The sequence below is a fragment of the Zoogloea sp. GW822-FHT05C07 genome (assembly GCF_058800215.1).
The window spans coordinates 1,799,345-1,853,578 of record NZ_CM179510.1 but is presented as its reverse complement, the minus strand read 5'-3'; the positions used below and the strand labels follow the sequence as shown (position 1 = coordinate 1,853,578).

Genomic DNA, 54,234 nt, shown 5'->3' with positions numbered 1-54,234 from the left:
TTGCGGTAGCCATAGACCCGCCCGCTCTCGAGCCAGGATTGATGTGCGAGGGCGCTCACGCGTCGGTCGTCCTGGCTGCGCGGTGAATGAGGCTGCCGGCGCCATGCGTAGTAACCGCTGTGATGGACCGCCAGCACTGCACAAAGGCGCCGCACCGGGTGATGATCCTCATGGGCCTGAATAAACGCGTACTTCACCCGGACTGCCTGGCAAAGTACGCGGCGGCCTTTTTTAAGATATCTCGCGCCTCAGTCACCCGGCGCAGTTCCGCCTTGAGGCGCTTGATCTCTTCGCTCTGGCTGTCCTGCTGGGCGCGCTCTGGCGGCGGAACGCTGTAGCGCTTGATCCAGGCATACAGGCTGTGGCTGCTGACGCCCAGTCGAGCCGCCACTTCAGCGACCGGATGACCCCGCTCTGTCACCTGACGGACCGCCTCGGTCTTGAACTCTTCAGTGAAGCGTTGCTGCGACCTCTTCGTTTCCATAAACACCTCCGATTTGCCTCAGTTGTGAGGCTACAGGGTGTCTAGGAAACCCGGGGCGATTCAGTCGTCGCGGCCCGCATGCAGGCGCCTGCCCCCGCGGTCCCACCCGTGGCGGATGTACCGGCGTCGTCGCCCCAGGTCACGACGTTGAAGAAGCGCTTCGGCAAGTTCAAAGCTGCGCTGGCAGCGCCGGTGGCTGCCTCGGCACCCTGACGCGAGAAGGAGCCTTTCCCCTCAAAGGGGAAAGGCTCCTTCTAAGCGAATGTTCCTCAGCTGATACGGTGGGGTGGCGCATTCCCACTAGCGGGTAGAAGTGCCTCTTCCTCGCCCTCCGGCTTCTACCACCTCGATTTGTGTGGTGATCTCTGTCTCGGCGAATTTGAAATTTTATGTGCAAACATGCAGCACTTTTGTGTTGACGATGTCGTGGTGGTGGTGATAGGATTTTATTGTGGTTTTGTGATTCATATTTGCATTGAGAGTTTCATGTCTGCTGATACTAAAGAAACGAAGCAACGCCCGACCCTCGAACAGGTCCAGGAGGAACTGCGGGGCACCTTCGTCGCGATCGGCGTCCTGCTGAATGAGTGCTTCTATCGGGAAAGTGGAGACCGTTTGATCGGGGTTCCTCTGACGTATCGCGGTGATTCGGCCACCTCGGCTGTTGATTTGAACAAGACGGAAGTCGGTCGTTACCTCCCGATTTACTACCGATATGCGTATGAAGGGAAAGTAACTCCGGGATATGAATGGGATCTTGACTACGGCGGTGAGAACATCGAGCGGCTTGCCGACTTCACCTCGATATTTGTCAGCGATTCGGCCTACTTCGACCTGTGCCTAGACGTGGCAGGCCTGGACGTAGACAAGGACGTGGGTCATCTGCGTGACATGCTTGAGCTGCTCCGCGCTCGTTGGACCTTGGACAGTGGTTCTAACCTCTCTATCTGGGAGATTGCTCTGCTCGCTGATATGTCTGAGCGCAGTGTTCGGAACGCAATGACGGCCGAGGGGCCGAACCGTCTCGTAGCCAGCAAGGACGGTACTGTCGATAACCTTGAGGCCCACCGCTGGCTGGAAAAACGGCGCGGATTCGTGAGAACCGAACGCCGTCAGTTTCCTGAGAGCTTGAAAGATTGCCCAGATCAACTCGATGCGCTGGAGATTCCGGCCTTCGTGCGCGACCGATTGCTCAAGCGTTTTCCTGAACAGCCCCCGATCGCTGCTGTTGCCCTCGAGGCTGCGGCAAGCCCCAGCCACGACGGGGCTTACGACGATAGCTATCCCGAGATCATTGAGCTCGCCGCGAAGGTTGCGGGCCTTCCTGCAAAGACTATCCAGGACGCCCTGCAGCAGCCCCTTCGAATCCGGCCCGAGGATTGCGTCGGGCTCGCCAAGCTGCTTGTGGTCGATCCGGTCTGGTTCACGCTGCAGGTGATGCAGGCACTGTTTCCAACGTCCATGGACATGGTGTTGAACCCGTCTCACTACCGCAGCGATGTGCCTGAAGTGCAGGTCAAGGGCAAGTCGGTGGATGTCGTTCTTACCGAGGCAATGATCAAGCACGGCTACCTCGATGTGCCTGCCCATGCAAAGGTGCTGTTCCCCGACGACTGTTTCGGAACCCGGGCAACGGACGACAAGGGAAAGTCGATCGAGTTGCGCTACGGCGATCACGCCGAGGCAACCGACATCCGCGTGAAGAGCGAGCAGACCATCAGTCCCCGGAAACGCTTCACCGCCTGGTTTCAGAAAGAGATCACCGCCTCGGCGGGAGACCGTATCCGCGTTACCCGCATTGCCGAGCGCGTGTTTGAGCTGACCCACTTGCCTAAGTGAGAGAGGAGCAAATCATGGAAACGACGTCCCAGGTAGCCCGTTTCATCGCCAGCCGCATCGAAGCCATCGGACTGCGGCAGAAAGACATCGCCGAGCGGGCCGGTTTCGAGCGGCCGAATATGATCACGATGATCAAGCAGGGTAGAACCCGCTTACCGCTCGACAAGGTTGGGGCGCTGGCGAAAGCACTCGAAACCGATCCGGTTCAGCTCTACGCGATGTGCATGTATGAGTATCGGCCGGCGACGTGGAGAGCTATCGCCCCTTTTATGGCGGCGGCCTTCACGCAGGAGGAGCGGCAGTTGATTGCGAGTCTGCGAGCTTTTGCTGGTGGTCCGTTCATTTCCGAACTGAGCGACGAATCCCGACTGTGCTTCGAGGAATTCATGCGCTCGCTGCGTTCCCATTCCCGTGTCCAATGAAGAGGTGTTCGTCATGAGAATGACTCGTCACGCCAAGGAACGTGCCCAGCAACGCGGTATTCCGCCGATGCTCGTGGATCTGCTCGAAATGTTCGGTTGCCGCGAACCGGCGGGTGGTGGGGCCACGAAGGCCTTCTTCGACAAGGCATCGCGTCGCCGCGTAAAGGCCTACGCCGGTCCCCTTGCATCGCTGATAGAGGAACACCTGAACGTCTATGCGGTTTTCAGCGCAGACAACCACCTGATCACCACGGCCTACCGGCTCGAACGCATGCGCCGCCATTGATCCAGTGTCTCAACAATACCGACCGACCCCTTGCTCATAATCGAAAACGAGGTTCGAACGCTCATCATGGACAGCAAGCTCTTCACCCGCTTTGCCCCCGTTAACGCTGTTAGTGCTCGAAGACCTCGAACTTCTCGACAAGGTCTTCGATTTCTTTCCCAAGGTCGCAATCTCCCAGGCCACCTTGGGCGAACTTATGAAAATGTCGCAGGCGTTCTCTGGAAGCATCTTCCGGCAGCGATGCATCGATGTGCAAGATCGCCTCAGGCCGCGCGTCGCGCAGATTCTGCAGCCTCACGGCGTACCTTTGGAGGAGGCGATGCACTTACCAAGTTCGTCGCGCGAACTTCAAAGCCTTGCCCGCACTGGTGACTACATCGTGTTCTGTGACGACGCCATACTGCGGATGTGGGTCTTGAAAGACAAGTTCGCCGCTGACGGGATGTGCACTTTGGACTTGCTCTGCGGGTTGGAGGAGATTGGCCTGCTGACTACAGAAGAAGTCGCGACCAAACTCGCGCAGCTCTGCAACTGGAACGTGGGCATTCAGATTCAGCTAAGGCATCAGCTGGCTCTCATCCCCCAAACAGTTCGCCACGCGCCCCGGGTCTTGGAGGCTGCAGCGCTGCTTCGCAGTGTGGCGCCCTTCATGTCGCTCGCCCGAGGCATGTGGGGGGCACACACTGACTTCATGGGCGCCCTAAATCACATCGGAACCGTCGTTCGAGTGTTGGTTCAGGACACAGCTGTACCGGACGTCGCCATCGGCGCTCTTGTCGTGATCTGGATCGACCACGCAACCGCTCGGGCCAACATGCCACTTCCCGCGCTGCAGCTGGCAGCGCACATCGCCGTGCATGCCGTGGCGGCAGAGAAGCTGCCCATCCAGGCAGCTCGCCGGCTTTGGAACATCTACTTCGGCGTGGTTGAAGCGGCACACGCGGCACCGGACTCAAAGGCTTATGGCCGCGCTCTCTCCCGAGTCGCGCTATACGCAGGTGCTTTGGATAAGAAGATGGCAAACGAGCGCATCACTCCGAAATCGACCATCGGCGAGCGGCTCATAATGGGGCTCAATTTCAATTCCAGCGAGTGGGTGGTCTTCTACGCCGCTTACATTCGCGCACGCTCGCATGAATAAAGACTCCAGCCGCTGCAAGAAGCGGTCGTCTGATCAGACCTTTACTTCTTGGCATCACCCGAAGTTGTCGATTAAACAGTCGATAGCTGACGTTTACTCTGCTGTTGCGAGTGACTACCTCCAGCCTAAGGCGGGCCTTTGCGGTAGCTGTTTTGGCTGATCGCTTTGGCCGATGAGCAGCCACTTGGAAAAAGCTTGATGGCTTTAGAAGCTCTAACAAAAAGACCCATTCGCCCCTGTTCACGATGGTCGAATTTCGTTAACCTCGGCCTTGTTTCTTTGAATAGAGGACATGGCCAAAGCACTTCTCGACGACGATCTGTGGGCCTTGATCGAACCGTTGCTACCTCCCGCCAAGCCCCGTCGGAACAAGTATCCGGGGCGCAAGCCGCTCGATGATCGAGCGGTTCTGACCGGCATCCTGTTCGTCCTGCAAAGCGGCATCCCTTGGGAGATGCTGCCCCAGGAAATGGGCTGCGGCTCGGGCATGAGTTGCTGGCGGCGCCTGCGTGCCTGGCAGGAAGCGGGTGTCTGGGACAGGCTGCATGAGGTACTGCTGGCTCGCTTACGCACGGCCGACAGGATCGATTGGTCCCGTTGCATCGTCGATTCTTCCTCCATTCGTGCTGTGGGTGCGGGTCAAAAACAGGACCCAATCCCACCGATCGCGCACGCCCCGGCTCCAAGCACCACCTGATCACCGAAGCGCAGGGCATTCCGTTGGCGGTCATCCTGACCGGCGCCAATCGCAACGACGTAACCCAACTTTTGCCCTTGGTCGAAGCCATTCCACCTATTCGTGGCAAGCGGGGGCGCCCACTCTCCAAGCCCCGCATCATCCAGGCCGACCGTGGCTACGATCACGACAAGTACCGCCGGCCCCTTCACGCTCAAGGCATCAAGACCGAGATCGCCCGGCGCAACACGCCGCACGGCAGCGGCTTGGGCAAAACCCGCTGGGTGGTCGAGCGAACCATCGGCTGGCTCCACAATTACCGACGCCTGCGGGTTCGATTCGAGCGATTGGCCATCATTCACGAAGCCTTTATCAAGATCGCCTGCAGCCTTATTTGCTGGCGAAAACTGAACTGCGCGGAAAACTCATTTTGTTAGGTCTTCTTAGACCGAACCCTACCCACCTCCGACCAGATATCGACCAGACAACAAAAAAGCCAACCCGCTGGGGTTGGCTTTTTTGCTTGCAGATCAACGGCCTGCGGGAATCCGATGTGGAGCGGGCGATGGGAATCGAACCCACGGCATCAGCTTGGGAAGCTGAGGTATTACCATTATACGACGCCCGCTCGAAGGACCGTGATTGTACTTATGGCGAGGGCGGAGGGCAACCGGCGAGGCGTGGTAAACTGCGTTCATGTCTTCCCAAGTCTCTTCTACCCCCCTAGTCCTGACCGTCAACGGCGAGGCTCGCAGCTTCGAGGCGCCCCTCAGCGTGGCGGCACTGCTCGACGGCATGGGCCTGACCGGCAAGCGTCTGGCGGTGGAGCGCAACGGCGAGATCGTGCCGAAGGGCCGGCATGCCGAGGCCCAGCTGGTCGATGGTGACCGGCTCGAAATCGTCGTCGCTGTGGGCGGCGGCTGAGCCGCGACGCAGCGTTCCTGTCTGGCCGCGTGCCGTTTCTGCTCCCTACGTTCAACTCATTTTTCAGGTTGGCTTCCCCATGGATGATTTGCTGACGATTGCTGGCAAGAGCTATTCCTCCCGGCTGCTGGTGGGAACCGGCAAGTACAAGGACTTCACCGAGACCCGCGAGGCCATCGTGGCCAGTGGCGCGCAGATCGTCACCGTGGCGATCCGCCGCACCAACATCGGCCAGGACCCGAAGGCGCCGAGCCTGCTGGATGCGCTGCCGCCGTCCGAATTCACCTACCTGCCCAATACGGCCGGCTGTTACTCCGCCGAGGACGCGGTGCGTACGTTGCGCCTGGCCCGTGAGCTGCTGGACGACCACAAGCTGGTCAAGCTGGAGGTGCTCGGCGACCCGCATACGCTGTTCCCCAACATGCCGGAAACCCTCAAGGCCGCAGAAGTGTTGGTGAAGGAGGGCTTCGAGGTGATGGTCTACTGCGCCGACGACCCGATTCAGGCGAAAATGCTGGAAGATATCGGCTGTGTGGCGGTGATGCCGCTGGCCTCGCTGATCGGCTCCGGCATGGGCATCCTCAACCCGTGGAACGTGCAGCTGGTGCGTGACGCGGTGAAGGTGCCGGTGCTGGTGGATGCCGGCGTCGGGACTGCGTCCGACGCGGCCATCGCGATGGAGCTGGGCTGCGACGGGGTACTGATGAACACCGCGATCGCGCTGGCCAGGGACCCGGTGAAGATGGCCGGCGCCATGAAGAAGGGCGTCGAGGCCGGCCGTGAGGCCTTCCTGGCCGGCCGCATGCCCAAGAAGTACTACACCGCCAGCCCGAGCTCGCCGACCAGCGGCCTGATCGGCAGCTGAGCCGCTTTTCGATCGACCCGCGGCGCGCTGAGGCGCGCCGTTTTGCATTCGGAATCCGCCATGAGCGAAGAACAGCAAACGCCCCACACTGACGAATCCGACGAGCAGCCGGCCACGCCGGGCGGCCGTCTCACGTCCCAGTCCATCCGCAGCTTCGTGCTCCGCCAGGGGCGCATGTCGGAAGCCCAGCACCGTTTCCTCGACGAGATGATGCCCAAGGTCGGCCTGGCGTACCGGCCGGAGCCGGTGGATCTCGACGCGGTCTTCGGGCGCAAGGCGCCGCATATCGTCGAGATCGGCTTCGGCATGGGCCAGGCTACCGCCGAGATCGCCCGGGTGCGTCCGGGCGACGACTTCGTCGGCATCGAGGTGCATGCGCCCGGCGTCGGCGGCCTGTGCAAGCTGATCGACGAGGGCGGCCTGACCAACCTGCGCATCGTCCAGCACGATGCGGTGGAAGTGCTGCGCGACATGATCCCGGAAGGCTCGCTGGCCGGCGTGCATATCTACTTCCCGGATCCGTGGCCGAAGAAGCGCCACCACAAGCGCCGCCTGGTGCAGGGGCCCTTCGTCAAGCTGATCGCCTCACGGCTGGCACCCGGCGGCTACCTGCACTGTGCCACCGACTGGGAGGAATACGCCCACCAGATGCTGGAGGTGCTGTCCGCCGAGCCGCTGCTCGCCAACACCGCCGACGGCTTCGCACCGAAGCCGGACTACCGGCCGCTGACAAAGTTCGAGAACCGTGGCATCAAGCTCGGCCACGGCGTCTGGGACGTGGTCTTCAAACGGGTCTGAAAATGGCCCTCAAACGACTGCCCGCCGGTGCCTGGCTGATGGGCATCCCCGGCCTCTTGTGCCTGCTCGCTGGTGCGTTGTTGCTGGCCGGCTTCGGCACCGATCTGAATCCTTTGCTGCAGGAGTCGGGCGCCGGGCTGGTGTCGCTGGTGTCCGGTGTGGCGCTGGTCGGCAGCGCCGCCTTTCCGTTGGTGCTGGCGGAACTGGCGGCGAAGGACGAGGCTCCCTAGGAAACATCGGCCCGTCCCCGGTTTCCTTGCCTCCCGCGGGGGCGGGGCGAAGCCTGGTCCTGGACTCTCAGTAGATCTTCGCCTCGCCGGGCGGGCGGGTCTTGAAGCGGCGGTGCACCCAGTAGTACTGGGCGGGCATCGTGCGCACCAGGTCTTCGATGCAGGCGTTCATGCGGCGGGTGTCGGTTTCCACGTCGCTGCCCGGGAAATCCGTCCACGGTTCTCCCAGTTCCACCACGTAGCCCTGGCCGCCAGGCAGCATGCGCGTCACGCAGGGCACCACTACCGCGCCGCCGAGCCTGGCCAGGCGCGGAAGTGCTGACAGCGTGGCGGCCTGCACGCCGAAGAAGGGTACGAAGACCGAGTCTTCGGGGCCGTTGTCCATGTCCGGCAGGTAGTAGAAGGGCCGGATCTCCTTCATCGCCTTGATCGACGCCCGCACGCTCTCGTCCCGGCGCAGCAGCACCTGGCTGCCGAAGCGGCTGCGGCCGTGGTAGAGCCAGCGGTCGATGACCGGGTCTTTCTGGCGGGCGTAGATGCTGACGCAGTCGAACGATGATGCGATGCGCGTGCCGCCCAGGTCGAGGCCGAGGAAGTGCGGGGTCAGCAGGATCACCGGCTGGCGTGCTTCGATCAACTTGGCGAGCTTCTCCTCATCCTGAATGTGCACGATCTGGCGTACCCGCTCTTCCGGTGCGAACCACGCGATGCCGCGCTCGATCAGGCTGCGTCCGGCCAGCGCGAAGTGTTCCTTGGCCAGCGCGCGGCGTTCGGCTTCGGGTTGATCGGGAAAGCACAGGCGCAGGTTTGTGAGCACTACCTTGCGGCGCGGCGCGATGATCCAGTACAGCAGCAGGCCGAGGCCACGGCCGATGGGGGCCTGTATGGACAGGGGCAGCCAGTGGAGCAGCCACAGCAGGGCGACGACGATACGGCTCATTGTTGGTTTTCTCGGGAGACGGGAGGTGTGGGAGGTGAGGTGGGTGCGGCGCCACGGGGGCGCTTGTAGCGGTTGTAACCCCACAGGTACTGGGACGGATTCTCGCGGATCAGGGCTTCCATCTCGCGGTTGATGGCGGCGGCACGGATTTCAGTGTCGCCAGTCAGTGCTTCGAGGGCCGGGCGCAGGCGCAGGTGGAAGCCGCTGCCGCCGGGCAGGCGTTCGGCCCATGCGAAGATCGTGCTGACGCCGGATACCTCGGACAGGCGGGCGGCCAGCGTCATCGTGTAGGCCGGGCGACCGAAGAAGGGCAGCCAGGCGCCTTCGCCGGCGCCGGGCACCTGGTCCGGCAGCATGCCGACTGCTTCGCCGGCGCGCAGGGCCTTGATCAGGCGCCGCACGCCACCCACGTCGGCCGGCGCCAGGCGCATGTTGCCGCGGCTGCGCCCGGCGTTGATGACGGGTTGCAGCACCGCCTTGCGTGGAGGCCGGTAGAGTACCGTGATCGGCTTGTGGGTGGAGAAATACTGGGCGGTGATCTCGAAGCAGCCCAGGTGCGGCGTGATGAACAGGATGCCGCCACCGCTGGCTTCGGCGGCTTCCACGTGCTCCCAGCCGCTGACTCGGACGACCTTGGTGACGATCTCGGCCTGCGGGCGCAGCAGCAGCCACGGCAGCTCGAGCGCCTGCTTGCCGGTTTCTCCGACCGCTTGGCGCCAGGTCCGGGCGGCCTCGTCCGGCCCGAGGGCCCGCGCCAGGTTGTCACGCAGGCGCCGCCGGTAGGTGGGCGAACAGGCGTAGGTGAGCCAGCCGGCGATGCAGCCCAAGTGTTGCAGAATGCCCAGTGGAAGACGGGCAAGCAGGGAGAAAATACGTGACGCCATCAGCGTTTGGGGTGCGGCCGAATTGACGGCCGAAGGAGCAAAGCTATAATTGTGATTCCGCCGAGTTAATCCGACAACTTGCAGGGCGGTGGCGGTCCGCGATTTTCGTCTGCGGACTGCCGGCAAAAATACTGCTAAAGCGTCGCCGCTCCGAGAATCCCCCGAGACGGCAACGCCGTCAGACATGGGGATTTTTTGTTTCTTAGGAGCGTTTCAATGGCAAGCGAATACCTGTTCACGTCCGAGTCCGTTTCCGAAGGCCATCCCGACAAGGTCGCCGACCAGATCTCCGATGCGGTGCTCGACGCGATCCTGGCCCAGGATCCGCGCGGCCGTGTCGCATGCGAAACCCTGGTGTCCACCGGCCTGGTGGTGATCTCCGGCGAGATCACGACGAATGCCGACATCAACTACATGGACATCGCCCGTAACACCGTCAAGCGCATCGGTTACGACGATTCCGAGATCGGTTTCGACTACAAGAGCTGCGCGGTGCTCACTGCGATCAACCGCCAGTCCTCCGACATTGCCCAGGGCGTGAACGAAGGCGAGGGTCTCGACCTGGACCAGGGCGCCGGCGACCAGGGCCTGATGTTCGGCTACGCGACCAACGAGACGCCGAGCCTGATGCCCTTCCCGATCTACTACGCGCACCGCATCATGCAGCGCCAGGCCGAGGTGCGTAAGGACGGCCGCCTGCCGTGGCTGCGCCCGGACGCCAAGAGCCAGCTGACCGTCAAGTACGTGGACGGCAAGCCGGTGGCGATCGACACCGTGGTGGTGTCCACCCAGCACCATCCGGACATCTCCCACTCCGCGCTCACCGAGGCGGTCATCGAGGAGGTCATCAAGCCGGTGCTACCGAAGGAGCTCCTGGGCGACAACACCCGCTACCTGATCAACCCCACCGGCCGCTTCGTCATCGGCGGCCCGAACGGCGACTGCGGCCTGACCGGCCGCAAGATCATCGTCGACACCTACGGTGGCGCGGCCCACCACGGCGGTGGTGCGTTCTCCGGCAAGGATCCGTCCAAGGTGGACCGTTCCGCCGCCTACGCCGGCCGCTACGTGGCCAAGAACGTGGTGGCGGCCGGCCTGGCCGACCGCTGCGAGGTGCAGGTCGCCTACGCGATCGGCGTCGCCAAGCCGGTGAGCCTGATGGTGGAAACCTTCGGCACCGGCAAGATCTCCGACGAGAAGATCGTCGAGCTGATCCAGGCCCACTTCGACCTGCGTCCTAAGGGCATCATCGCCAGCCTCGACCTGCTGCGCCCGATCTACTCGCGCACTGCCGCCTACGGCCACTTCGGTCGTGACGAGGCCGACTTCACGTGGGAGAACACCGACAAGGCCGCCGCGCTGCGCGCCGCTGCCGGCCTGTAATTCCCGACTGCGGGTCAGCAAAAGGGGCGCTCCGCGGAGCGCCCCTTTTGTTTGCTAGCCGCGCATCACTTGTCGCTGCGCAGCGGGCTGTACTCCACCGGCACCCAGCCGAAGGCCTTGCCGTCGGCACGGATGTGGCCGAGGCCGGGGAAGGGCAGATGCATGCCGGCGACGGTCATCTTCTCCTTGGCGGCCCAGGAGAACAGCTTCTTGCGGGTCGCCACGGCCTGCTTCTTGTCGCTGTCGAACTCGATGGCGACGTCCGGGCGGGCGAATTGCACCGCGTAGCTGTGCACTGAGTCGCCGAGGATCAGCAGGCGCTGGCCCTTCGATTCGATCAGGTAGGCGCTGTGGCCCGGCGTGTGGCCGACCGCTGCTACCGGTTTGATGCCTGGTGCCAGCTCGGCGTCGCCGCTGAACGGCTTCCACTTGCCGGCGGCCTGGTAGGGCGCGGCGGCCTTGCGGGCGATCGCGAACATCCCCTGCCTGTCCTTCGGGGCCTTGGCGGCGTTGTCTTCGGACAGCCAGAAATCGCTTTCGGTCTGATTCACGCGGATTTCGGCGTTGGGGAAGAGGGGCTTGCCATCGGCGTCCAGCAGGCCGGCGACGTGATCGGGGTGCAGGTGGGTCAGCAGCACCAGATCCACCTGTTCCGGCTTGTAGCCGGCGGCGCGGATGTGCTCGGCGACGTAGCCGAGGGTTGGGCCGAAGACCTTGGCGGTGCCGGTATCGACGAGGATCAGCTTGCCGCCGGCGTTGATCAGGTAGGTATTGACGGCGGTCTGCACCTTTTCGCCGGCGATGAACAGGCGTGCCAGCAGTTGCTGGACCTCGGCCTGGCTGGCGTTGGTCAGCAGCTTGGCGTCGAGGTCCACGTAGCCGTCGTAGAGGGCGGTGAGCTCATAGTCGCCGACGTTCAGGCGGTAGTAGCCGGGCACCTGGGTCTTCACGGCCGGCGCTTCGGCAAAGGCCGGGGCGACGGGGAGCAAGCTGGCACTGACGGCGAAGGCAAGGGCGCTGAGACTGCGGCGGATCATTGGGGCATCTCCGGAGGGCTGAAAAGGACAACAGGATAATCCGGATCACGCGTCCGTGGTATGGACGGCCAGCCACACGCTGTCCGGGCCGGTGGCGGCGACGCGGTGGCGGCAGCCGGCGGGGATCACCAGCCAGTCGCCCGACGCGAGCGCCACGCGGCGGCCGTCGTCGAATTCCAGCTCGGCGCAGCCCTGGACGAGCATTACCCATTCGTCGCCGGCCTGGTCGTACCAGGAGCCGGGCGGGCTGGCGTGGCGGTGGGAGACGATGCGTTCAATGCGCGTGCCGCCGGTTTCGAAGAGGGTCTCGAATGCTTCGTCGGGGCCGGGGGCGGGGAGGTTTTGCAGCAGATTGCGGAGAGGCATACCGGCGAATCCAGGGGGAGGATCGGCCAGTATGCCTCAGCGCGGGAGCCGGCCGCGCTGGCGGTCGGTAGGGCTGCAAGAAAGGGGCTACGCCGGGAGAATCTCTGTCAGGGTTTTGGGGGTCTTGTGTGCCCCGGCGCGCCGTTTAAGCGGTGGGATGGTCGGTTGTACGATCATCTTTAATGCGTTTAATGCTACGCCGCGCGCCATGATGCAGCCAATTGAATGTGGGCATGGATTGAATAGTGTCTGCCTATTGCTTCACACAGCTTTGCATTCAGATCGATTGCGCGGGCTAGGCGGGCGCGGGGTACGCGCTTAAGCTAGCACTTATATTAGAACAATCCAGAACGGCGGCAGCAGCTTGCCGGATGAGTGCGGGAGGGCCGGCGCCATGGGCAGGCTGGGCCATTGGGGATCACCACTTCGCTCCTTGCGGACGCGCATCGCGGCAGGGGTTCTGCTGGGTCTGCTGCTGGCCCTGTGGGGGGCCACGCTGCTGGTGGGCTATGTGCTGCGCCAGGAAATGCAGGCTACGCTGGCCGCCCAGCAGTTTTCGGTGGTGACGCTGCTGGCGGATGAGATCGACCGTTCGGTGTCGGAGCGCATGCGTGCGCTGCAAGCTGTCGCGGACGACTTCGATGCCGCCAAGCTGGCATCCCCCGCAGTGCTGGAGAAGGAGTTGCGCGACCAGCACGTGTTGCTGACCCTGTTCAACTGGGGCGTGCTGGTGACCGATCGGGAGGGCACCACGCTGGTCAGCCTGCCCGATGAACTCGGCCGCGGTGGTGTCAATTACATGGATGTGCCGGCGGTCCGCCAGACGCTGGAGAGCGGCGAGGCGCGGGTCGGGCCTGCGCTGATCGGCAAGACGACCCATCAGCCGGTGGTGCCGATGATCGTGCCGATCCGTGGTCCGGGTGGTGAGGTGCTGGGGTCGGTGATCGGCCTGATCAATCTGGCCAACGCCAATTTTCTTGACGAGATCAGTGCCAACCGTTTCGGCCGTCAGGGGGGCTATCTGATCACCGATCCGGACCAGCGCCTGTTCATCGCCGCCACCGACAAGAGCCGCGTGATGACGCCGGGGCCACCGCCGGGCGTCAATCCGGTCTATGACCACTACCTCGTGGGTAATGACGGCTCAGGCCTCGCGCGCAGCTCCCGTGGCGTGGTGGAGTTGTCGTCGAGCCGCCGCGTGAAATCCACCGGCTGGCTGATGCAGTCGGTACTGCCGGGGGAGGAGGCCTTCGCGCCGCTGTATGCGATGCAGTCGCGCCTGCTGGGCCTGGCTGCGGCGCTCACCGTGCTGGTCAGCGTGCTCGTCTGGTGGTGGTTGCGTCGCCAGCTGCGGCCGCTTGGCGAAGCAGCCGAGCAGCTCGGCCGCATGCGCGACGGCTTGATTCCCCGCCAGCCCTTACCGGTGCGGCGGGACGACGAGATCGGTGCGCTGACCGGGGCCTTCAACGGTCTGCTGGTGACAATCCTGGAGGGCGAGGCGCGGGCTGCAGAGCATGCGCTCAACCAGCGCCTGCGCGGCATCGTGTCGCAGATTCCCGGCCTGGTCTTCCAGTACCGGCTGGATGGTGCCGGGCATCATAGCGTGCCGTTCGCCAGCGATGCGCTGCGCGAGCTGTTCGGCCTGGAACCGGACTGCTTGCTGGCGTCGGCCGATGCCCTGCACGCACGGGTACTGCCCGAGGATCTGCCAGCACTGCTCACCGCCGTCAGCGAATCGGCCCGCCAGCTGGGCCGTCTGCACCGGGAGTTCCGCATCGAGCACCCCCAGCGGGGGAGGCGCTGGATGCGCATCGACGCGCAGCCCGAAGCGGCAGACGGCGGTGGCGTGACCTGGCAGGGCTTTGCCACCGACGTGACCGAGGCCAAGGAAATCGAGCTCGAGCTGCGCATCGCCGCGGCGACCTTTGAAGGCCAGGAAGGCATCTTCATCACCGATGCGGAGACCCGCATCGTGCGCGTGAACCAGGCTTTCATCGCGATGACCGGCTATGCGGCGCGGGAGGCCATCGGCCAGCGGCCCAGCCTGCTGCGCTCCGGACGCCACGGCCAGGAGTTCTATCGGCGCCTCTACTCGGGCCTCGAGCGGGACGGCTTCTGGCAGGGAGAGATCTGGAACCGCCGCAAGAACGGCGAGGTGTTCGTCGAGTGGGTGACGATCTCGGCGGTGCGCGACGATGCGGGGCAGGTCACCCATTACGTGGCGGCATTTTCCGACATAACCGAGCACAAGAAGGCCGAGGAGCAGGTCCATCAGCTGGCCTTCTACGATCCGCTGACCCAGTTGCCGAACCGCCGTCTGTTCCACGACCGGCTCGACCAGGCGCTGGCGGCCAGCGCCCGCAGCCACCACGGCGGGGCGTTGCTGTTCCTCGACCTGGACGGCTTCAAGGGCCTCAACGATACCCATGGCCACGTGATGGGCGACGCCCTGCTGGTGGAGGTGGCCCGGCGCCTGGTGGGCAGCCTGCGCGAGTCGGACACCGTGGCGCGTCTGGGGGGCGACGAGTTCGTGGTGATCCTGGAAAACCTCGATGAGGAGGAACACGACGCCGAGTCCCACGCCGCGCGGGTGGCGGAGAAGCTGCGCGAGGAACTGGCGCAGCCCTATCACCTCAGCGTGCCGGGTGGCAGCGACAGCGTGATCCATCAATGCACGGCCAGCATCGGCGTGTGCATGTTCCTTGCTCACGAGGAGAGCCGGGACGAGCTGATCAAGCGGGCCGACATCGCGATGTACCGGGCCAAGTCGGCCGGCCGCAATGCGGTGCGTTTCTTCGATCCGCGGCGCCTGCCGGTGCCGCTGAAGGTGGGGTGATGAAGGCTTGAAGGGGGCCAGGCGGACGCCCGGCCCCGCGGGACTTACGGTACGAGCTTGTCGATGACCAGCTTGAGGCCCTTGGCGCCGGGCTTGACCGGCGTGAGTTCGCCGGACAGATCACCGGATTTGGGGATCGCGTCGCCGGACTTCGAGATGCGGGCTTCGATGCGCAGCTCGGCAGCGGACGACAGCTTCATCTCCGGGCTCATCGCCATGCTGTCGTCGAGGGTGAATTCCTTTGGCAACTCGGCGGCCTTCAGGCGCAGCACGGCCAGCGGCATGCGTGGGCCGTTGGCGTGGCGGGCGAAGATGAACAGCGTGTCGTCCGGGCCGGCCTTGTCCTTCAGGGCCGGCGCCAGGCTGACCCGGCCGCTGACCGAGGTGGCGCCGGCGGCGGACTTCTGGGCGGCTTCCCGCGGCGCCGGCTTGGCGCCGCTGCTGTCACCCATCAGCTGGCGGACCTTTTCGATGCCGGCGGACAGGTTGCGGGCGTCTTCGGAGTCCGGCGGCACCTGGGCCAGCACCTTCTCCCAGTAACGGGCCGCGTCCGCGTAGTTTTTGCGGAAGTAGGCGTCGGTGCCGGCCAGCACCAGGGCCTGCGGGTTGTCCGGCTGGTCGGCCAGCACGCGCTTGAGGAGCTCCAGGCCCTTGCCTTCCACCTTGCCTTCGTTCTGCGCGGCAGACAGCTCGGCCATTTCCAGCATCAGCTCCGGTTCGGTCTCCATCGCCGGGCCGGCGCGCTCGAAGGCGCGGGCGGCTTCGTCGAGACGGCCCATGACCTTGTAGCTGCGGCCGAGCATGACCCAGCCCTTGGGATTGTCCGGTTCCTTCTCGAGTTTGGCGGCCAGGGTGGCGACCATCTTCTCGACTTCGGCCTGGGTCGGCGCGGCGCCGCTGTCGGTCTGCAATGCGGCCGGGTTGAGGGCCGCAGGCGTGCCGAGAACGAGGTAGAGGAGGACGGCGGCGGCCGGCAGCGCCAGGCCGAGGGCGATGGCGGTGCGCGGCAGGCGGCGCGGCTCTGCGGTGGCTTCGCCGCCGTCGTCGGCCAGGTCTTCGAGAATGCGCCGCTCCAGTTCGTCGCGGGCGGTGGCGTGGTCGGCTGCGGACAGCGCGCCACTGGCCACATCCCGTTCGAGTTCGGCCATCTGGTCGCGGTAGATGGCGGTGTTGAGGGCTTTGCGGGAAGCGTGGCTGGCCTGGCGCTGGCGCAGCAGCGGACGGCTGATCAGGGCGAGGACGAGGGCGGTGAGCAGCCCGGCGGCAATCCAGAAGGCGGTCATGCCTGGTCTTTCGGTTGGGTGGGTTGCGGGTCGCCGGCGAGCAGGGCTTCGGCGGCGGCGCGGTCGGCGGCGGACAGTGTCGGCGGCGTGATCTGGCCGGCGCGGCGGCGCAGGTAGGCGATCAGGCCGATGATGGCGCCGGCGAGGATCACGAAGGGGCCGAACCACAGCAGCCAGGTGGTCGGCTTGACCGGCGGGCGGTACAGCACGAAGTCGCCGTAGCGGCTGACGAGATAGTCGCGGATCTCCGCGTCGCTCTTGCCTTCGCGGATCAGGCTGCGCACTTCCCGGCGCAGATCCTCGGCCAGCTCGGCGTGGGAGGCGGCCAGGCTCTCGTTCTGGCACACCAGGCAGCGCAGTTCTTCGGAGATGCTGATCATGCGGGCCTCGACCGCCGGGTCGGCGGCCAGCGGGGTGGCTTCGCCGGCGTGGGCGAGGGGCGCCAGGCTGAGCAGCGCGGCGGTGGCCAGGGTGGCTAGACGCAGCTTCATGTCAGGACTCCCCGGCCAGTTGCTTGGCCAGCGGCAGGATCTTCTTCTCCAGCGCCTCGGGGGTGATCGGGCCGATCTGCTTGTAGCGGATCACGCCCTTCTTGTCGATCAGGTAGGTTTCCGGCACGCCATACACGCCGTAGTCGATGCCGACCCGGCCGTCCATGTCGAGGGCCGACAGCACGTAGGGGTTGCCGTGCTGGGACAGCCAGGCCGACGCGCGCTGGCGGGTCAGCGTGCTTTCCTCGTCGGCGGCCAGCTTCTTCACGTCGGTTTCGCCGTCGCCGCGTACTTCCTTGTAGTTGAGGCCGACGATGGGCAGGCCGCCCTGGCGGGCGAAGGCCACCAGCAGCGGGTGTTCGGCGCGGCAGGACACGCACCAGGACGCCCACACGTTGAGCAGCCACACTTGGCCGCGCATGTCGGCCGGCGAGAAGGTTTTACCCGGCTCGGCGAGCTGCGCCAGCTTGAAGTCGGGCGCCGGCTTGCCGACCAGCGGCGACGGGACTTCGTGCGGATCGCGGTTGAGGCCGACGGCCAGGAAGACGACGAGGACCAGGAACAGACCGAGGGGAATCAGGAAACGTTTCAAGATGCGGCTCCTTCGGCGGCCAGGCGTGCAGCCTTGGCCGCCTTGGACGTGATGCGGTAACGACGGTCGCTGGCGGCGAGCAGGCCGCCGAGGGCCATGCACACGGCACCGGCCCAGATCCAGTCGACGAAGGGCTTGTGATAGACGCGGACGCTCCACGCGCTGTCGCCGCCTTCCAGCGGATCGCCGAGGGACACGTAGATGTCACGGGTCAGGCCCGGGTCGATGAAGGCTTCGGTCATCGGCATCGCCGACGAGAAGTACTTGCGCTTCTCGGGGTGCAGCGGCATCACCACCTGGCCGTCCTTCAGCAGTTCGAGGTCGCCACGGGCGGCCACGTAGTTGGGGCCGGGCACGTCGCTGACGCCCTGGAAGCGGATCTCGTAGCCGCCGATCTTGACGGTGTCGCCGGGGGCCATGCGCACGTCGCGTTCGGTTTCGTAGTGCTTGACCATCACGATGCCGATCAGCGTCACGGCGATGCCCATGTGGGCCAGGTGCATGCCCCAGAAGGCCCGCGGCGGGGTGCCGGACTTGCGGCGGGCGAGGATCTGCACCACCGAGGAACCGATGATCCAGATCGCCAGCCCGATGCCGAGCGCCACGCCGGCCGACCAGGCGCCGGCCAGGAACGGCACGCCTACGCCGGCTACCACGGCGACGGTGAAGGCCCAGCGCAGCGGCCGCGCGATGTCGGCCAGGTCGGCCTGTTTCCAGCGCGCCACCGGGCCGACCGCCATCAGGAACAGCACCGGCACCATCAGCGGCGCGAACACGGTGTTGAAGTACGGGGGGCCGACCGACAGCTTGCCCAGGTTGAGGGCGTCGATCACGAGCGGATAGAGGGTGCCGAGCAGCACCGCGCCAGCGGCGGACAGCAGCAGCACGTTGTTGACCAGCAGGAAGGTCTCCCGCGACACCAGCGCGAAGGCGCCGCCGAGGCTGACCTTCGGAGCGCGCCAGGCGAACAGGGTCAGGGACGAGCCGACGACGGTAGCCAGGAAGAACAGGATGAAGATGCCGCGCTTCGGATCGGACGCGAAGGCATGCACCGAACTCAGCACGCCGGAGCGGACCAGGAAGGTGCCGAGCAGGGACAGGGAGAAGGCGCCGATGGCCAGCAGCACGGTCCAGTTCTTGAAGCTGCCGCGCTTCTCGGTGACGGCCAGCGAATGGATCAGCGCGGTGCCGACCAGCCACGGCATGAAGGAGGCGTTTTCCACCGGGTCCCAGAACCACCAGCCGCCCCAGCCCAGTTCGTAGTAGGCCCAGATCGAGCCGAGGCCGATGCCGAGGGTCAGGAAGATCCACGCGGCGGTGGTCCACGGCCGCGACCAGCGCGCCCAGGCGGCGTCGAGGCGGCCCGACAGCAGCGCCGCGATGGCGAAGGCGAAGGCCACCGAGAAACCCACGTAGCCCATGTAGAGCATCGGCGGGTGGAAGATCAGGCCAGGGTCTTGCAGCAGCGGGTTGAGGTCGCGGCCGTCGTCGGCGCCCGGCAGCAGGCGCTCGAAGGGGTTGGAGGTGCTCAGGATGAACAGGATGAAGCCGGCCGCCACCAGGCCTAGCACGCCCTGCACGCGGGCCACCATGTCGTCCGGCAGGCTGCGGGAGAAGGCCGCCACCGCCAGTGCCCACAGGGACAGCATTTGCACCCACAGCAGCAGGGAGCCTTCATGGCCGCCCCACACGCCGGCGATCCGGTACTGCAGCGGCAGCTTGGAGTTGGAGTGCTGGACGACGTAGAGCACCGAGAAGTCGTTGTTGATGAAGCTCGCGGTGAGGCAGCTGAAGGCTACCGCGACCAGCAGGAACAGCGTCGCCGAAGCCGGCCGCGCCAGCCCGATCCAGGCCGGGATGCCGCGCTGGGCGCCGATCAGTGGCAGGCTGCCCTGCACCAGGGCGACCAGCAGGGCGAGGATAAGGGCGAAGGTTCCGATTTCAGGGATCATGGCTGGGATGCCCGGTTGGAGGTGACAAGGAGACGTCGGATGGCGTGCAGTCTGTCCGCATCGCCAGGGACGAAGCGGATCACGGGAACGCTACAGGCTTTTCCTTGCATCACCGATTCACTGCTTGAGGGTCTTGGCGGCCTCGTGGGCCTGGTCGACGGCGTGCTTGGCTTCCGGCGGCATGTAGTTCTCGTCGTGCTTTGCGAGCACTTCGGTGGCGGTGAACCTGCCGTCCGCGCCGAGGGCGCCCTGGGCGACGACGCCCTTGCCCTCGCTGAACAGGTCCGGAAGGATGCCGGTGTAGGCCACCGGGATCTCCTTGGCGGTGTCGGTTACGACGAAGCGGGCGGTGATGTCGGTGCGCTGCAGGCTACCTTCCTTCACCAGGCCGCCGATGCGGAAGGCCCGGTCTTTCGGCGCCTCGCCATTGGCTACCTGGGTCGGCGTGAAGAAGAACACCAGGTTGCTCTGGAAGGCGTTGAGGATCAGCGTCGCGGCGATGCCGAGGGCAGCCAGGCCACCGAGGACGATGGCGAAACGTTTGTGTCGTGCTTTCATGGTTAGTCCTGACTCTCTCTGTCGGCTGCCAGTTCCCGGCGCAGTAGCCGGCGGGTGTCGCCGAGGCGCTTTCTGACCAGCAGGGTTTCGATCAGCAGGGCTGCGGCGGTGACACCGAAACTGCCCCACACGTAGAAGCCGTAGCCTCCCATCGCGAAGAATTCGCTCGCGCTGCCCCAGTTCATCGCTGCATCTCCGGTAGTTCGGCCACCCAGGTGGCGTGGCGTTCCCGTTCGAGGATGATGGAACGCACCCGGTACAGGGCCACGGCGACGCTGTACATCCAGAAGGCCAGCGCCATCAGCAGCATGCCCCACAGCATCGTGGCGGCCATCGTCGGGGCCTTGGTCATCGATACCGAGGCGCCCTGGTGCAGGGTGTTCCACCACTTCACCGAGAAATAGATGATCGGCACGTTGATGACGCCCACCAGCGACACGATGGCGCCGGCCTTGTCGGCCCGGCGCGGGTCGTCGATGGCGGCGGTGAGGGCGATGTAGCCGAGGTAGAGGAACAGCAGGATCAGTTCGGAGGTCAGGCGTGCGTCCCATACCCACCAGGCGCCCCACATTGGTTTGCCCCACAGGGCGCCGGTCCACAGGGACAGGAACGCGAACAGCGCGCCGGTGGGGGCCAGCGCCGCGCTCATCATGCCCGACAGGCGGGTGTTGAGGCCAATACCGATGGCCGACCAGAAGGCCATCACGCAGTAGATGAACATGGACATCCACGAGGCCGGCACGTGGATGAAGATGATCCGGTAGCCCTCGCCCTGCTGGAAGTCGGTGGGTGCGACGAAGAAGCTGATCCACAGCCCTGCAGCCGCGAAGGCCGTGGCCAGCGCGGCGAACCACGGCCACATCTTGCCGGCGAGGGGGTAGAAGCTGGCCGGCGAGGCGAACTTGAACCAGTTGATCAGGGGCTGACTCATGGGCGAATCCGTTGGGAAAGGTTCGGGTGTTATTCGAGGGCGATGCGCAGCGCCGCGGTGGCCGCCCACGGGGCGAAGAACAGGCCGAGGGCGAGCAGGGCGCCGAGCAGGGACAGGTGGCCGCCGGCACCCAGGCCGGCCATGTCCGCTTCGACGGCGCCGGCACCGAAAATCAGCGCCGGAATATACAGGGGCAGCACCAGCAGCGACAGCAGCACGCCGCCGCCGCGCACGCCGAGGGTCAGCGCCGCGCCGATGGCGCCGATCAGGGACAGTAGCGGGGTGCCGAGCAGTAGCGACAGCATCAGGATACCCAGCGCCCGTGACGACAGATCGAACTGCAGACCCAGCACCGGCGCCAGCAACACCAGCGGCAGGCCGGCGGTCAGCCAGTGGGCCAGCACCTTGCCGCTGACCAACAGGGCCAGCGGGGTGGGCGACAGGGCCATCTGCTCCAGCGTGCCGTCCTGGTGGTCGGCGGCGAACAGGCGGTTGAGGGACAGCATCGCGGCGAGCAGCGCGGCCACCCACAGCACTCCGGGGGCGATGCGCCTGAGCAGCGCGGTCTCCGGGCCGATGCCAAGGGGGAACAGGCTGACCACGATCATGAAGAAGAACAGCGCGGTGAGCATCTCGCTCTTGCGCCGCATGGCCAGCAGCAGGTCGCGGCGCAGGATGGCTGCGAAGGCGTTCATTTGGTGAGCTCCAGGCGGGCGCCGTTGCCCTGCAGTTGCACCGCCTGGTGGCTGGTGAAGATCAGCATGCCGCCGCGGCCGATGTGTTCGTCGAGGATGCCGCACAGCATGTCCACCGCGCCCACGTCGAGGGCCACGAAGGGCTCGTCGAGGATCCACAGGCGGGCCTGGCCGCACAGCAGGCGGGCTAGCGCCACGCGGCGCTTCTGGCCCTGGGACAGCACGCGGCTGGGCAGATCTTCGCGGCCCTTCAGGCCGATGCGGCGCAGCGCGGCGAGGGCCGTGGCTTCGTCGAGGGGGCGCCCGCCCACTGCGGCTGCGCTCTGCAGGTTCTCGAGGGCCGACAGGTCGTCCTTGATGGCCGGCGCGTGGCCGAGGTAGAGCAGGCGGGCGTGGAAGTCGTCACGCACGTCGGCGACGGGCCGGCCTTCCCATTCCATGCGCCCTTCGGCGGCCGGCGACAGGCCGGCCAGGATGCGCAGCAGGCTGGTCTTGCCGGCCCCGTTGGCGCCCTCGACCTGCAGCCATTGGCCTGGCGCAACGGCGAGATCCACACCGGAAAACAGGCGGCGGTCACCGCGGACACAGGCGAGGCCGTGGGCTTGAAGCATTAGAAGGGCAAAACCGGGAAATCGAGTCGGCGCATTCTGCCCGACCCCCCGGAGTGGGTAAACCGGTTACATCAAGCAGAAGCGCCGACGTTGCGGCGGGTATGGCGGATGGATCAGTGGCGGGCGGTGCTGGCGTAGTCGTCGGGCACCACGGTGGACGGCGCTGCTGCGGCGTCCTTGCCGGCTTCCTGCTCGCCGGGCGGTGTGCCGTCGGCATCGCTGAGTTCGAGGACTTCGCTGACCTGGCGGGCCAGCGCGCGGCAGGCGTTGCCGAGGTTGGTCGGCAGACCGTCCGGCACGTTCTTCTGCAGCAGCAGCTTGGACGCCGACAGGCTGATGACCGGGTTGAGGATGCGGTGCTTGTGGGCGCCGAGGATCTGCGCCACGTTGCGGTCGGCGGCGTCGCGCTGCCAGGCGTTGGTGGGCCACTGGGACGGCAGCGCGTAGGCACGCGGGAAGGTCTCCAGGTCGCGCAGCACGGTGCGCAGGTCTTCGTGGGAATCGCGGAAGGGCAGCAGCACGATGTCGGCCAGACCGTCGAGCATGCGGTCCACGTCGGCCCGGTTGCCGCCGCCGTCCACCACGCCGACCCAGTGTTCCATCGCCCGCAGCTTGCCGACGACCCGGTTGAGGGACTCGGGGGTGCGCGCATCGGCGATCGCATAGCGACGTCCTTCCGGCGCCAGGGGCTCGCGGGAGGTGTCGGTCAGCACGCAGGCCGAGCGCTGGCCAAGCAGGCCGAAGCCCTGGCACAGGAGGTGGGACAGGGTGGTCTTGCCGGTACCGCCCTTGTTGCCGATGATGCAGATGATCGGGGACATGGTTGAAACCTCTCGCAGTGATGCCAGGCGCAATGGCGCCATTATTCGCGCATTAACGGGAACGATGCGGCCGGAATTGAGGGTTCATCGGCCGGTATTTCGCAATTTGCCGCTCAGCCCGGGGCCGGCCGGCAGGTAGCAGTACAGCTGCGTGCGCCGCCGGTCGTCCACCTCGACGACCGTTTCGGGCTCCACGCCGGGCACCGGGAAGCTGTTGCTGACCAGCAGGCTGCCGGGGCGCATTTCGGCGCAGGCTTTCTGCCAGACGGCGGCCATCGGTACCGGGGACAGGAAAGCGTACACCACATCGTAGTCCGCCCACGGGATTTTCCAGAAGTCGCCGCGGGCCAGGCTGACGTTGGGCTGGCGGCGCGACAGCAGGCGGGACAGGGCATAGGGGGCGGGCGCCGATTCCAGCCCCTCGAAGCGGCAGTCGGGGCGCAGGCGGGCCAGCGGGCGCAGCAGCGCGCCGGTGCCGCTGCCCAGGTCGAGCAGCATCGCCGGCCGGCCGCGGGGCAGCAGCCCGGCCACGGCCGCGGCGGTGTGGTGGTTGGACAGGTACAGCGGCACCTGGGTGCGGAAGCTGCTCCAATAAACCAGCGCGCACAGCAGGAAAGCCGCCAGGTACCAGGCCGGGGCGATGCCCAGGCTGAGGGCGCCGAACACCAGCGGTGCGAAGCCCAGATGGATCCAGCGCCACCAGGAGGCGCTGCGCAGCAGGCCCGCCGTGCCGGCGGCGGCTGCCGCCTGCACCGCCACCACCGGCGCGAGGCCGGCCGGCAACAGGCCGGCCTGGGCGCTGCCGTAGGCAACGGCGGTGCCGGCGAACTGGGCGAGAAGGGCTTTCAGGAAGGGTGGCATGGCAGGCGCGGGGCGGCGACGGGCGCGACAGGCCGGAGTGTAGCCGACCAGTGGGTCGGCTGCCCGTGACGGGTGGCGCAGGCTGTGATCGTCGGGGCAGATGGCGCGGGCGAGGACAGGGGCAGGAAGTGTTGCCCGCGAGGGCGAACTCACTCGTCCGCGGGCTGTGCTCAGTCGACCGGGGGCGGACGAACCTGTACCCAGGTCGTAATCAGCGCTGGCGGCGCAGCACGAAGCCGTTGTCCAGCTTCTCGAACCCGAGCTTCGGGTAGTAGTCCAGCGCGTCGGGGGCGGACAGCAGCACGATGGAGACCTCGTCGCCAACGGCGGCCTGCACGCGGGCCATCAGCTCGCGGCCGATGCCCTGGTGCTGGAAGGCCTGGTCCACCGCCAGGTCGGACAGATAGCAGCAGTAGCTGAAGTCGGTCAGTGCCCGGCACACGCCGACCAGCTGTGCGCCCGACCAGGCCGAGACGACCAGGTTGGCGTTGGCGAACATGCGGGCGATGCGCGACAGGTCGCCGGTCGGCCGCTTGATGCCGGAGGCGTCGAAGAGGCGGGCGATGTCGGCGGCGGCGAGGGGCGTGTGCAGGCGGTAGTCGATCATGGCTATGGAATCAGCGAATATACGGCGGCGGCTACCGGTCCGTCGGCCAGCTGCAGACGGTTGCGGGCCATCCCCTCGAAATGGGCGCCGACCTTGCGGGCGACGGCTTCGCTGCCCGTGTTGCCGGCGGCAATGACGATCTCGATGCGGGTCTGGCCAAGCTCCCGGAAGCCGAACTCGGCCAGGCGGCGTGCCGCCGTCACGGCGATGCCCTGGCGCTGGCGGGATTCGCGCACCCAGTAACCGAGGTTGCAGAAGTTGTGCAGGCGGTTGAACTGGTTGAGGCCGGCCAGGCCGAATAGTTCGTTGTCGTCCGCGCTGAAGATCCCCAACTCGTAGGCACTCTGCTCGGCGCGGGCCTGGGCGCAGTGGTCTATCCATTCCAGGGCGCGGGCCGGGGTGTAGTCGGGAGTACACCAGGGCATCCAGCGCCCGACGGTGGCTATGGATTCGAGGGCGGCGGCCGACAGCGCGTCGGCATCGGCGGGCAGCAGGGGGCGCAGGGTCAGCATGGGCGAGGGCTGGCGGAAGGGGAACAGGCCGACAGCATACCGCGTGGCTGCTGCCCCCTTTCGCCCGGCGCAGATTCCGGCGGGGCTCACGGTGAAGTTTCAGGCCGCACGGGCGCCGCTGCCGGTCTTGCCGTCCCACTGGGCCCACAGCCCGCTGCGCTGTTTTTCCGCCCAGCCGATGGACGCCGTCTTGATGTGGCCATAGCCGCGCACATGGTCGGGCCACGCGGCGATCTGCGCGGCCAGTGCCAGCTTGTCGGCGGAAAGGCCGCCGAGCAGGCGCGCCACGTCCTGCTCGTACTCCACGATCAGCGCCCGCTCGGCCTTGCGGTCCGGGTGGTAGCCGAAGACGTCGAATGGCGTGCCGCGCAGGCGGCGCAGCTTGGCCAGCCACTTGAAGCCGGTGCGCATCCACGGCCCGAAGACACGCTTGGCGATGCGCCCGGAAGCCGGGTCGGGGTGGGCCAGGAAGGTCGGGGCGAGGTGGAAGCGCACCGCGAAGTCGCCGTCGAAGGCGGCGCCGATGGCGTCCCAGAAGGCCGGGTCGCCGTACAGACGGGCCACTTCGTACTCGTCCTTGTAGGCCAGCAGCTTGAAGTAGTTGTCGGTCACCGCGCGGGCTAGTCGCTCGCCGCCCAGCGGGCCTTCGGCGGCGCGTACGCGGGCCAGCAGTTCGGTGTAGCGGCGGGCGTAGGCGGCGTCCTGGTAGTCGGTGAGGATCGTCGCCCGGCGGGCGATGCGTTCGTCCAGGGTTTCCGGGCGGATCGGAATAACCGGCGCCGGGATCACCTCGCGCTGCACGGCGGCCAGGTCTATCGCGGCGCGGCGACCCCACAGCAGGGCCTGGCGGTTCATCGCCACGGCGGCGCCGTTGAGCACGATGGCCTCGTCGAGGCTGGCCTCGCTGACCGGCACCCAGCCTTTCTGCCAGGCGTAGCCGAGCAGGAACAGGTTGGTGGCGATGGCGTCGCCGAGCAGGCGGATGGCCAGTTGCTGGGCGTCGAGGAAGTCGCAGCCGTTGTGCCCGACGGCCTCGGCGATGGCCGCCTCCATCTTGTCCACGGGGAACTGCCAGTCGGGGTTGCGGGTGAATTCGGAGGTCGGCGTCTCGGTGCAGTTCACGACGCCGCGGGTGCGCCCGACGGCCATCTTGGACAGGGCGTCCACGCTGGCGGTGACCACCAGGTCGCCGCCGATCACCGCGTTGGCCTCACCGGCAGCGATGCGCACCGCGTGCAGGTCCTCCGGCCGGTCGGCGATGCGCACGTGGCTGAACACCGAGCCGCCCTTCTGGGCCAGGCCGGTCATGTCGAGCACGGTGACGCCCTTGCCGTCCAGGTGGGCGGCCATGCCGATCAGGGCGCCGATGGTGATGACGCCGGTGCCGCCGACGCCGGTGACCAGGATGCCCCACGGCTCGCGGGTGGCCGGCAGCGTCGGGGGCGGCAGCGCGCCGAAGCGGCTGTCGTCGGTCTGCATGGCCTTGCCCTTGCGCAGCTGGCCGCCCTCGATGGTGACGAAGCTCGGGCAGAAGCCGTTCATGCACGAGTAGTCCTTGTTGCAGGCCGACTGGTCGATCTGGCGCTTGCGACCGAAGTCGGTCTCCACCGGCAGGATCGCCATGCAGTTGGATTCGCGCCCGCAGTCGCCACAGCCTTCGCACACCGCTTCGTTGATGAAGACGCGGGTCTGCGGGTCGGGGTAGCGGCCGCGTTTCCTGCGCCGGCGCTTCTCGGCGGCGCAGGTCTGGTCGAAGACCAGCGCCGACACGCCGGCCAGCGTGCGCAGCTCGCGCTGGATCACCTCCAGCTCGTCCCGGTGGCGGATCGGCACGCCGTGGGGAATGTCCGCCACGTGCCACGGCCGGTCGGTGCCGTCGGTGACGAGGACGATGTTGCTCACCCCTTCGGCCTGCAACTGGCCGAGCAGCTTGGGCACGGTGAGCTCGCCATCCACCGGCTGGCCGCCGGTCATCGCCACCGCGTCGTTGAAGAGGATCTTGTAGGTGATGCCGCTGGTCACGCCGGGCTTGTTGAAGGCCGCCACCGACTGGCGGATAGCCAGCAGGCCGGAGTGGAAGTAGGTGCCGTCGCCCAGGTTGGCGAAGATGTGCGGCTCGTCGGTGAAGGGTGCTTGGCCGACCCATGGCACGCCTTCGCCCCCCATGTGCGTGAAGGTGCCGGTCTTGCGGTCCGGCATGAAGGTGGCCATGTAGTGGCAGCCGATGCCGGCCATCGCGCGGCTGCCTTCGGGCAGCACCGTGGAGGTATTGTGTGGGCAGCCGGGGCAGAAGGTCGGGACCCGGTCGATGGCGAAGACCCGCTGGGACAGCGTCGTCTCCTTGGCCTGCAGGAAGGCCAGGCGGGCGCGGATGCGTTCGGACGTGAAGAAGCGTTCGATGCGGCCGGCGATCACCTGGGCGATCATCGCCGGCGTCAGCTCGCCGGCCGCCGGCAGCAGCCATTCGCCGTGATCGACGGTGGCGCGGCCGTCCGCGCCGAGGGTGGTGAGGATCGCCCACTCGCCCTTTTCGTCGAACTTGCCGATGACCCGCGGGCGCACGTCCTCGCGCCAGTTGTAGAGCTCTTCCTTGAGCTGGTATTCGATCAGCTGGCGCTTTTCCTCGACGACCAGGATCTCTTCCAGTCCTTCCGCGAAGTGGCGCACGCCTTCTGCTTCGAGCGGCCACACCATGCCGACCTTGTAGAGACGGATGCCGATCTGGGCGGCGAGGGCCTCGTCGATGCCCAGGTCGTCGAAGGCCTGGCGTACGTCCAGGTAGCTCTTGCCGGCGGTGATGATGCCCAGCCGCGGCTGCGGCGAGTCGATGACCACCCGGTTGAGCCCGTTGGCGCGGCAATAGGCCAGCGCGGCGTACAGCTTGGCGTGGAGCAGGCGTTTCTCCTGCACCAGCGGCGGGTCCGGCCAGCGGATGTTGAGGCCGTCCGGCGGCAGCGCGAAGTCGGAGGGCTCCCGCGTCTCAACGCGTAGCGGATCCACGTCCACTGACGCGGAGGTCTCCACCGTGTCGGCCAGCGCCTTGAAGGCCACCCAGCAGCCCGAGTAGCGGGACATGGCCCAGCCGTGCACGCCGAAGTCGAGATATTCCTGCACGCCGGCCGGGGCCAGCACCGGCATCATCATCGACTTGAAGAAGTGGTCTGTCTGGTGCGGCAGCGTGGATGACTTGGCGGCGTGGTCGTCGCCGGCGATCACCAGCACGCCGCCGTACTGGGAGCTGCCGGCCGCGTTGGCGTGGCGGAACACGTCGCCGCAGCGGTCCACCCCCGGCCCCTTGCCGTACCACATGCCGAACACGCCCTGCACGCGGGCCTTGGAAGACAGGGCCACCTGCTGGCTGCCCCACAGCGCGGTGGCGGCCATGTCTTCGTTGATGCCGGGCTGGAAGACGATGTCGTGGCTGGCGAGGTGGTCCTTGGCCTTCCACAGGGTCAGGTCGAGGCCGCCCAGTGGCGAACCCCGATAGCCGGATACGAAGCCGGCGGTACGCAGTCCGGCGACCCGATCCCGGTCGCGCTGGATCATCAGCAGGCGCACCAGCGCCTGGTAACCGGTCAGATAGACCCGCCCGGAGGCGGCGGTGTATTTGTCGTCCAGCTGCGCCGTGGGGGCGCCGGAAGTGGATAGTTCGCGGACGGGATCTTGCTCGGCCATGGTGGTTTCCTCGCAAAAATCGTGTTCTTGATCCGCTCGCGGCGCGGGCCTCGTGGGCCTCGCCGCCGAGGTGCTGCAGGGCAAGCCGGGCTGCGCGAATGCGTGCAACCCGTCGGTTTGATTATCCGCGCCGGCTTGGGTTCCGGCGTGACATCCGGCGCAGGTTCAGAACAGATCCACGTCGCCGGCGCTGACGGCGGTCTGGCGGAGCGCGTCGAAGCGGATCTCCTGCTCCGAACGGGTCGAGTCTTCGAGCAGCAGGCCAAGGGTGGCGTTGCGGCGCTGGATGCGCGCCACACCGTCGCGCTCCTCTACGTCCCGGTGGGCGTCGAAGAAGCCGTGGGCGTAGCGGCTCATGAAGTCGGTGTGCTGGCGCAGCTTGTCGAGCACCTGGCTGACGATGTCCTCGAACTGCATCGACAGCACGCCCTGCATGACCAGCCGGTGGATCGCCTCGGACACCTCGTTGATGCGGCGCGACTGCTCGGCGGCGCGGGCGGTGAGTTCGCGCATCTCGGCGCCCAGGGCGGCCACGTTGGCCTGGGAGCTTGCCGCATGGCTGATGTCGGTGGAGGCCGTGACGTCCACTGCGGCGCCCACGTCGTCGATCGCGGTGTGGATTTCCCGCAGCAAGCCGTCGATCTGGTCGCTGAAGTTCTCGGTGCGTTGGGCCAGTTTGCGCACTTCGTCGGCCACGACCGCGAAGCCGCGTCCGGCTTCCCCGGCGCGGGCCGCCTCGATGGCCGCGTTGAGAGCCAGCAGCTCGGTCTGGCTGTTGATCTGGTTCACCTCAGTCATCAGGCGGGTGACCGCATCCACCTTCGCACGCATGTCGGCAAAGCGGCGGGCGATATCGGTGCCGCTGGCCTGCAACTGCTGGACTGTGACGACGAAGCTGCCGATGGCGGCCTGTGTCTCGGCGCTGAAGCGCTCGATGCCGCCGTTATGGGTGGCTTCGTCCTGGGTGGCCGCAAGGGCGACCAGCTCATCGGCCAGGTTGCGCAGGGAGTCCTGGTGGTGGGAGCCGCCACCGGTGAGGCTGCGGTGCAGGTCGCTGACCGCGCTGCCGAACACTTCCTGCATCTGCCCGAGGGATTCCCGCAGGCGCAGATACTGGGTTTCGCTGTTGCCGGCAATGCGGGCACATAGTGCGTCGTATTCGCGCACGCTGTCGTCGATCAGTTTGCTCTGGGCCAGTTTGCTGGCGCGAGCACGGGCGCGGGCGCCGTGGCTGATCATGGTGGCCGTGATCAGCGCGGCAATGGTGCCGCAGCCCAGCGCATAGTTGAGCTCAGACGGGCCGCCCAGGGCGACCGATGTCATGTTGGCGATGGACAGCGCGATGCCTGAGAAGGTGGCGATATCGTCGGCGCGGATGCTCAAGGAAGGCATAGGAAGAATTGGCGTTGGGGCCGCATGGAAGAGCTGCAGTCGAAGTGTCGGACTTTACGGTGTGCTATGACAAAAGTTATAGATTTAACTCAAGTTTTATCTTCTGCAGGGATGCGTGCTCCAGGGGCCACGATGCCGGCTGTATTTGTCCGTTGTTACAGGAGGGTTACACAGGATATGTAATATCGGCGCTGTAAGATGAGCCGATGGCATTGCGGCCGGTCTGCGGCCCTCTTGTCGAATAGCATGTTTGAACAGTGGCGGTGCTTGGCGGATTGGGGTATAACCCGCGCCCAAAAAGGCGGGGCGGGTCGGGAGCTATGATCGGAGAGTTCTGCATGGAAAAGCACTCGTTCCAGGATGAGAACGAGTGCAATGTATTGGTGATCGGGGGTGGGCCAGCTGCTTCCCGCGTGACGCCGCAATTGTTACGCCCCCTGTCCATTTCCGAGTTGCTTGACGGTGGCGACGATCCCGCGCGGCTGGGGGCTTCGTGGGTCGGGGCTGCGCTGCCGCCGGGGCGCCTCGCCGCGCATCTGCCCTTGCAGCATATTGCCGCGCCGCTGCTGGCCGCGAGCGCTTGCCCGGTCGAGGCTTGGTTCTCAGGTGCGGCGGCGGGCGGTGGCCATGCCCATGGTGTGCGTTACCGCTGCGACGGGCACCTGCTGTTCGGGGTGATCGACCTCGACGAGGCGGCCTGCCCGGCCACGCCGGAGGCTTCGCCGTTGCAGCAGGCTGGCCGGCGGGCTTACGACAGCGTGTTCCGCCTGCTCGTGGAGCAGGGTTATCCGCACCTGTGGCGGGTCTGGAATTATCTGGCCGACATCAATGGCGAGAGCCACGGCCTGGAGCGTTACCGTCAGTTCAATATCGGGCGTCATCAGGCTTTCGAGGCTGCCGGGCGGCTGGGCGGCGATACGATTCCCGCTGCCTGCGCCCTCGGTGTGGCGGAAGGGCCGCTCAGCGTCGCTTTCCTTGCCGCCCGTGCGCCGGCGCTGCCGGTCGAGAACCCGCGTCAGCTCCGCGCCTATCGTTATCCGGACGACTACGGTCCGTGCAGTCCGACCTTTTCGCGCGCTGCGCTGGCCCGCGTCGCGGACGAAGAGTGGTTGTTCGTCTCCGGTACCGCGAGCATCGTCGGCCACCGCACGCTTCATCCGGACGATCCGCAAGCCCAGACCCGCGAGATCGTCACCAATCTCGAGGCCCTGCTCGGCGAGGCCAGTCGTCTCGCCAGCGGTCCGGCTTTCCGGCTGGACGAGCTGGCCGGTCGGGCTTATGTGCGCCACCCGCAGCACCTGGAGGCCGTGCAGGTCGAACTGCGCAAGGCGCTGGGTGCTGCGGCCCCGATCGTCTATGTCCAGGCCGATGTCTGCCGCGCCAATCTCCTCGTCGAGGTCGAGGCCCAGGCTTGCCATGCCCTGCGTTGAGTGGGCTCCATCATGTTCCTGCAAAGTGTCCGTTTTCTCGTTCTGGCTACCCGCGTGGCCGCCGCCGGGGTGAAAGTCGATGACTAAGCCCTCAAGCCCCCTCGGAAAGGCCCTGTGGACGGCCTACGAGTATGTCGCAATGGTCGCCGGGCTCGGTGCGCTGGCCGTCCTGTGCCTCACCTGGCTGCCGTTCGCGCTGCTGTGTACGGCCTTGCCGCTGAAGGCTGGGCGGGTTGTCGGGCGCCTGGGGATCATGGTCGGCTTCCGGCTCTACGTGCATTTCCTGAGGCTGTTCTGCGCCTGCCGGTTCGACCTGTCCGCGCTGGACAAGCTGCGCGGCGACCAGCCCTTGATCCTCGTCGCCAACCATCCCTCGCTGCTCGACGTGGTGATGATCGTGTCGCGCCTGCCCAACGCGGTGTGCGTCATGAAGGCTGCGCTGATGGACAACATCCTGCTCGGCGCAGCGGCCCGCCTGGCGCGTTACATCCGCAACGACGCCCCGGTCAGCATGGTCCGCCAGGCGCGTGCCGAACTCCTGCAGGGGGCGCATCTGGTGATCTTTCCGGAAGGGTCGCGCACCCGGAATTTTCCGCTCGACCCATGTACCGCCGCTTCCGGCCTGATTGCCCACGCGTCCCATGTGCCCTTGCAGACCCTGCTGATCGAATTCAGCTCGCCTTACCTGGGCAAGGACTGGCCGCTCTTCCGCAAGCCCGATCTGCCGCTGCGCTTCACCGTTCGCCTCGGCCGGCGCTTCGAGGCGCCGGCGCATGCGCGCAGCTTCACGCCGGAGCTCGAGAACTATCTCCGCGCCGAGCTCGGCGCACCTGACCAACCGGACAACCGATCGTGACCGTTGCCTCCTCGACCCACCTGGTCCTCATTCCCAGCTACAACCCCGGCCCGAAAGTCGATGACACCGTGGCCCAGGCCCGGCGTTTCTGGAGCCCGGTGTGGGTGGTCGTCGATGGCAGTACCGACGGCAGTCCGGCGCGCCTGCGGGCCATGGCCGCTGCCGACCCCGGCTTGCGGGTCATCGAACTGGCTGAAAATCGTGGTAAGGGGGCGGCCGTGCTGGAGGGTTTGCGCGCGGCGGCGGCAGAGGGTTTCACCCACGTGCTGACGATGGATTCCGACGGCCAGCATCCGGCGGATCACATCCCCGAGTTCATGCGCGTGTCGGCCGCCAACCCAGGCTGCATGGTGCTCGGCAAGCCGGTCTTCGATGCCGCCGCGCCGCAGCTGCGGGTCAAGGGCCGGGAGATTTCCAACTGGTGGGCCAATTTGGAAACGCTGTGGGAGGGCATCGGGGATTCCCTGTTCGGTTTCCGCGTCTATCCGATCGCGCCGCTCGAGAAGATCATGCGCGGGCAGCGCTGGATGCGCCGCTTCGACTTCGACCCGGAGGCGGTCGTACGCCTGGCCTGGGCCGGCGTGCGGCCACTCAACCTGCCAGCCCCGGTACGGTATTTCCGCAGCGACGAGGGCGGCGTCTCCCATTTCCGCTATTTCCGCGACAACCGCCTGCTGACCTGGATGCACACCCGGCTGTTCTTCGGTTTCGTGCTGCGCCTGCCCGCCCTGGTGTTCAGGAAGCTCGGCAGCGCCCGCCGGGGCGGCTGACCGGCGCCCGCGCACCAGCACCGCGCAATGGCCGCTGCGCCGCTTCAGCCGGGCGCGCAGCGCATCACACCATTCCGCCGTTGATCGACAGTACCTGCCCGGTGATGTAGGCGGCGCGTTCGGATGCGAGGAAGGCCACCAGGTCGGCGACCTCTTCGGGCTGGCCGGCGCGCTTCACGGGGACCAGGCGTTCGATGGCGGCCTGGTCGAAGCTGCCGTCGCTCATCTCCGTGGCGATGATGCCTGGCGCCACCGCATTGACGGTGATGCCGCGGCTGGCCAGTTCGAGCGCCAGCGACTTGCTGGCGGCGTGGAGCGCCCCCTTGGCCGCCGCGTAATTGACCTGCCCCCGGTTGCCCACCAGTCCGGCCACCGAGGTGATGGTGATGATGCGTCCCCAGCGGGTCCGGATCATCGGCAGTGTCAGTGGCTGGGTGACGTTGTAGAAGCCGTGGAGATTCACGTCCATGACCGTGTGCCACTGCGCCGGAGCCATGCCGGGGAAGACCGCATCGGCGTGCAGGCCGGCATTGTTCACGAGGATCTGGACCGGGCCCGTGGCGAGCAGGGCTTCGAGGGCGGCCGTGGTGGCCGCGGCATCGGTGATGTCGAAGCTGAGGGCCTCGGCCGAGCCGCCGCTGCCGCGGATTTCGTCGGCAAGGGCGTCGGCCTTGTCGCGCTGGCGGTTGGCGTGGACGATCACATGGTGGCCGTCGGCCGCCAGGCGGCGGGCGATGGCGGCGCCGATCCCGCCGCTGGCTCCGGTGACGAGGGCGCGTTTCATGGGTGGCGCTCCTTGATCGAGGTGGCGTCGAGGATGACTGCGGCACGGCCATCGAGGAGCAGCGTGCCGCCCGCCGAGACGCGGAAGCCATAAAGCACCTGGGCACTGTCGCCGGACAGCCGCTCGGCTTCGACCAGCAGGTCGTCGGCCGGGGTGTCGAGGCGTGCGGCGTGGAAGCTCACCCCGCGCACGCTGACCAGGTAGCCCTGGCGCGGAGCCTGACCGTCATCGGCGATCAAGCCGCCGTGCAGGGCCATGGCCTGGGCGGCATATTCGATGCCGGCGGCAATCCCCAGGCGGCCGTCGCTGGCGAGGGGGTTATCGGCCTGGAGATGGCTGCGGCTGGTGCAGCGGATCGTGTCCGGCCCCCAGTCGAGGACGGTGTCGAGCAGGCACATGGCCCCCTGGTGCGGGATGCGTGCGGCGATGGCGGCGCGGTCTAGCATGGCGTGACGGAGACGCTGAGGCTGAGGGGGGTGAGGTATTCGAGGTGGACCTGGCCGCCGCCGTCGGAGAGCCGCTGCAGGAGAGGCAGGCCGCGCAGGGCCGGGATGGCCAGGCGGAGGTTTTCGAGCGCCGCGTCGGCCAGCGGCGTGGCGGGGGCGTCGGACAGTTCGACGTCGATCCGCGCGCGGCTGCGCGGCGTTGGCTGCGGACTGAGCACCAGGCCGATGCCGGCCGCGTCGGGGATCGGGCGGGCGGCGAGGAGCGGCTCCGGATACTCGGCGTCGTAGGCGATGAGCAGGGTCGGGATGTCGGCGCTGCGGGCTTCGACCAGGGCTTCGAGGAGGCCTGCCGAGAAGCTGCCGTCGGCGGCGCACAGGGACTGGCTGGCGCTCCGTGCGCCGGTGGCGATGCTCCAGTAGCCCGCCGGCGTGTTGTGCAGCGAATTGTGGAAGCGGGTCGGCGAGACGCGCGGATCGTCGGAGGCCAGGGTTTCGCACAGGGCGACGCAATTGTGGCCATCGGCGGTGGCGGCGGCGAGGATCGCCGGCAGCTGGGCTGCGTCGGCCCCGGCGTGTTCGACGGCGGCCAGGCCGGTGGCCAGCGCCACCCGGACGACGCGGCTGGTGCGGCGCCGTTCGGCCGGCGGCAGCAGGGCCGGAGCCGGCAGGACGCTGGGGGCCGAGGTGTAGGGCTGGCGGCCGCACAGCACGTCGGTGGCGCCGGCCCAGTCGGGCAGGCCGGGGGCGATCAGGCTGATGCCATCGATCCAGGCGGTGAGGATCGGGGCGCTCATCGGGCACTCCCGAAGACAAGGCTGCAGTTGCTGCCGCCGAAACCGAAGGAATTGCTCATCGCGTAGCGAAGCGGGCTGTTGCGGCTGGTGAGCAGGTAGTCGAGGGGGAGCCGCGGGTCGAGCTGGCGGGTATTGGCACTACCGGGCAGGAGCCCGTGGCTGAGTGCCAGGGCGCAGGCCACGGCTTCCAGGGTGCCGGCCGCGCCGAGGGTGTGGCCGGTGAGGCCTTTGGTCGAACTGCACGGCACGCTTGTTCCGAACAGGGTTGCGACGGCCTGCCCCTCGGCCGCATCGTTGTTGATCGTTGCGGTGCCATGGAGGTTGAGGTAGCCGATGGCGGCGGTGTCGAGGCCGGCGTCGCGCAGCGCGGCTTCCATGGCCAGGCGTGCGCCCAGTCCTTCCGGGTGGGGCGAGGACATGTGATAGGCGTCGCTGGATTCGCCGCATCCCAGCAGGAGGACACCGGTGGCGGACGGCGCGGGGCGTTCGAGCAGCGCAAAGGCGGCGGCTTCGCCGACCGAGATGCCCTGGCGCTCGGCGTCATATGGACGGCAGGGCTCCGGCGCGTTCAGTTCGAGGGAGGCGAAGCCGCGCAGCGTGGTCAGGCACAGGCTGTCGACGCCGCCGACCACGGCTGCATCGATGAGGCCGGCGTGGATCATGCGGGCGGCACTGGCGAAGACCTTGGCCGAGGAGGAGCAGGCGGTGGAGACGACCACCGCCGGGCCTTCGAGCCCGAACCAGGCACGTACGAAGGCGCCGAGCGAATACGTGTTGTGGGCGCCGTGATAGTTGAAGCCGGCGGGCAGGGCGCCGCTGGCATTGCGCCGGCGGAAGGCGGCTTCGGTTTCGAGGATGCCGGATGTGCTGGTGCCGAGGATTACGCCGACCCGTCGCTTGCCGTGGCGGGCGATGGCGGCGCGCACGGCGTCGTCGAAGCCGTCGGCCTGCAATCCACGCCGGGCCAGGCGATTGTTGCGGCAGTCGTAGTCGGCGAAGCCGGCCGGCAGCGGAGCGTCGTCGAGGGCCGCCACCTGGCCGATCCAGGTCGGCAGCTCGGTGCCCTCGAAGCGGCACGGGGCCAGGCCGCCGGTGCCGTTGCGCAAGGCGTCGAGGAAGGGGGCCAGGCCGTCGCCGACGCAGCTGACCTGGGTGTAATGGGTGAGGTGGAGCGGTGTCACGGGCAAGTTTGCAGGTGGGGTCGCGGGAGTTTACCAGAATGTTTCCGGGCCCCCGGGAGGCCCCCCGGGGGCCGGCGACGGCAGGGGCCGCCTTATTGCCGGCAGGCGCTGGCGAGGGTGACCGGCGTCAGGCCGGCTGCGCGGATGCGTGCCAGCAGGGGCGGCAGGACTGCGAGGATCACCGGCGTGCCGTCTGCACCGCGGGCGGCGTTGCCGTCGTGCAGCAGCAGGATGTCGCCGGCGGCGAGGCCGTCGCAGAGACGGGCCAGCACCTGGTCGGGATTGCCGTTGCGGGTGTCGTAGGCGCGCCGGGTCCATGCCGTCAGGCGCAGGCCGAGGTGTGCCAGTACCGGATCGAGGAAGGGGTTGCGCAGGCCGGCCGGGGCGCGGAAGAAGCTTGGCGTGCGTCCCGTGAGGGCGCCGAGGCTGAATTGGGCGGCGCGGACCTCGGCGTGCATGCGGGTGTAGCCGAAGGTGGAGAAACGTTTCCAGTGGTGCTCGCTGTGGTTCTCGACGGCGTGGCCGCGGGCGACGATGAGGCGGACCAGCTCGGGGTGGGCGGCGGCGCGCTGGCCGATGCAGAAGAAGGTGGCGTGGGCGCCGGCCGCATCGAGGAGGTCGAGGACCAGCGGGGTGACCTGGGGATCGGGGCCGTCGTCGATGGTCAGGGCCAGCTCGCAGCGGGCCACCGCGGCAGCGGGCAGGCGGGTCAGGTTGGGGCCGAGCAGGCGGCTGCGTGGCAGCAGGCCGGCGACGGTCAGGACCGCGTGGTTGGCGAGCAGCGCGCCGACGGCCAGCGGCCAGGTCGCGGGAGCCAGCAGCACGGCCGCCGCGGCCGCGGCGTGCAGCGCAAAGCTGAAGTACATGAACGGGCTGGGGCGCCAGCGGTTCACCGGGATGCCTCCGCCTCGGGGCTGCGCGCCGCCGGTTGTGGCCGGGCCAGCATGGCGGAAAGCAGCAGGGTGAGCACCGCGCCGGGGCCGACGGTGACGCCGATGGCCTTCAGAACCGGCACGGGCGAGAAGGCCAGGATGCCGAAACCGATCACGGTGGCGAGATTGGCCAGCAGCAGCGAGGCGAGGGTGCGGGGGTCGTCGGTGGGGTTGGCGTCGGCCCGGTCGAAGAAGAGCGTGTAGTTGGAGCCCACGGCGACGATCAGCAGCATGCCGACCAGGTGCAGCAGGGTGAGGCGCTCGCCGGCCAGGGCGAGACCGCCCATCACCAGCAGTTCGGCGAGCACCAGCGGCAGGATGACCCGCAGCAGCCGGCCGGGGCTGCGCAGGACGATGGCCATCAGCAGCACGATGGCGAAGCTGCCAGCCAGCGACAGCAGGATGGCTTCGTCGAGATAGGCCCGGTAAAGGGCGGCGGTCTCACCGAAGATGTCGATGAACAGGGCTTCGGCGCCTGTATTGGTCCCTGTATCGGCGTCCGCAGCGAGCGCGGCGCGAACCGGCTGCGGGTCGAGGTGGCCGTTTCCCGGTGGGGCGCGGAGCGGCATCAATACCGTCCAGCCGGTCGGCCGCTGCAGCAGTAGCGAGTCCACAGCCAGCGCGAGGGTCGAGCCGCGCAGCGATTCGGGCGTGAGCAGCGCCTGTTGGCGGGCATCGTCGACGGCATCGAGGAAAGGGGCCAGCCGGTCGGCACGGAGGGGGAGGCCGTCGACGGCGGCGGCGAGGCGGCGGGTGAGTTCCGCACGCTCCGGCAGGGCTTGCTGGCGGGCGAGCTGGCTGGCGGTGCTGGGCAGGAAGCGGGCCGGGCTCTCGTAGCCGCCGAGAACGCCACTGGCCACCAGCTCGTCGAGACGGTGACCGATCCGTTCCGCCGCGGCGAGCGCGCTTTCCCGGTCGGCGGCCTTGAGCACGACGAGGTAGCGCAGGTCAGGCGCGCCGAGGTCGGCACGCAGGCTCTGGTCGAGCGCCTGGTCGGCTTCCGAAACGGGGCTGAGGCCGGACAGTGTCGAATTCCATAGCTGGTCGTGATGCGTGACCAGGACCGCGGCGGCGGCGATGGTCAGCACTGCCAGCAGCGGGCGCAGGCGGCCGAGGTGGTGCCAGGCGCCGCCGACGGCGAGGCCGAGCGGGCGGATGTCGCGGATGGCCAGACCGGCCGGGCGCAGGTGCGGCAGCACGAAGCGGGTGATGGCCGCGGCGCTGAGGAGGCCGGCGATGGAGTAGAGGCCGAGCTGGGCCAGGCCGGGGAAGCCGGAGCAGAGCAGCGAGGCGAAGCCGATGGCCGAGGTCAGGACGCCGAGCCGGATGGTCGGCCAGAAGCGCTCCATCCAGTTCCGCTCCTCGCCGCTGCGTTCGGCGCTGTCGGACTGGACGAAGTAGTAGATGCTGTAGTCCACCGCTTCGCCGATGAGGGTGGTGCCGAAACCGATGGTGAGGCCATGGACGCTGCCGAAACCGAGGGAGACTGCGGCGATGCCGGCCAGAGCACCGCTGGCCACCGGCAGGATGCCGAGGATGACGGCGGTGGGGGAGCGGTAGATCAGCAACAGCAGGCAGATCACCGCCGCGCTGCCGAGGGTGGACAGGCGCACGGCTTCGGACTGGATGGCGGCCCGGGAATTGACCGCGAAGACGGCCGCGCCGGACAGCAGCACGCGCGCTTCGGGGTGGCCGGCATCCCGGGCCGCGGCGGCAAACTCGCTCCGGACCTGCTCGATGGCGGCTTGCTGGGCATCGGTGTCGGACCCGGCGGCGCGGGTCTGCAGCATCAGGATGGCGCGCCGTCCGTCTTTGGAGGCCCAGGCGCCGTGCTGGCTGGCGGGCTTGTTTCCGGTGTCGAGCTGGCTGATGAGTTCGACCATCTCGCCGGTCGGGTCGCGCGGCAGCAGGCTCTTCAGCATCATGCCGGCCGGCGAGGCGAGCAGGTCGATGCTGTTCGCGATGGCCTGGTGCAGGCCATCGACGCTGAAGTGTTCGGGGGTGACGGCCGGGCTCAGCAGGTAGCGATGGGAGAACAGCAGCTCGCGGTCGACCGCCAGCGCGGCGGCGTCGCCGTTGCGCACCGAGACGAACTGGTCGCCATCCTGCAGCCGTTTGGCGAGGGCGCGCGACAGATCGGTGCGGACTTCCGGCGTGGCGCCCTCGATGCCGACCAGCAGCAGGCGCGACAGCACGCCTTCGGTGAGCTGGTCCACGAGGAGCTGCTGGGCCGGTGTGGGGCTGCGCGGCAGGAAGGCCGACATGTCCGCCGTGTAGTTGGCGCGCAGCGCCAGCATGGCGCAGGCAACGATGCCGAGTAGCCAGACCAGGACCGGGCGGGGCAGCCGGCGCGTCATTTGCCGTCGACGGGGTCGATGGACATCACGGAGCGGTCGCCGTCGGCCTGCTGGTATTCGACGCTGAGGACTTGTTCGCGCTTGCCGCCAATGGTGATGCGGGTGACCAGCTCCGCAATGCGCGGGTTGCTTGGTGAGAGCGTGAGCGTCCAGTTGTCGCGGGGGCCGGACAGGTGCAGCGCATAGTTGCGTTGGAGGGCTGCGAGGTCGCCGGACAGGGTGCCGCGGATGCTGGCGACGAAGGCCAGGATTTCGGGCTGCTCCGACAGACGCAGCGAGATGTTCTGCTTGCCGCGCTGGACGGTGATCAGGTCCTTGTCCAGCAGCATGAGCTCGGGTTTGGGCTTCAGGGTGCGCTTCTCGAGGTAGTCCGGCGCAACGTAACGCATCTCGCCGGACGACACGACGGGGCGCTCGAGCAGCGCGATGTATTTCTTCTCGACGAACAGCGCGCGTCCCCCGGGGTTGCGGGAGAGTTCGCTCATCAGTTTGGGAATGTCCCAGCTGGCGGCCATGGCGGAAACGTTGCCCAGGGCGAGGAGCAGGGTGGCGACAGCGATGCGGAAGATCATGAACGCGGAGTGTCGGCGCCGGCGGGGCGCCAGAAGTCGAAGAAGTTGAACCAGTTGAAAGGGGCGCTGCGGCAATGGGCTTCGAGCAGGCTCACGTAGGCCTGCTGGGCGGCCTCGATGGCGGCGGCGCGGCCCTGGCGGTCCACCTGACTGAAGTCGGCGAGCGGCGAGAAGCGGACCCGGTAGCGTCGGCCGCCGAGGTGCAGCCCGCTCATGAACAGCGCCGGGCGCCGCAGCATGGCGGCGAGGCGGAAGGGTCCCTGGGGGAAGGCCGCCGGCTGGCCGAGGAAAGGCTGCGGCTGGGGTGTGTCGCGCTCCAGCGTGCGGTCGGCGAGCACGCCGATCAGCTGGCCGGCATCGATACGGTCGCGCAGGAGCAGCATCGAATCGATGTGGCCGAGGGCCAGGATGTCCTGGCTTGCCGCCGGGTTGATGGCGGCGAGTACGCTGTTGATCTTGCGGGCGTTGTCCTCGTGCATGAGCATGCAGATGCGGTGCTGGCTGTAGTGGCGGCCGAGGGCGCGCAGCACTTCGAAGCTGCCCAGGTGGGCGCCGAACAGCAGCGCGCCGCGCCCGTCGGCGAGGGCGGCCTCGATGAGCTCGGCGCCTTCGATCTCGATGTCGAAGAGCGCGAAGCGGCCGTTGAGGAAATAGATGCGGTCGTGGATCGTGGTGGCGAAGGTGAGGATGTGCCGGTAGCGCTCGGCCAGCGTCGGCCGGCGTTCGAGGATGCGCGTCAGGTAGGCCCGCGAGGCCCGGCTGGCGGCCGGGGCGAACAGCAGGAAGTAGGCGGCGATGCCGAACAGGATCAGCCGGCTGGCGCGTCGCCCGAGGGTGAGCGACAGCCATACCATGAGCCGCATGATGGCCGTGTTGCTGCGCTCGGTCTGCTGGGCCCAGCCGGAGGCTGGCGGGGTGCCGGCCGCTCCACTCACGGGGTGGCTCCGAGGATGAAGCTGCCGGTGGCGACGGTGGTCTCGCCGTGCCGGATGTCGAAGCGCAGGGTGGCGCCGCCAGGCGTGTCGTAGTGGAAGACGAGCTCGTCGCCGGGGAGGACCGGGCGCAGGAACTTGGCGTTGGCGAGGCCGCGGATGGCCGCCGCTTGTGGCGCCCGCAGCATGGCCTGGTCGAGCAGCACCACGCCGGGCAGGATCGGCCGGCCGGGGAAGTGCCCGGGGAAGGCCGGGTGGGCGGCCGGCACGGTCCAGTGCGCGCTGCTCATCGGCCGCCTCCGTGATCGTGGCGGGCGGCGTGGGCGGCAAAGAGGGCCAGCAGGTTGGCCCGCGGCAGCTTGCTGGCGGCGTTGCGCGGCAGGCGCTCGACGAGGATCAGCGGACGTGGCAGGAACAGCGGGTCGATGCGTTGGCGCAGGGCGTCGAGCACATCCTGGGCGGAAAGGCTGTCGGTGACGACGGCGGCGCGCAGGCGAGTGACGTGGTCGTCCGGTTCATCGTCGGGCATCAGGAAGGCGCCGTCGATGACGCCAGGAATGCCGGTGAGCTGCTCGTTGAGGTAGGCCAGCGACGTGCGCTTGCCGGCAATGTTGATGAGGTCGGCGCCCCGTCCGTGGAGAATGAAGTGGCGTTCGTCCACGATTTCGAGCACGTCGGACAGCGGAACGAGGCCTTCCACGTGGCCGCCCTGGGCGGCGTGGCCGTCGCCATGGGGGATCAGGCACGCCTCGCCGAGGAGCTGCCAGGTACGGCCGGCCGTCGGGCGCCGGCTGGCCAGCTGGCCGGTTTCGGTGCTGCCGTAGATCTCCAGCAGGGGGGCGTCCACGGTGCCTTCGGCGCGACGGGCGAGCGCTTCGGACAGCGGTGCGGTGGCCGACAGGATGAAATCCAGCGGCGGGATTTCGACGTCGGCGTCGAGCAGGGCGCGCAGGTGGAAGGGGGTCGTGACGAGGGCCCGCGGGCGAGGCACGGCCGCCAGTGCGGCGGCGATGTCGGCGGGATAGAACGGTCGTCCGGCATGCATCGCGGCGCCGCCGTGCAGGCAGATCAGCACCGTGGATTCGAAGCCATACATGTGCTGGGCGGGCACCGTGCCGACGAGGGCATGGCCGGCGGCACCGAGACGCCGGGACTCGGCCAGGCTGTTGGCAACCAGCAATCCCCAGGTCTTGCGGTGGGTGCCCGGCGTTCCGGTGGAGCCGGACGTGAACACGTGGGCGATGACCTGGTCGACGGGGATCCGCGGCACTGGCAGGTGGCCGTTGCCGAGCGGGGCCGGAGGCGGCACGGCAAGGCCGGGCAGGCCGGCGACGGCGCCCTGGCCATCGTGCAGGCAGACCAGGTCGGGGGTGTCGGCGGCGAGACGGGCGACGGTCTCGTCGGCCAGATTGGGCGGGAGCAGGCTGATGCGTCCGCTGATGGCGGCGGCGGACAGGCCGACGAGGAAGCGGTAGCGGTCCTGGCAGGTGTTGAGGAGGTAGCCGCCGGGCGGAAGCAGGGCGGCCAGCTGGGCGACATCGGCGAGAAACTGGTCGCGGCTGACGGGCTGGTCGGCACGCCAGGCGATGATGCTGTCGGGAGCCGGATGGTCGGTGAGCGGAAGTGTCGGGGTGTTCATTGCCGAATCGGATTGCCGGAGGGGTGGGCTGGCGCGGCGTCGGTCGGACGGCTGCTGGCGAGGTAGGCGCGGATCGAGTCGACGATGCCGCAGCGCTCCTCGGGCGGCAGTACGCAGCGCCGGATCAGGCCTTCTGCGGCAAACATCAGGATCAGCGAGGGCAGGTACAGCACGTTGGAGAACAGCGACCAGGCCTGGGTGGTGGCAAAGGCGTAGAGCAGCGCCGAGGTTGCGGCCGAGAGGACGAAGAACAGCGTCCACGCCAGCGTCAGGCGTCGGGTATAGCGGGCGACGCGGGGCGGCATGTCGGGGTGGACCACGGCGGCGAAGGTGGTGCATACCGGCGTGCGGCCTGCCCCCAGGCTGCGGCCGAAGTACAGCGCCAGCGTCAGGTTGGTACCGAGATGCTGGGCCAGGTAGAGCCCGCTCAGGTGTTCTCCGAGCGCGCTTTGCGCGGGCCACAGCAGGATGGCTGCCGCTACGGCGGCAAGGCCGGCCAGAATCGCGGCGTGCCGGCCCAGTCGTCGGGCGAGCAGACCGAGGGCCAGGCTGACCGCCGGCAGCAGCGTGATGGCGATCGCCCAGCGGGCGGCGTCCGGGAAGGTGCTGACGTAATGGGCCAGCCCGTCGTAGGCGCCGAGCAGCGCGATGGGGAGCAGCAGGGCGAGGAGGGGCTGGCGTGAACCGTTCATGCGGGCATCTGGCTGACGATGTAGTCCGTCAGGTTGCGCAGGGAGCGGAAGATGGTCGCGTTGTCGTCGTTGTCGGCGCGCAGCTGGATGCCGTAGCGCTTGGAAATGACCAGGGCGATCTCCAGGATGTCGATGGAGTCGAGGCCGAGGCCATCGCCGAAGAGGGGTGCTTCGGCGTCGATTTGATCGGGCGTAATGTCGAGGTTGAGGGCCGTGACAATGATCTCGGCGATTTCGGCAATGGTCGGGGGGGTGGTCATGGTGTGTTGAGCGTGTCTATTTGGATTTCAGGTTCAGTTGGCCTTGCGGCAGACGGGCACGACCGTTTTGCCGCATTTTTCTTGTGGCCGAGCGCGAAGGGGCTGCCGCCGCGGGCAATGCGGAAGTCGGGGCGGACGAGCCGTCGCGGGCAACGGCGATGCTCCCGTTACGGCTCAGTCGGATTGGATACAGGGAATCCGTCGATTTTACCATGAGCCCGCGCGATCATCGGGTGCGCCAGGCCGCGCCGGGGACGCTATTCCCCGGTACACTCCGGGCCGTATCCCCCAACAACCGGAGCACCGCCCATGTCCAAGCAGATCATCGCCACCCCCAACGCCCCCGCCGCCATCGGCACCTATTCCCAGGCCGTGAAGGCCGGCAATACCGTCTATATGTCCGGCCAGATCGGCCTCGACCCGGTTTCCATGCAACTGGTGGACGGCTTCGAAGCGCAAACCGTCCGCGTCTTCGAGAACCTCAAGGCGGTGGCCGAGGCGGCCGGCGGCTCCCTGGCCGACGCGGTCAAGCTGAACATCTACCTGACCGATCTGGCCAACTTCGCCAAGGTGAACGAAGTCATGTCCCGTTACTTTACCGAGCCCTACCCGGCCCGCGCGGCCGTCGGCGTGAAGGAACTGCCCCGCGGTGCGGTCGTCGAGGCCGACGCGGTGCTGGTCCTCGGCTGAGTTTGAGCTTGCCCGTGGAGTCCGCCGCCGCCACGCCATCGTCTTCTGCCGCTCCGGCGAAGAAGCCGGCGGTGCGCGGCTGGCCGGGCGTCGGGCCGCAACTGGCCGAACGGCTGGCGAAGATCGACATCTTCTCGCCGGCCGACCTGATCTTCCACCTGCCGCTGCGCTACGAGGACGAAACCCGCCTGACCATGCTGGCCGATGCGCGTCCCGGCGTGCCGGTGCAGTGCGAGGTGGAGGTGCGTTCCTGCGAAGTCACGCCGCCGCCGCGGCGCCAGCTGGTGGCGCACGCCACCGATGCCAGCGGCGAGGTGATGCTGCGCTTCGTGCATTTCTACCCGAGCCAGCAGAAGCAGATGGCGGTCGGCGCCCGCCTGCGCATCTTCGGCGAGCTGCGCGACGGCTTCTTCGGCGCCGAGATGATCCACCCGCGCATCAAGCCGGTGGCTGCCGGCGAGCCGCTGCCGGAGAGCCTGACGCCGGTCTATCCGACCACCGCCGGGCTGGCCCAGTCGGCGCTGCGCAAGCTGATCGGTGGGGCGCTGCGCCACAACGGCATTCGCGACGAAATGCCGGATGAGCTGCGCCGCCGCCTCAACCTGCCGTCCCTGCCCGATGCGCTGCGCCTGCTGCACGCGCCGCCGCCGTCGGTGTCCATCCTCGACATCGAGGACCGCGGCCACCCGGCCTGGCAGCGCGTCAAGCTGGACGAACTGCTGGCCCAGCAGATCTCCCTGCGCCGCGCCTATGCCGCCCGGCGCGCCAAGAATGCCCCGAGCCTGCCGCTGCTCGACACCCTGACCCGCGACCTGCTGGGGCAGCTGCCCTTCGCGCTGACCGGCGCCCAGACCCGTGCCTTCGCCGAGATCGCCCGCGATCTGGCCTCCGATCACCCGATGCAGCGCCTGCTGCAGGGCGACGTGGGCTCCGGCAAGACCTGCGTCGCCGCGCTGGCCATGCTGCAGGCCGCCGAGAACGGCCGCCAGGCGGTGCTGATGGCGCCCACCGAGATCCTCGCCGAGCAGCATTTCCGCAAGCTCGCCGCCTGGCTGGCGCCGCTGGGCATCGAGGTGGCGTGGCTGTCCGGTAGCCGCAAGAAAAAAGAGCGCGAGGCGACGATGGCCCGCCTCGCCAGCGGCGAGATCCTGCTTGCCGTCGGCACCCACGCGCTGATCGAAGATCCGGTGGCGCTGCCGCTGCTGGCGCTGGCCGTGGTGGATGAGCAGCACCGCTTCGGCGTGCGCCAGCGCCTGGCCCTGCGCGAGAAGGGGAAGGCCGGCGAATCGCCGCACATGCTGATGATGTCGGCCACGCCGATCCCGCGCACGCTGGCGATGAGCTACTACGCCGACCTGGACGTGTCGGTGCTGGATGAGCTGCCGCCCGGGCGCACGCCGATCATCACCAAGCTGATCAAGGACGAGCGCCGCGAGGAGGTGATCGCGCGGGTCCGCCACGCTTGCGTGGCCGGCCGCCAGGCCTACTGGGTGTGCCCGCTGATCGAGGAGTCCGAGGCGCTGCAGCTGAAGACCGCCCAGGAAACCTACGAGATGCTGTCGGAAGCGCTGCCCGACCTGCCGGTGGGCCTGGTACATGGGCGCCTGAAGAACGACGAGAAGTCGGCGACGATGGCCGCCTTCGTGGCCGGCGACATCAAGGTGCTGGTGGCGACGACGGTGATCGAGGTCGGCGTCGATGTGCCCAACGCCAGCCTGATGGTCATCGAGCACGCCGAGCGCTTCGGCCTCGCCCAGCTGCACCAGCTGCGCGGGCGGGTCGGCCGCGGCGTGCACGAATCGGTGTGCATCCTGATGTTCGCCCAGCCCTTGTCGCAGACCGGCCGCGAGCGCCTGAAGGCGATCTACGAGAACACCGACGGCTTCGTGATCGCCCGCGAGGACCTGCGCATCCGCGGCCCCGGCGAGTTCATCGGCGCCCGCCAGAGCGGCGTGCCGCTGCTGCGCTACGCCGACCTGGAAGAGGACGCGGTGCTGGTGGACATCGCCCGCGAGCTGGCCGAGGAGATCCTGCGCGACGCCCCGCGCGTCGCCGACGCCGTCACCGCCCGCTGGTTCGGTGGCCGGGCGGCGCTGTTGAAGGCGTGAGGGCGGGCTGGGATAAGCGGCAATAGCCCCGACGGGGATCGCCCACTACAATACGGCCCGCCTTTCTTCGCATTTCCGAGTTCCGATGACCCTCGCCCATTTCCCGGGCCGCGACCCTTTTCGCATGGCTGCGTGGCGCGCGCCGCGCGGCATGCGTGGCTGGCTGACCGACGACAGCTCGCTGACGGCCCGCATCCGTGCCCGCTGCGGACGCTTCTCCCTCCAGGTGGTGAGCCAGGGCAAGGGCGTCGTGCTGCCGGACGAGATGGCCGCGCTCGGTGTGCATCGCCACGGCGACCTGTGGCAGCGGGAAGTTCTGCTGCTGGCCGACGGGAAGCCGGTGGTGTTCGCCCGCTCGCTGGTGGCCGGTACGTCGATCCCCGCCGCCTGGCATCTGCTGCGCCAACTGGGTGGGCGGCCGCTGGCCGCGGTGTTGTTCGACGACCCGCGGGTGCGCCGTTCGCCGCTGGAGGCGGCCCGCCTGGATGGCCGCGATCCGCGCTGGCACGACGCCTTGCAAGCCACCGGCCGGCCCGATCTGCCACCGCTGTGGGCGCGCCGCTCGGCCTTTCACCGGGGCGGTTCGCCGCTGTTGATCACCGAAGTCTTCTTGCCCGCAATCGGGAGCCTGGCGCCATGATGAGTCTGACCTTTTCCGAACGAATGTCCGAGTACGGCAAGCTGATGCGCCTCGACAAGCCCATCGGCATCCTGCTGCTGCTGTGGCCTACGCTGTGGGCCCTGTGGGTGGCGGGGGAGGGGCGGCCGTCGCTGCTGGTGGTGGCGATCTTTGTGATCGGCACGGTGCTGATGCGCTCGGCCGGCTGCGTGATCAACGACTACGCCGACAAGGACTTCGACGGCCATGTGGAGCGCACCCGCAACCGGCCGCTGGCGGCCCGGCGGGTCACGCCCAAGGAGGCGCTGCTGCTGGCCGCCGGGCTGTCGCTGGTGTCCCTGCTGCTGATCCTGCCGCTCAACGGGCTGACCATCGCCCTCAGCGTGCCGGCCCTGTTCCTGGCCGGCAGCTATCCCTACACCAAGCGCTTCCTGGCGATTCCGCAGGCCTACCTGGGCATCGCCTTCGGCTTCGGCATCCCGATGGGCTTCGCCGCGCTGCAGGGCGAGGTGCCGGCGGTGGCCTGGGTGATGCTGGTGGCCAACGTGTTCTGGGCGGTTGCCTACGATACCGAGTACGCCATGGTGGATCGCCCCGACGACCTCAAGATCGGCATCAAGACCTCGGCGATCACCTTTGGCCGCTACGATGTGGCGGCGGTGATGAGCTGCTATGCGGTGACGCTGGCGCTGATCGGCTGGGCCGGCCTGCACACCGGCCGTGGCGCGCTGTTCCTGGCCGGGCTGGCGGTTGCGGCGGGCATCATGGTCTATCACTACACGTTGATCCGCGAGCGCGAGCGGCCCAAGTGCTTCAAGGCCTTCCTGCACAACAACTGGGTCGGCGGGGCGATTTTCGTCGGCTGGGCGCTCGACTACCTGCTCGCGTCGGCCGGCTGAGCCTCAGCGCCGCTGGCGCGCGATAAGGGGCGCCAGCAGCTCCACCGTGCGCGCGGTGGCGCCCCGGTGGGCGCGCGCAAAGGAACGCCCGGCCTCGCCGATGGCCTGGCGGCGTGGCCCATCATTGAGGAGTGCGACGGCATCCCGCAGGCCGGCTTCGATGTCGGTGGCGCGCAGCGCGGCACCGGCCTCGATGGCCTGCTCGCAGACCGCCTTGAAGTTGAAGGTGTGCGGGCCGACGATCACGGGGCAGCCGACCGTGCTGGCCTCGATAGGGTTCTGCCCTCCGAGCTTTTCCCATGAGCCGCCGATCAGCGCCACGTCGGCGGCGGCGTAGTATGCATACATCTCGCCCATTGAATCGCCGAGCCACACGCGGGTGTCGGCGGCCAGTGGCGCGTCTTCGGAGCGGCGCTGCATCGCGAGGCCGCTGCGTTTGATCAGGCGGGCGACCTCGTCGAAGCGCTGCGGATGGCGCGGCACGATCACCAGCAGCGTGTCCGGTGGCGCCAGCCGCGCGAAGGCTTCCAGCTGCGGGCCTTCCTCGCCGTCGCGCGTGCTGGCGGCGAGCAGCACGCGGCGCTGGCCGAAGCCGGAGCGGAAGCGCTGGCCCAGCTCCAGCAAGGCCGCCGGCGCCTCGATGTCGAACTTGATATTGCCGGTGACCGCCGCGGTGGTGGCGCCGAGTTCGGCCAGCCGGCGGCGGTCGCCCTCGCTCTGGGCGCCTACCTTGGTGAGGTGGGCGAAGGCGTCGCTGGCCAGCCGGCCGATGCGCCGGTAGCCACGGGCTGAGCGCTCCGACAGGCGCGCGTTGACCATCGCCAGCGGGGTGCTGCTGCGCCGGCAGGCTTCTACCAGGTTGGGCCACAGTTCGGTTTCCATCAGGATGCCGATGTCCGGGTGGTAGCGGCGCAGGAAACGCCGCACCGCCCACGGGAAGTCGTAGGGCAGGTAGACGCTCTGAACCCGCGGCGCCAGTTCGCCGAACAGCTCGGCGGCGGTGGCGCGGCCGGTGGGCGTCATGTGGGTCAGCAGCACGCCGTGTTCGGGGTAGGCGTCGAGCAGTGCGCGCAGCAGCGGCGCGCAGGCGCGGGTTTCGCCGACCGACACCGCGTGCAGCCAGATCAGCGGCCCGGCGGTGCGCGTGCGGTAGCGGCCGATGCGCTCGCCCAGGTGACGCAGGTACTCGGGCTGGCGGCGCGCACGCCAGGCCAGGCGCAGCATGATAAGCGGGGCGGCCAGATACCAGACGGCGGTATAGATGAGGCGAGGGATCAAGGGACGCAAGGGTCGGGAGGAGGCGGCAGTATAAAGTCGTAGCGGAACGCACGGATAGGGCAGGACGCCGATTTACCCTGCCATGTGGCCGTGCGAAAATGCCGGACTATTGGCTGATTTATTCGTGCGTCCTTTTTTCAGGCGCCGCCGGCCGGACCCCGCTTTCAACTACTCAGGCGTTCCCGCAACCATGAAAATCCTCGTTACCGGCGCCGCCGGCTTCATCGGCATGCACACCAGCCAGGTCCTGCTGGGCCGCGGCGATCAGGTCGTCGGCATCGACAACCTCAACGACTACTACGATGTCCAGCTCAAGCACGACCGCCTGGCCCGCCTGACGCCCCACGAAAACTTCCGTTTCGTGAAGCTCGACGTGGCTGACCGGGAAGGCATGGCGAAGCTGTTCGCCGAAGAGAAGTTCGACCGCGTCATCCACCTGGCGGCCCAGGCCGGCGTGCGCTACTCGCTGGTCAATCCCCACGCCTACGTGGAGAGCAACCTGGTCGGCTTCATGAACATCCTGGAAGGCTGTCGCCACAACAAGGTGCAGCACCTGGTGTATGCCAGCAGCTCCAGCGTGTATGGCGGCAACACCAAGATGCCGTTCTCCGAGAGCGACAGCGTGGATCACCCGGTCAGCATCTACGCCGCCACCAAGAAGGCCAACGAGCTGATGGCCCACACCTACAGCCACCTGTACGGCCTGCCCACCACCGGGCTGCGCTTCTTCACGGTGTATGGCCCGTGGGGGCGGCCCGACATGGCGCTGTTCCTGTTCACCAAGGCCATCCTCGAAGGTCGTGCCATCGATGTGTTCAACCACGGCAAGATGAAGCGCGATTTCACCTACATCGACGACATCGTGCAGGGCGTGATCAAGACCCTCGACCACACCGCCGAGGCCGATGCCACCTACAACGCCGATCAGCCCGATCCGGGCCGCAGCAACGTGCCTTACCGCGTCTTCAACATCGGCAACAACGATCCGGTCGAGCTGATGGCCTTCGTCGAAGCCATCGAGTGCGCCCTCGGCAAGAAGGCCGAGAAGAACTTCCTGCCGCTGCAGGACGGCGACGTGCCGGCCACCTACGCCAACACCGATGAGCTCAACGCGTGGACCGGCTTTGCGCCGGCGACGCCGGTGCCGGAAGGTGTCGGGCGTTTCGTGGATTGGTATCGCACCTACTACAAGGTCTGATTTGAGCGGCGATTCCAGCGGGCCCGCCGGCGTCGCGGCGTCGCTCGGGCGCCTGTCGGTCGGCATCGTGCTGTACCACACGCCGGCCGGCTTGCTGTGCTCCACGGTCGATTCCTTGATCGAAGCCGCCCGCCGGGCGGCTGTGGTGCCGAGCCTGTTCCTCATCGATAACGGTGGCAGCGAGGCCGCGCTGGCGGCACTGCACATCCCGCCGGAGTGGCCGTGCCAGGTCTATCGCGGCCACGGCAACCCCGGGTTCGGCGCCGGCCACAACCTCTGTCTGGAGCAGGCTGGCGACATCCACCTGATCCTCAATCCGGATGTGGAACTGGCCGCGGACGCGCTGGCGGAGGCGCTGGCCTTCCTCGACGCCCAGCCCGAGTGCGGACTGCTGGCGCCGGCTGCACGCTGGGACGATGGTTGCGTGCAGTATCTGTGCAAGCGCCCGCCGGCGGTGTGGGACCTGTTCCTGCGCGGCTTCGCACCGGGCTGGCTGAAGCGCGCCTGCGATGAGCGCCTGGCGCGCTATGAAATGCGCGACCTGATCGGCGAGCAGGTGGTGTGGGATCCGCCGATCGCCAGCGGCTGCTGCATGTTCGTGCGCGGTGACGCGCTGCGCCGGATCGGTGGCTTCGATCCGCGTTATTTCCTGTACTTCGAGGATTTCGACCTGAGCCTGCGGCTGGCCCAGTTGATGAAAATTGCATATGTTCCGGCGGTGCGGATCGTGCATCATGGAGGCCATGCCGCCCGTAAGGGGCGGCACCACATCCAACTCTTCGTACGTTCGGCATGGCGATTCTTCCAACTTCACGGCTGGCGCTGGATCTGACCGGGCAGTCCCGGCGGCGGCGCAACTTTCTACTGGGTGCGGCGGCGCTGCTGGCCCATTCCCTCGTTTCGGCAGACGGGCCCGTCGCGCCGCCCTTGCTGCTCGCCGAGGTGCTGCGCGGCGCGGTGCCTGTCGAGCGTTACTGGGTCAGCGAGAAGCTCGACGGCGCGCGTGCCCTGTGGGATGGACGGCAGCTCCGCTTCCGCAGCGGGCGGGAAGTCGCCGCGCCGGCCTGGTTCCTCGCGGGCCTGCCGCCGGAGCCGCTCGATGGCGAGCTGTGGGTCGCCCGTGGTCGCTTTGAGCAACTGTCGGGTACCGTTCGCCGTCTGCAGCCGGTGGATGAGGAATGGCGCCAGGTGCGTTACATGGTCTTCGAGTTGCCGGGCGGGGAGGGGGATTTCACGCAGCGCCTGGAGCGCCTGCGTGCCATCGTGGCCCGGGCCGCGGTTCCTTGGCTGGCGGCGGTGGAGCAGTTTCGGGTGGCGGACCGTGCCGGGTTGGACGCCCGTCTCGCCACGGTCGTCCGTGACGGCGGCGAGGGCCTGATGTTGCACCGGGCTGATGCGCCCTACGTGACCGGGCGCAGCGACGTGCTCCTCAAGCTCAAGCCGCAGCTCGATGCGGAGGCGCGGGTCATCGCCCATCTGCCCGGCCGCGGCCGCCTGACCGGCATGCTCGGGGCGTTGGACGTGGAAACCCCGGCTGGCGTGCGTTTCCGGATCGGCAGCGGCTTCACCGACGCGGAGCGCCGCAATCCGCCGCCGGTGGGCAGCGTCATCACCTATCGTTACCGGGATCTGACGGCGTCCGGCGTGCCGCGTTTCGCGACGTATCTGCGTCCGCGGGAGGTGTTTTGACGCCGGCGTCCGTACTCGTCACCGGCGGGCGGGGATTCATCGGCCGGCATCTCGTTGAGCGCTTGCGTGGTGAGGGGGGCGATGTACGCGTATTGACCCGAGCCAAAGCACTTCAGCCCGGTGAAGTGGCTGGTGACCTGTGCAATTCACCTTCGCTCATCAAAGCCTGTGCAGGTATTGATACGGTTTTTCATTGTGCCGGCTACGCCCACGCGTTTTCGGTTAGCGGTGCCGATGACGCCCGCTTGCACTGGGAGATCAATTACGAAGGCTCCAGGAATCTTGCCAACGCGGCCGCGCTGGCGGGGGTTCGCCACCTGGTATTCCTGTCCAGCGTGAAGGCCAGCGGCGATGGTGGTGATGAGTGCATCGATGAGACGTGGCCCCTCTTGCCTGATTCGCCTTATGGCCAGGCCAAACGTGCAGCCGAACAAGCGCTGCTCGAAATCGGCAGGGCAACAGGCATGTGGGTCACGGTGCTGCGTCCTGCGCTGGTATATGGCTCAGGGGGGCGAGGCAATATGGAGCGCATGGGGGCATTGATCAGGCGCGGGTTTTTTCCGCCACTGCCTGAAACAGCCAATCGGCGCTCACTGGTGCATGTGTCGGATCTGGTCGCTGCAATGCGCAGGGTTGCGGGCGAGCCCCTGGCGGCTGGCCGGACCTACATCGTCGCCCATCACCATGCACCCTCGGGGAGGGGGCTATATGACGCCATGCGCGCTGCACTGGCCTATTCCCCGCGGCGCTGGGCTATTCCACGGTGGTCTCTGGAACTGGCAGCCGAATTGGGAGACGGGATATGCCGTGTGACAGGTCGCCGCGTGCCGCTCGATAGCGAAATCCTCGACCGCTTGCTGGGCTCTGCGTGCTATTCACCGGCAAGGATTCAGCGCGAATTAGGCTGGCAAGCGCAGGTCGCACTGGATATCGGGCTCAAGGAGATGCTGGGAGGGTGATTCAATCTCCGTTGCCATTCGACTCGGGGCGTTTGCCGAGAATCCCGCGCAGGCCGTGAAAGACGCCAAGAAGGATGGCTGACAGCCGTTCGGCACGGCGTGGGGCAAACAGCATGAAGACGACCAGCATTCCCAGTAACCGGTAGCTGTCGTTGATACGCCATTGCCAGGGCACATAGGGGCGGCGCATCAAGGCTGTGCTGTTACGATAGATATAGTAATGGCGTAGTGGCGAATGCACCGCAATGCGTCGGGAGCGGATAAGCTTGAAATGAAGCCCTGCGTCGCCGAGGCAATGGAACATGGTTGCCGCACATACGCCATGTATGCGCCAGCCTGCATTGGTGGCCCTCAGGCACCATTCAGTGTCGATATGGTCAATGAACAGCGTTTCATCCATCGGGCCAATCTTCTCCAGCGCTGCCGTGGAAATCAGCGAACCTGAGGAAATGAGAAAGTCGGCTTGCGGTGTCGCCGTCGCGCTCTCGCAGGATATAGCCTGAAAACGCAGACGCCCAAAGCGCACAAAATGCGACCAGTGCCCAGAGGCCGGATCTACATAACGGGGGCCAACAGCAGCGATGCGGTTTGTACGGCTGAGATGTTCGTGGGCAGTGACAAGCTTCTCCACCATGTCTTCCGCCGGTTCACTATCCTGATCCAGCAGAAGGACATACCTGCACCGGGCTTCGCGAGCTATGGCAATACCGGCGTTGTGGGCTGCGCCCAGGCCTTTGTTGATGCCAAACTCAAGCAAGGTTATGCAATGGCTGTCGGCAATGTCGCGTAATGTGGCCAGCGCATGAGCCGAGCTGCCATTGTCCACCAACACCACAATGCCAACTTGTTTGGCAATGGCGTCAACCAAGCGCCTCAGTAAATCAAGATCCGGATGGAAGCTGACAATAATCGCGCAAACATCGTCCCCGGATTTTTGGTTACACCGCTCGGCGACGCGCATATACGCAATGCAATTGATACAAGAGCTTTGCCAGCTTTTGGAACCAGGTCTTGTGGCGCAAGCGACCGATAAGTTTTTCCGTGGGGTCTATGCTCA

57 protein-coding genes and 1 tRNA gene (2 of these 58 only partly in view) are annotated in these 54,234 nt (G+C 67.4%); 22 read left to right on the top strand and 36 right to left on the bottom strand.

Translation table 11 applies throughout. The features are described 5' to 3' along the window. Positions 1-484 (bottom strand): IS3 family transposase gene (locus AC3QL2_RS08815; protein ID WP_493233159.1). Its coding sequence is split into 2 segments (ribosomal slippage): positions 1-229 and positions 229-484, totalling 1,164 coding nucleotides; it reaches 679 nt to the left of the window's first position; the frame shifts between segments, so codons are not numbered across the junction. 486 nt (positions 485-970) lie between these two features. On the opposite strand from AC3QL2_RS08815, the gene AC3QL2_RS08810 reads away from it, so the two are divergent. From AC3QL2_RS08810 to AC3QL2_RS08790, 5 genes are all read left to right on the top strand, one after another. Further along, a complete protein-coding gene (locus AC3QL2_RS08810; RefSeq protein ID WP_493233158.1) occupies positions 971-2,323 on the top strand; it encodes a hypothetical protein in 1,353 nt (450 codons plus the stop codon). Positions 2,324-2,337: 14 nt separating this feature from the next. Next, positions 2,338-2,745 carry a helix-turn-helix domain-containing protein gene (locus tag AC3QL2_RS08805; RefSeq protein ID WP_493233157.1) on the top strand — a complete coding sequence of 136 codons (408 nt, stop codon included), beginning with the start codon at positions 2,338-2,340 and terminating at the stop codon, positions 2,743-2,745. A 13-nt stretch (positions 2,746-2,758) separates the two neighbouring features. Then, a complete protein-coding gene (locus tag AC3QL2_RS08800) occupies positions 2,759-3,031 on the top strand; it encodes a hypothetical protein (RefSeq protein ID WP_493233156.1) in 273 nt (90 codons plus the stop codon). A 112-nt stretch (positions 3,032-3,143) separates the two neighbouring features. Continuing rightward, complete coding sequence (locus AC3QL2_RS08795; RefSeq protein ID WP_493233155.1) at positions 3,144-4,172, top strand: hypothetical protein; 1,029 nt, start codon at positions 3,144-3,146, stop codon at positions 4,170-4,172. A gap of 292 nt (positions 4,173-4,464) precedes the next feature. Then, positions 4,465-5,285, top strand: a protein-coding gene (locus tag AC3QL2_RS08790; RefSeq protein ID WP_493240326.1) for an IS5 family transposase whose coding sequence is annotated in 2 segments (ribosomal slippage) — positions 4,465-4,813 and positions 4,813-5,285 — 822 coding nt in all. Because the reading frame shifts where the segments join, the coding sequence is not laid out codon by codon here. Positions 5,286-5,402: 117 nt separating this feature from the next. Here AC3QL2_RS08790 and AC3QL2_RS08785 read toward each other — a convergent pair. Next, positions 5,403-5,476: transfer RNA gene (locus tag AC3QL2_RS08785), tRNA-Gly, on the bottom strand. 68 nt (positions 5,477-5,544) lie between these two features. On the opposite strand from AC3QL2_RS08785, the gene thiS reads away from it, so the two are divergent. The 4 genes from thiS (at position 5,545) to AC3QL2_RS08765 (ending at position 7,665) form a co-directional block, all read left to right on the top strand. Then, complete coding sequence (thiS, locus tag AC3QL2_RS08780) at positions 5,545-5,772, top strand: sulfur carrier protein ThiS (protein WP_493234534.1); 228 nt, start codon at positions 5,545-5,547, stop codon at positions 5,770-5,772. A gap of 79 nt (positions 5,773-5,851) precedes the next feature. After that, positions 5,852-6,637, top strand: coding sequence for a thiazole synthase (locus tag AC3QL2_RS08775; RefSeq protein WP_493234535.1), 786 nt, complete (start codon positions 5,852-5,854; stop codon positions 6,635-6,637). Positions 6,638-6,697: 60 nt separating this feature from the next. Then, positions 6,698-7,435 (top strand): tRNA (guanosine(46)-N7)-methyltransferase TrmB, encoded by a 738-nt coding sequence (gene trmB / locus AC3QL2_RS08770; protein ID WP_493234536.1) that lies wholly within the window; start codon positions 6,698-6,700, stop codon positions 7,433-7,435. Between the two features lie 2 nt (positions 7,436-7,437). Then, on the top strand, positions 7,438-7,665 hold the full coding sequence (locus tag AC3QL2_RS08765) for a hypothetical protein (RefSeq protein WP_493234537.1): 228 nt from the start codon (positions 7,438-7,440) through the stop codon (positions 7,663-7,665). 67 nt (positions 7,666-7,732) lie between these two features. Here AC3QL2_RS08765 and AC3QL2_RS08760 read toward each other — a convergent pair whose 3' ends face one another. Further along, on the bottom strand, positions 7,733-8,605 hold the full coding sequence (locus AC3QL2_RS08760; RefSeq protein WP_493234538.1) for an LpxL/LpxP family acyltransferase: 873 nt from the start codon (positions 8,603-8,605) through the stop codon (positions 7,733-7,735). Then, complete coding sequence (locus AC3QL2_RS08755) at positions 8,602-9,489, bottom strand: lysophospholipid acyltransferase family protein (protein ID WP_493234539.1); 888 nt, start codon at positions 9,487-9,489, stop codon at positions 8,602-8,604. Before AC3QL2_RS08755 ends, AC3QL2_RS08760 begins: the two co-directional genes overlap by 4 nt. Positions 9,490-9,705: 216 nt before the next feature. Between AC3QL2_RS08755 and metK the strand changes: the two genes are divergently transcribed. Next, complete coding sequence (gene metK / locus AC3QL2_RS08750) at positions 9,706-10,872, top strand: methionine adenosyltransferase (RefSeq protein WP_493234540.1); 1,167 nt, start codon at positions 9,706-9,708, stop codon at positions 10,870-10,872. A gap of 65 nt (positions 10,873-10,937) precedes the next feature. On the opposite strand, the gene AC3QL2_RS08745 is transcribed toward metK, so the two are convergent. After that, positions 10,938-11,909 carry an MBL fold metallo-hydrolase gene (locus AC3QL2_RS08745; protein ID WP_493234542.1) on the bottom strand — a complete coding sequence of 324 codons (972 nt, stop codon included), beginning with the start codon at positions 11,907-11,909 and terminating at the stop codon, positions 10,938-10,940. Between the two features lie 45 nt (positions 11,910-11,954). After that, positions 11,955-12,275: a cupin domain-containing protein gene (locus AC3QL2_RS08740; RefSeq protein ID WP_493234544.1), complete on the bottom strand. Its 321-nt coding sequence runs from the start codon at positions 12,273-12,275 to the stop codon at positions 11,955-11,957. 433 nt (positions 12,276-12,708) lie between these two features. On the opposite strand from AC3QL2_RS08740, the gene AC3QL2_RS08735 reads away from it, so the two are divergent. Further along, positions 12,709-15,111 carry a sensor domain-containing diguanylate cyclase gene (locus AC3QL2_RS08735; protein WP_493234546.1) on the top strand — a complete coding sequence of 801 codons (2,403 nt, stop codon included), beginning with the start codon at positions 12,709-12,711 and terminating at the stop codon, positions 15,109-15,111. A 44-nt stretch (positions 15,112-15,155) separates the two neighbouring features. On the opposite strand, the gene ccmI is transcribed toward AC3QL2_RS08735, so the two are convergent. The 15 genes from ccmI to AC3QL2_RS08660 form a co-directional block, all read right to left on the bottom strand. Then, entirely contained in the window at positions 15,156-16,394 is a 1,239-nt protein-coding gene (gene ccmI / locus AC3QL2_RS08730; RefSeq protein WP_493234548.1) for a c-type cytochrome biogenesis protein CcmI, read from the bottom strand. Next, complete coding sequence (locus AC3QL2_RS08725; protein WP_493234550.1) at positions 16,391-16,885, bottom strand: cytochrome c-type biogenesis protein; 495 nt, start codon at positions 16,883-16,885, stop codon at positions 16,391-16,393. The genes ccmI and AC3QL2_RS08725 overlap by 4 nt, the downstream gene beginning before the upstream one ends. 1 nt (position 16,886) lies before the next feature. Then, on the bottom strand, positions 16,887-17,480 hold the full coding sequence (locus AC3QL2_RS08720) for a DsbE family thiol:disulfide interchange protein (protein ID WP_481123048.1): 594 nt from the start codon (positions 17,478-17,480) through the stop codon (positions 16,887-16,889). Further along, complete coding sequence (locus tag AC3QL2_RS08715) at positions 17,474-19,429, bottom strand: heme lyase CcmF/NrfE family subunit (protein ID WP_493234552.1); 1,956 nt, start codon at positions 19,427-19,429, stop codon at positions 17,474-17,476. Before AC3QL2_RS08715 ends, AC3QL2_RS08720 begins: the two co-directional genes overlap by 7 nt. A 117-nt stretch (positions 19,430-19,546) precedes the next feature. Next, positions 19,547-19,987, bottom strand: a complete 441-nt coding sequence (gene ccmE / locus AC3QL2_RS08710; RefSeq protein ID WP_493234554.1) for a cytochrome c maturation protein CcmE — start codon at positions 19,985-19,987, stop codon at positions 19,547-19,549. 2 nt (positions 19,988-19,989) lie between these two features. After that, positions 19,990-20,172, bottom strand: a complete 183-nt coding sequence (ccmD, locus tag AC3QL2_RS08705) for a heme exporter protein CcmD (protein WP_493234555.1) — start codon at positions 20,170-20,172, stop codon at positions 19,990-19,992. Next, positions 20,169-20,918: a heme ABC transporter permease CcmC gene (ccmC, locus tag AC3QL2_RS08700; protein ID WP_493234556.1), complete on the bottom strand. Its 750-nt coding sequence runs from the start codon at positions 20,916-20,918 to the stop codon at positions 20,169-20,171. The genes ccmD and ccmC overlap by 4 nt, the downstream gene beginning before the upstream one ends. Positions 20,919-20,947: 29 nt before the next feature. After that, positions 20,948-21,613: a heme exporter protein CcmB gene (ccmB, locus tag AC3QL2_RS08695; protein ID WP_493234557.1), complete on the bottom strand. Its 666-nt coding sequence runs from the start codon at positions 21,611-21,613 to the stop codon at positions 20,948-20,950. Next, positions 21,610-22,224 carry a cytochrome c biogenesis heme-transporting ATPase CcmA gene (ccmA, locus tag AC3QL2_RS08690; protein WP_493234559.1) on the bottom strand — a complete coding sequence of 205 codons (615 nt, stop codon included), beginning with the start codon at positions 22,222-22,224 and terminating at the stop codon, positions 21,610-21,612. The genes ccmB and ccmA overlap by 4 nt, the downstream gene beginning before the upstream one ends. 113 nt (positions 22,225-22,337) lie before the next feature. After that, positions 22,338-23,045 (bottom strand): nucleotide-binding protein, encoded by a 708-nt coding sequence (locus AC3QL2_RS08685; RefSeq protein ID WP_493234561.1) that lies wholly within the window; start codon positions 23,043-23,045, stop codon positions 22,338-22,340. 84 nt (positions 23,046-23,129) lie between these two features. After that, positions 23,130-23,906, bottom strand: a complete 777-nt coding sequence (locus AC3QL2_RS08680) for a class I SAM-dependent methyltransferase (protein WP_493234562.1) — start codon at positions 23,904-23,906, stop codon at positions 23,130-23,132. A gap of 211 nt (positions 23,907-24,117) precedes the next feature. Further along, the gene (locus AC3QL2_RS08675) at positions 24,118-24,513 is read right to left on the bottom strand and encodes a GNAT family N-acetyltransferase (RefSeq protein WP_493234564.1); all 396 of its coding nucleotides are present in this window, start codon (positions 24,511-24,513) and stop codon (positions 24,118-24,120) included. A gap of 2 nt (positions 24,514-24,515) precedes the next feature. Continuing rightward, positions 24,516-25,025 (bottom strand): GNAT family N-acetyltransferase, encoded by a 510-nt coding sequence (locus AC3QL2_RS08670; protein WP_493234565.1) that lies wholly within the window; start codon positions 25,023-25,025, stop codon positions 24,516-24,518. Between the two features lie 99 nt (positions 25,026-25,124). Then, positions 25,125-28,700 (bottom strand): indolepyruvate ferredoxin oxidoreductase family protein, encoded by a 3,576-nt coding sequence (locus AC3QL2_RS08665; protein WP_493234566.1) that lies wholly within the window; start codon positions 28,698-28,700, stop codon positions 25,125-25,127. 165 nt (positions 28,701-28,865) lie between these two features. Beyond that, on the bottom strand, positions 28,866-30,092 hold the full coding sequence (locus AC3QL2_RS08660) for a methyl-accepting chemotaxis protein (RefSeq protein WP_493234568.1): 1,227 nt from the start codon (positions 30,090-30,092) through the stop codon (positions 28,866-28,868). A 338-nt stretch (positions 30,093-30,430) separates the two neighbouring features. On the opposite strand from AC3QL2_RS08660, the gene AC3QL2_RS08655 reads away from it, so the two are divergent. The 3 genes from AC3QL2_RS08655 to AC3QL2_RS08645 all read left to right on the top strand — a co-directional run bounded on the left by AC3QL2_RS08655 (position 30,431) and on the right by AC3QL2_RS08645 (position 33,148). Continuing rightward, complete coding sequence (locus AC3QL2_RS08655) at positions 30,431-31,522, top strand: chorismate transformation FkbO/Hyg5 family protein (protein ID WP_493234569.1); 1,092 nt, start codon at positions 30,431-30,433, stop codon at positions 31,520-31,522. A gap of 79 nt (positions 31,523-31,601) precedes the next feature. Next, entirely contained in the window at positions 31,602-32,378 is a 777-nt protein-coding gene (locus AC3QL2_RS08650) for a lysophospholipid acyltransferase family protein (RefSeq protein ID WP_493234570.1), read from the top strand. Beyond that, positions 32,375-33,148, top strand: a complete 774-nt coding sequence (locus AC3QL2_RS08645) for a glycosyltransferase family 2 protein (RefSeq protein ID WP_493234571.1) — start codon at positions 32,375-32,377, stop codon at positions 33,146-33,148. The genes AC3QL2_RS08650 and AC3QL2_RS08645 overlap by 4 nt, the downstream gene beginning before the upstream one ends. Before the next feature lie 64 nt (positions 33,149-33,212). Here AC3QL2_RS08645 and fabG read toward each other — a convergent pair whose 3' ends face one another. The 12 genes from fabG to AC3QL2_RS08585 all read right to left on the bottom strand — a co-directional run bounded on the left by fabG (position 33,213) and on the right by AC3QL2_RS08585 (position 43,737). Continuing rightward, positions 33,213-33,932, bottom strand: a complete 720-nt coding sequence (gene fabG, locus AC3QL2_RS08640) for a 3-oxoacyl-ACP reductase FabG (protein ID WP_493234573.1) — start codon at positions 33,930-33,932, stop codon at positions 33,213-33,215. Beyond that, the gene (locus tag AC3QL2_RS08635) at positions 33,929-34,378 is read right to left on the bottom strand and encodes a hotdog family protein (RefSeq protein ID WP_493234575.1); all 450 of its coding nucleotides are present in this window, start codon (positions 34,376-34,378) and stop codon (positions 33,929-33,931) included. The genes fabG and AC3QL2_RS08635 overlap by 4 nt, the downstream gene beginning before the upstream one ends. Continuing rightward, positions 34,372-35,172, bottom strand: a complete 801-nt coding sequence (locus tag AC3QL2_RS08630) for a beta-ketoacyl synthase chain length factor (protein WP_493234576.1) — start codon at positions 35,170-35,172, stop codon at positions 34,372-34,374. Before AC3QL2_RS08630 ends, AC3QL2_RS08635 begins: the two co-directional genes overlap by 7 nt. After that, positions 35,169-36,353, bottom strand: coding sequence for a beta-ketoacyl-[acyl-carrier-protein] synthase family protein (locus tag AC3QL2_RS08625; protein ID WP_493234577.1), 1,185 nt, complete (start codon positions 36,351-36,353; stop codon positions 35,169-35,171). The genes AC3QL2_RS08630 and AC3QL2_RS08625 overlap by 4 nt, the downstream gene beginning before the upstream one ends. A 92-nt stretch (positions 36,354-36,445) precedes the next feature. Then, complete coding sequence (locus AC3QL2_RS08620) at positions 36,446-37,246, bottom strand: polysaccharide deacetylase family protein (protein WP_493234578.1); 801 nt, start codon at positions 37,244-37,246, stop codon at positions 36,446-36,448. Then, positions 37,243-39,642 (bottom strand): MMPL family transporter, encoded by a 2,400-nt coding sequence (locus tag AC3QL2_RS08615; protein ID WP_493234580.1) that lies wholly within the window; start codon positions 39,640-39,642, stop codon positions 37,243-37,245. The genes AC3QL2_RS08620 and AC3QL2_RS08615 overlap by 4 nt, the downstream gene beginning before the upstream one ends. After that, positions 39,639-40,214, bottom strand: coding sequence for a LolA-related protein (locus AC3QL2_RS08610; RefSeq protein ID WP_493234582.1), 576 nt, complete (start codon positions 40,212-40,214; stop codon positions 39,639-39,641). Before AC3QL2_RS08610 ends, AC3QL2_RS08615 begins: the two co-directional genes overlap by 4 nt. Further along, the gene (locus tag AC3QL2_RS08605; RefSeq protein WP_493234584.1) at positions 40,211-41,149 is read right to left on the bottom strand and encodes a lysophospholipid acyltransferase family protein; all 939 of its coding nucleotides are present in this window, start codon (positions 41,147-41,149) and stop codon (positions 40,211-40,213) included. The genes AC3QL2_RS08610 and AC3QL2_RS08605 overlap by 4 nt, the downstream gene beginning before the upstream one ends. Further along, positions 41,146-41,436, bottom strand: coding sequence for a 3-hydroxyacyl-ACP dehydratase FabZ family protein (locus tag AC3QL2_RS08600; protein ID WP_493234586.1), 291 nt, complete (start codon positions 41,434-41,436; stop codon positions 41,146-41,148). Before AC3QL2_RS08600 ends, AC3QL2_RS08605 begins: the two co-directional genes overlap by 4 nt. Then, on the bottom strand, positions 41,433-42,785 hold the full coding sequence (locus tag AC3QL2_RS08595; protein WP_493234587.1) for an AMP-binding protein: 1,353 nt from the start codon (positions 42,783-42,785) through the stop codon (positions 41,433-41,435). The genes AC3QL2_RS08600 and AC3QL2_RS08595 overlap by 4 nt, the downstream gene beginning before the upstream one ends. After that, positions 42,782-43,477, bottom strand: a complete 696-nt coding sequence (locus tag AC3QL2_RS08590) for a COG4648 family protein (protein ID WP_493234589.1) — start codon at positions 43,475-43,477, stop codon at positions 42,782-42,784. The genes AC3QL2_RS08595 and AC3QL2_RS08590 overlap by 4 nt, the downstream gene beginning before the upstream one ends. Then, positions 43,474-43,737: a phosphopantetheine-binding protein gene (locus AC3QL2_RS08585; protein WP_493234591.1), complete on the bottom strand. Its 264-nt coding sequence runs from the start codon at positions 43,735-43,737 to the stop codon at positions 43,474-43,476. Before AC3QL2_RS08585 ends, AC3QL2_RS08590 begins: the two co-directional genes overlap by 4 nt. 309 nt (positions 43,738-44,046) lie before the next feature. Here AC3QL2_RS08585 and AC3QL2_RS08580 point away from each other — a divergent pair, with 309 nt between their 5' ends. From AC3QL2_RS08580 to ubiA, 4 genes are all read left to right on the top strand, one after another. Next, on the top strand, positions 44,047-44,427 hold the full coding sequence (locus tag AC3QL2_RS08580; RefSeq protein WP_493234592.1) for a RidA family protein: 381 nt from the start codon (positions 44,047-44,049) through the stop codon (positions 44,425-44,427). Positions 44,428-44,498: 71 nt separating this feature from the next. After that, a complete protein-coding gene (recG, locus tag AC3QL2_RS08575) occupies positions 44,499-46,535 on the top strand; it encodes an ATP-dependent DNA helicase RecG (protein WP_493234784.1) in 2,037 nt (678 codons plus the stop codon). An 85-nt stretch (positions 46,536-46,620) separates the two neighbouring features. Continuing rightward, positions 46,621-47,175: a chorismate--pyruvate lyase family protein gene (locus AC3QL2_RS08570; RefSeq protein WP_493234594.1), complete on the top strand. Its 555-nt coding sequence runs from the start codon at positions 46,621-46,623 to the stop codon at positions 47,173-47,175. Then, positions 47,172-48,053: a 4-hydroxybenzoate octaprenyltransferase gene (gene ubiA, locus AC3QL2_RS08565; RefSeq protein WP_493234595.1), complete on the top strand. Its 882-nt coding sequence runs from the start codon at positions 47,172-47,174 to the stop codon at positions 48,051-48,053. The genes AC3QL2_RS08570 and ubiA overlap by 4 nt, the downstream gene beginning before the upstream one ends. Before the next feature lie 3 nt (positions 48,054-48,056). On the opposite strand, the gene waaA is transcribed toward ubiA, so the two are convergent. Further along, a complete protein-coding gene (waaA, locus tag AC3QL2_RS08560; protein WP_493234596.1) occupies positions 48,057-49,331 on the bottom strand; it encodes a lipid IV(A) 3-deoxy-D-manno-octulosonic acid transferase in 1,275 nt (424 codons plus the stop codon). A gap of 190 nt (positions 49,332-49,521) precedes the next feature. Here waaA and AC3QL2_RS08555 point away from each other — a divergent pair, with 190 nt between their 5' ends. Genes AC3QL2_RS08555 through AC3QL2_RS08540 form a run of 4 tightly spaced genes read left to right on the top strand, consistent with a single transcriptional unit; the run spans position 49,522 to position 53,177 of the window. Next, positions 49,522-50,529 carry an NAD-dependent epimerase gene (locus AC3QL2_RS08555; protein ID WP_493234597.1) on the top strand — a complete coding sequence of 336 codons (1,008 nt, stop codon included), beginning with the start codon at positions 49,522-49,524 and terminating at the stop codon, positions 50,527-50,529. Between the two features lies 1 nt (position 50,530). Then, entirely contained in the window at positions 50,531-51,361 is an 831-nt protein-coding gene (locus tag AC3QL2_RS08550; protein ID WP_493234599.1) for a glycosyltransferase family protein, read from the top strand. Continuing rightward, positions 51,322-52,218: a DNA ligase gene (locus AC3QL2_RS08545; protein WP_493234601.1), complete on the top strand. Its 897-nt coding sequence runs from the start codon at positions 51,322-51,324 to the stop codon at positions 52,216-52,218. Before AC3QL2_RS08550 ends, AC3QL2_RS08545 begins: the two co-directional genes overlap by 40 nt. After that, positions 52,215-53,177: an NAD-dependent epimerase/dehydratase family protein gene (locus AC3QL2_RS08540; RefSeq protein WP_493234602.1), complete on the top strand. Its 963-nt coding sequence runs from the start codon at positions 52,215-52,217 to the stop codon at positions 53,175-53,177. The genes AC3QL2_RS08545 and AC3QL2_RS08540 overlap by 4 nt, the downstream gene beginning before the upstream one ends. Position 53,178: 1 nt before the next feature. Here AC3QL2_RS08540 and AC3QL2_RS08535 read toward each other — a convergent pair whose 3' ends face one another. After that, entirely contained in the window at positions 53,179-54,138 is a 960-nt protein-coding gene (locus AC3QL2_RS08535; protein ID WP_493234604.1) for a glycosyltransferase family 2 protein, read from the bottom strand. Further along, a protein-coding gene (locus tag AC3QL2_RS08530) for a glycosyltransferase family 4 protein (protein WP_493234605.1) crosses the window boundary here: on the bottom strand, positions 54,116-54,234 show its final stretch. Its footprint extends 1,081 nt past the window's final position; the window shows 119 of its 1,200 coding nt (coding positions 1,082-1,200); its start codon lies beyond the right edge, outside the window; the stop codon is at positions 54,116-54,118. Before AC3QL2_RS08530 ends, AC3QL2_RS08535 begins: the two co-directional genes overlap by 23 nt.

Excerpts from the sequence above, each read along its gene's own strand:
- AC3QL2_RS08810 (WP_493233158.1), top strand. The coding sequence starts at position 971 with ATGTCTGCTGATACTAAAGAAACGAAGCAACGCCCGACCCTCGAACAG.
- AC3QL2_RS08805 (WP_493233157.1), top strand. The coding sequence starts at position 2,338 with ATGGAAACGACGTCCCAGGTAGCCCGTTTCATCGCCAGCCGCATCGAA.
- AC3QL2_RS08800 (WP_493233156.1), top strand. The coding sequence starts at position 2,759 with ATGAGAATGACTCGTCACGCCAAGGAACGTGCCCAGCAACGCGGTATT.
- thiS (WP_493234534.1), top strand. The coding sequence starts at position 5,545 with ATGTCTTCCCAAGTCTCTTCTACCCCCCTAGTCCTGACCGTCAACGGC.
- AC3QL2_RS08775 (WP_493234535.1), top strand. The coding sequence starts at position 5,852 with ATGGATGATTTGCTGACGATTGCTGGCAAGAGCTATTCCTCCCGGCTG.
- trmB (WP_493234536.1), top strand. The coding sequence starts at position 6,698 with ATGAGCGAAGAACAGCAAACGCCCCACACTGACGAATCCGACGAGCAG.
- AC3QL2_RS08765 (WP_493234537.1), top strand. The coding sequence starts at position 7,438 with ATGGCCCTCAAACGACTGCCCGCCGGTGCCTGGCTGATGGGCATCCCC.
- AC3QL2_RS08760 (WP_493234538.1), bottom strand. The coding sequence starts at position 8,605 with ATGAGCCGTATCGTCGTCGCCCTGCTGTGGCTGCTCCACTGGCTGCCC.
- AC3QL2_RS08755 (WP_493234539.1), bottom strand. The coding sequence starts at position 9,489 with ATGGCGTCACGTATTTTCTCCCTGCTTGCCCGTCTTCCACTGGGCATT.
- metK (WP_493234540.1), top strand. The coding sequence starts at position 9,706 with ATGGCAAGCGAATACCTGTTCACGTCCGAGTCCGTTTCCGAAGGCCAT.
- AC3QL2_RS08745 (WP_493234542.1), bottom strand. The coding sequence starts at position 11,909 with ATGATCCGCCGCAGTCTCAGCGCCCTTGCCTTCGCCGTCAGTGCCAGC.
- AC3QL2_RS08740 (WP_493234544.1), bottom strand. The coding sequence starts at position 12,275 with ATGCCTCTCCGCAATCTGCTGCAAAACCTCCCCGCCCCCGGCCCCGAC.
- ccmI (WP_493234548.1), bottom strand. The coding sequence starts at position 16,394 with ATGACCGCCTTCTGGATTGCCGCCGGGCTGCTCACCGCCCTCGTCCTC.
- AC3QL2_RS08725 (WP_493234550.1), bottom strand. The coding sequence starts at position 16,885 with ATGAAGCTGCGTCTAGCCACCCTGGCCACCGCCGCGCTGCTCAGCCTG.
- AC3QL2_RS08715 (WP_493234552.1), bottom strand. The coding sequence starts at position 19,429 with ATGATCCCTGAAATCGGAACCTTCGCCCTTATCCTCGCCCTGCTGGTC.
- ccmE (WP_493234554.1), bottom strand. The coding sequence starts at position 19,987 with ATGAAAGCACGACACAAACGTTTCGCCATCGTCCTCGGTGGCCTGGCT.
- ccmD (WP_493234555.1), bottom strand. The coding sequence starts at position 20,172 with ATGAACTGGGGCAGCGCGAGCGAATTCTTCGCGATGGGAGGCTACGGC.
- ccmC (WP_493234556.1), bottom strand. The coding sequence starts at position 20,918 with ATGAGTCAGCCCCTGATCAACTGGTTCAAGTTCGCCTCGCCGGCCAGC.
- ccmB (WP_493234557.1), bottom strand. The coding sequence starts at position 21,613 with ATGAACGCCTTCGCAGCCATCCTGCGCCGCGACCTGCTGCTGGCCATG.
- ccmA (WP_493234559.1), bottom strand. The coding sequence starts at position 22,224 with ATGCTTCAAGCCCACGGCCTCGCCTGTGTCCGCGGTGACCGCCGCCTG.
- AC3QL2_RS08685 (WP_493234561.1), bottom strand. The coding sequence starts at position 23,045 with ATGTCCCCGATCATCTGCATCATCGGCAACAAGGGCGGTACCGGCAAG.
- AC3QL2_RS08680 (WP_493234562.1), bottom strand. The coding sequence starts at position 23,906 with ATGCCACCCTTCCTGAAAGCCCTTCTCGCCCAGTTCGCCGGCACCGCC.
- AC3QL2_RS08675 (WP_493234564.1), bottom strand. The coding sequence starts at position 24,513 with ATGATCGACTACCGCCTGCACACGCCCCTCGCCGCCGCCGACATCGCC.
- AC3QL2_RS08670 (WP_493234565.1), bottom strand. The coding sequence starts at position 25,025 with ATGCTGACCCTGCGCCCCCTGCTGCCCGCCGATGCCGACGCGCTGTCG.
- AC3QL2_RS08665 (WP_493234566.1), bottom strand. The coding sequence starts at position 28,700 with ATGGCCGAGCAAGATCCCGTCCGCGAACTATCCACTTCCGGCGCCCCC.
- AC3QL2_RS08660 (WP_493234568.1), bottom strand. The coding sequence starts at position 30,092 with ATGCCTTCCTTGAGCATCCGCGCCGACGATATCGCCACCTTCTCAGGC.
- AC3QL2_RS08655 (WP_493234569.1), top strand. The coding sequence starts at position 30,431 with ATGGAAAAGCACTCGTTCCAGGATGAGAACGAGTGCAATGTATTGGTG.
- AC3QL2_RS08650 (WP_493234570.1), top strand. The coding sequence starts at position 31,602 with ATGACTAAGCCCTCAAGCCCCCTCGGAAAGGCCCTGTGGACGGCCTAC.
- fabG (WP_493234573.1), bottom strand. The coding sequence starts at position 33,932 with ATGAAACGCGCCCTCGTCACCGGAGCCAGCGGCGGGATCGGCGCCGCC.
- AC3QL2_RS08635 (WP_493234575.1), bottom strand. The coding sequence starts at position 34,378 with ATGCTAGACCGCGCCGCCATCGCCGCACGCATCCCGCACCAGGGGGCC.
- AC3QL2_RS08630 (WP_493234576.1), bottom strand. The coding sequence starts at position 35,172 with ATGAGCGCCCCGATCCTCACCGCCTGGATCGATGGCATCAGCCTGATC.
- AC3QL2_RS08615 (WP_493234580.1), bottom strand. The coding sequence starts at position 39,642 with ATGACGCGCCGGCTGCCCCGCCCGGTCCTGGTCTGGCTACTCGGCATC.
- AC3QL2_RS08610 (WP_493234582.1), bottom strand. The coding sequence starts at position 40,214 with ATGATCTTCCGCATCGCTGTCGCCACCCTGCTCCTCGCCCTGGGCAAC.
- AC3QL2_RS08600 (WP_493234586.1), bottom strand. The coding sequence starts at position 41,436 with ATGAGCAGCGCGCACTGGACCGTGCCGGCCGCCCACCCGGCCTTCCCC.
- AC3QL2_RS08595 (WP_493234587.1), bottom strand. The coding sequence starts at position 42,785 with ATGAACACCCCGACACTTCCGCTCACCGACCATCCGGCTCCCGACAGC.
- AC3QL2_RS08590 (WP_493234589.1), bottom strand. The coding sequence starts at position 43,477 with ATGAACGGTTCACGCCAGCCCCTCCTCGCCCTGCTGCTCCCCATCGCG.
- AC3QL2_RS08585 (WP_493234591.1), bottom strand. The coding sequence starts at position 43,737 with ATGACCACCCCCCCGACCATTGCCGAAATCGCCGAGATCATTGTCACG.
- AC3QL2_RS08580 (WP_493234592.1), top strand. The coding sequence starts at position 44,047 with ATGTCCAAGCAGATCATCGCCACCCCCAACGCCCCCGCCGCCATCGGC.
- AC3QL2_RS08570 (WP_493234594.1), top strand. The coding sequence starts at position 46,621 with ATGACCCTCGCCCATTTCCCGGGCCGCGACCCTTTTCGCATGGCTGCG.
- ubiA (WP_493234595.1), top strand. The coding sequence starts at position 47,172 with ATGATGAGTCTGACCTTTTCCGAACGAATGTCCGAGTACGGCAAGCTG.
- AC3QL2_RS08555 (WP_493234597.1), top strand. The coding sequence starts at position 49,522 with ATGAAAATCCTCGTTACCGGCGCCGCCGGCTTCATCGGCATGCACACC.
- AC3QL2_RS08545 (WP_493234601.1), top strand. The coding sequence starts at position 51,322 with ATGGCGATTCTTCCAACTTCACGGCTGGCGCTGGATCTGACCGGGCAG.
- AC3QL2_RS08535 (WP_493234604.1), bottom strand. The coding sequence starts at position 54,138 with ATGCGCGTCGCCGAGCGGTGTAACCAAAAATCCGGGGACGATGTTTGC.